Origin of the sequence: Marinomonas aquiplantarum, from assembly GCF_003314975.1 — a bacterium.
Taxonomy (GTDB): Bacteria; Pseudomonadota; Gammaproteobacteria; order Pseudomonadales; family Marinomonadaceae; genus Marinomonas; species Marinomonas aquiplantarum.
The window spans coordinates 288,357-346,027 of record NZ_QNRF01000004.1 but is presented as its reverse complement, the minus strand read 5'-3'; the positions used below and the strand labels follow the sequence as shown (position 1 = coordinate 346,027).

Annotated in this window: 51 protein-coding genes (2 of these 51 cut by a window edge); 21 read left to right on the top strand and 30 right to left on the bottom strand. The window is 44.0% G+C overall.

Annotated features, from left to right (window positions below):
* Positions 1–87, bottom strand: partial view of a prephenate dehydratase gene (locus DFP76_RS09875; RefSeq protein WP_113874472.1) — the start only. 780 nt of this gene lie to the left of the window's left edge; 87 of the gene's 867 nt are visible here — the first part of the coding sequence; the start codon lies at positions 85–87; its stop codon lies off the left edge, out of view.
* Between the two features lie 93 nt (positions 88–180).
* Between DFP76_RS09875 and yidD the strand changes: the two genes are divergently transcribed.
* Entirely contained in the window at positions 181–444 is a 264-nt protein-coding gene (yidD, locus tag DFP76_RS09870) for a membrane protein insertion efficiency factor YidD (protein ID WP_113874471.1), read from the top strand.
* A gap of 14 nt (positions 445–458) precedes the next feature.
* Here the strand turns inward: yidD and DFP76_RS09865 are convergent, their stop codons facing one another.
* The 4 genes from DFP76_RS09865 to DFP76_RS09850 all read right to left on the bottom strand — a co-directional run bounded on the left by DFP76_RS09865 (position 459) and on the right by DFP76_RS09850 (position 4,683).
* Positions 459–1,109, bottom strand: coding sequence for a response regulator transcription factor (locus DFP76_RS09865; RefSeq protein WP_113874470.1), 651 nt, complete (start codon positions 1,107–1,109; stop codon positions 459–461).
* A gap of 29 nt (positions 1,110–1,138) precedes the next feature.
* Positions 1,139–3,097 (bottom strand): acetate--CoA ligase, encoded by a 1,959-nt coding sequence (acs, locus tag DFP76_RS09860; RefSeq protein ID WP_113874469.1) that lies wholly within the window; start codon positions 3,095–3,097, stop codon positions 1,139–1,141.
* A 140-nt stretch (positions 3,098–3,237) separates the two neighbouring features.
* On the bottom strand, positions 3,238–3,978 hold the full coding sequence (locus DFP76_RS09855; RefSeq protein ID WP_113874468.1) for a class I SAM-dependent methyltransferase: 741 nt from the start codon (positions 3,976–3,978) through the stop codon (positions 3,238–3,240).
* An 84-nt stretch (positions 3,979–4,062) separates the two neighbouring features.
* Complete coding sequence (locus tag DFP76_RS09850) at positions 4,063–4,683, bottom strand: HAD family hydrolase (protein ID WP_113874467.1); 621 nt, start codon at positions 4,681–4,683, stop codon at positions 4,063–4,065.
* A 290-nt stretch (positions 4,684–4,973) separates the two neighbouring features.
* On the opposite strand from DFP76_RS09850, the gene DFP76_RS09845 reads away from it, so the two are divergent.
* From DFP76_RS09845 to DFP76_RS09810, 8 genes are all read left to right on the top strand, one after another.
* A complete protein-coding gene (locus DFP76_RS09845; protein WP_113874466.1) occupies positions 4,974–6,002 on the top strand; it encodes a TAXI family TRAP transporter solute-binding subunit in 1,029 nt (342 codons plus the stop codon).
* Positions 6,003–6,096: 94 nt separating this feature from the next.
* Positions 6,097–8,220, top strand: a complete 2,124-nt coding sequence (locus DFP76_RS09840; protein ID WP_113874465.1) for a TRAP transporter permease — start codon at positions 6,097–6,099, stop codon at positions 8,218–8,220.
* Between the two features lie 252 nt (positions 8,221–8,472).
* Entirely contained in the window at positions 8,473–9,159 is a 687-nt protein-coding gene (locus DFP76_RS09835; RefSeq protein ID WP_113874464.1) for a response regulator transcription factor, read from the top strand.
* On the top strand, positions 9,156–10,538 hold the full coding sequence (locus DFP76_RS09830) for a histidine kinase sensor domain-containing protein (RefSeq protein ID WP_113874463.1): 1,383 nt from the start codon (positions 9,156–9,158) through the stop codon (positions 10,536–10,538). The genes DFP76_RS09835 and DFP76_RS09830 overlap by 4 nt, the downstream gene beginning before the upstream one ends.
* Positions 10,539–10,666: 128 nt before the next feature.
* Positions 10,667–12,634 (top strand): TonB-dependent receptor domain-containing protein, encoded by a 1,968-nt coding sequence (locus tag DFP76_RS09825; protein ID WP_113874462.1) that lies wholly within the window; start codon positions 10,667–10,669, stop codon positions 12,632–12,634.
* A 75-nt stretch (positions 12,635–12,709) separates the two neighbouring features.
* Positions 12,710–13,888 carry an ABC transporter substrate-binding protein gene (locus tag DFP76_RS09820; RefSeq protein ID WP_113874461.1) on the top strand — a complete coding sequence of 393 codons (1,179 nt, stop codon included), beginning with the start codon at positions 12,710–12,712 and terminating at the stop codon, positions 13,886–13,888.
* Positions 13,881–14,987, top strand: a complete 1,107-nt coding sequence (locus DFP76_RS09815) for a FecCD family ABC transporter permease (protein WP_113874460.1) — start codon at positions 13,881–13,883, stop codon at positions 14,985–14,987. Before DFP76_RS09820 ends, DFP76_RS09815 begins: the two co-directional genes overlap by 8 nt.
* Complete coding sequence (locus tag DFP76_RS09810) at positions 14,984–15,742, top strand: ABC transporter ATP-binding protein (RefSeq protein WP_113874459.1); 759 nt, start codon at positions 14,984–14,986, stop codon at positions 15,740–15,742. The genes DFP76_RS09815 and DFP76_RS09810 overlap by 4 nt, the downstream gene beginning before the upstream one ends.
* A 19-nt stretch (positions 15,743–15,761) precedes the next feature.
* On the opposite strand, the gene DFP76_RS09805 is transcribed toward DFP76_RS09810, so the two are convergent.
* Positions 15,762–17,114 (bottom strand): peptidoglycan DD-metalloendopeptidase family protein, encoded by a 1,353-nt coding sequence (locus DFP76_RS09805; RefSeq protein ID WP_113874458.1) that lies wholly within the window; start codon positions 17,112–17,114, stop codon positions 15,762–15,764.
* 405 nt (positions 17,115–17,519) lie between these two features.
* Here DFP76_RS09805 and fdhD point away from each other — a divergent pair, with 405 nt between their 5' ends.
* Together fdhD and DFP76_RS09795 are read left to right on the top strand one after the other, a co-directional pair.
* Positions 17,520–18,359: a formate dehydrogenase accessory sulfurtransferase FdhD gene (gene fdhD / locus DFP76_RS09800; protein WP_113874457.1), complete on the top strand. Its 840-nt coding sequence runs from the start codon at positions 17,520–17,522 to the stop codon at positions 18,357–18,359.
* Positions 18,349–20,679 (top strand): FdhF/YdeP family oxidoreductase, encoded by a 2,331-nt coding sequence (locus DFP76_RS09795; RefSeq protein ID WP_113874456.1) that lies wholly within the window; start codon positions 18,349–18,351, stop codon positions 20,677–20,679. The genes fdhD and DFP76_RS09795 overlap by 11 nt, the downstream gene beginning before the upstream one ends.
* A 20-nt stretch (positions 20,680–20,699) precedes the next feature.
* On the opposite strand, the gene DFP76_RS09790 is transcribed toward DFP76_RS09795, so the two are convergent.
* Entirely contained in the window at positions 20,700–22,154 is a 1,455-nt protein-coding gene (locus DFP76_RS09790; RefSeq protein ID WP_113874455.1) for a TrkH family potassium uptake protein, read from the bottom strand.
* Positions 22,155–22,353: 199 nt separating this feature from the next.
* Between DFP76_RS09790 and DFP76_RS18345 the strand changes: the two genes are divergently transcribed.
* Complete coding sequence (locus DFP76_RS18345; protein ID WP_281269733.1) at positions 22,354–22,476, top strand: hypothetical protein; 123 nt, start codon at positions 22,354–22,356, stop codon at positions 22,474–22,476.
* A 51-nt stretch (positions 22,477–22,527) separates the two neighbouring features.
* Here DFP76_RS18345 and DFP76_RS09785 read toward each other — a convergent pair whose 3' ends face one another.
* The 6 genes from DFP76_RS09785 to DFP76_RS09760 all read right to left on the bottom strand — a co-directional run bounded on the left by DFP76_RS09785 (position 22,528) and on the right by DFP76_RS09760 (position 29,505).
* The gene (locus tag DFP76_RS09785; protein ID WP_113874454.1) at positions 22,528–22,938 is read right to left on the bottom strand and encodes an acyl-CoA thioesterase; all 411 of its coding nucleotides are present in this window, start codon (positions 22,936–22,938) and stop codon (positions 22,528–22,530) included.
* 1 nt (position 22,939) lies between these two features.
* A complete protein-coding gene (locus tag DFP76_RS09780) occupies positions 22,940–24,793 on the bottom strand; it encodes a feruloyl-CoA synthase (RefSeq protein ID WP_113874453.1) in 1,854 nt (617 codons plus the stop codon).
* A gap of 151 nt (positions 24,794–24,944) precedes the next feature.
* On the bottom strand, positions 24,945–25,712 hold the full coding sequence (locus DFP76_RS09775) for an SDR family NAD(P)-dependent oxidoreductase (protein WP_113874452.1): 768 nt from the start codon (positions 25,710–25,712) through the stop codon (positions 24,945–24,947).
* A 46-nt stretch (positions 25,713–25,758) separates the two neighbouring features.
* Entirely contained in the window at positions 25,759–26,520 is a 762-nt protein-coding gene (locus DFP76_RS09770; protein ID WP_113874451.1) for a crotonase/enoyl-CoA hydratase family protein, read from the bottom strand.
* Positions 26,521–26,708: 188 nt separating this feature from the next.
* Complete coding sequence (locus DFP76_RS09765) at positions 26,709–27,911, bottom strand: thiolase family protein (protein ID WP_113874450.1); 1,203 nt, start codon at positions 27,909–27,911, stop codon at positions 26,709–26,711.
* Positions 27,912–27,939: 28 nt separating this feature from the next.
* Complete coding sequence (locus DFP76_RS09760; RefSeq protein ID WP_113874449.1) at positions 27,940–29,505, bottom strand: acyl CoA:acetate/3-ketoacid CoA transferase; 1,566 nt, start codon at positions 29,503–29,505, stop codon at positions 27,940–27,942.
* Positions 29,506–29,787: 282 nt separating this feature from the next.
* On the opposite strand from DFP76_RS09760, the gene DFP76_RS09755 reads away from it, so the two are divergent.
* The 4 genes from DFP76_RS09755 (at position 29,788) to DFP76_RS09740 (ending at position 33,300) form a co-directional block, all read left to right on the top strand.
* Complete coding sequence (locus DFP76_RS09755; protein WP_113874448.1) at positions 29,788–30,822, top strand: TRAP transporter substrate-binding protein; 1,035 nt, start codon at positions 29,788–29,790, stop codon at positions 30,820–30,822.
* A gap of 26 nt (positions 30,823–30,848) precedes the next feature.
* Positions 30,849–31,352: a TRAP transporter small permease gene (locus tag DFP76_RS09750; protein WP_245931912.1), complete on the top strand. Its 504-nt coding sequence runs from the start codon at positions 30,849–30,851 to the stop codon at positions 31,350–31,352.
* Positions 31,345–32,664: a TRAP transporter large permease gene (locus DFP76_RS09745; RefSeq protein WP_113874447.1), complete on the top strand. Its 1,320-nt coding sequence runs from the start codon at positions 31,345–31,347 to the stop codon at positions 32,662–32,664. Before DFP76_RS09750 ends, DFP76_RS09745 begins: the two co-directional genes overlap by 8 nt.
* Before the next feature lie 177 nt (positions 32,665–32,841).
* Entirely contained in the window at positions 32,842–33,300 is a 459-nt protein-coding gene (locus DFP76_RS09740; RefSeq protein ID WP_113874446.1) for a MarR family winged helix-turn-helix transcriptional regulator, read from the top strand.
* A 79-nt stretch (positions 33,301–33,379) separates the two neighbouring features.
* Here DFP76_RS09740 and DFP76_RS18340 read toward each other — a convergent pair whose 3' ends face one another.
* Complete coding sequence (locus tag DFP76_RS18340; protein ID WP_113874445.1) at positions 33,380–34,699, bottom strand: methyl-accepting chemotaxis protein; 1,320 nt, start codon at positions 34,697–34,699, stop codon at positions 33,380–33,382.
* An 88-nt stretch (positions 34,700–34,787) separates the two neighbouring features.
* Positions 34,788–39,176, bottom strand: coding sequence for a PAS domain S-box protein (locus tag DFP76_RS09730; protein ID WP_113874444.1), 4,389 nt, complete (start codon positions 39,174–39,176; stop codon positions 34,788–34,790).
* A gap of 331 nt (positions 39,177–39,507) precedes the next feature.
* On the opposite strand from DFP76_RS09730, the gene DFP76_RS09725 reads away from it, so the two are divergent.
* Together DFP76_RS09725 and DFP76_RS09720 are read left to right on the top strand one after the other, a co-directional pair.
* A complete protein-coding gene (locus tag DFP76_RS09725; RefSeq protein ID WP_113874443.1) occupies positions 39,508–40,497 on the top strand; it encodes a 2-hydroxyacid dehydrogenase in 990 nt (329 codons plus the stop codon).
* Positions 40,498–40,613: 116 nt separating this feature from the next.
* On the top strand, positions 40,614–41,567 hold the full coding sequence (locus DFP76_RS09720) for a sugar-binding transcriptional regulator (protein WP_113874442.1): 954 nt from the start codon (positions 40,614–40,616) through the stop codon (positions 41,565–41,567).
* A gap of 91 nt (positions 41,568–41,658) precedes the next feature.
* Here the strand turns inward: DFP76_RS09720 and DFP76_RS09715 are convergent, their stop codons facing one another.
* From DFP76_RS09715 to DFP76_RS09685, 7 genes are all read right to left on the bottom strand, one after another.
* The gene (locus DFP76_RS09715; RefSeq protein WP_113874441.1) at positions 41,659–42,717 is read right to left on the bottom strand and encodes an ABC transporter permease; all 1,059 of its coding nucleotides are present in this window, start codon (positions 42,715–42,717) and stop codon (positions 41,659–41,661) included.
* A 2-nt stretch (positions 42,718–42,719) separates the two neighbouring features.
* Complete coding sequence (locus DFP76_RS09710; RefSeq protein ID WP_113874440.1) at positions 42,720–44,237, bottom strand: sugar ABC transporter ATP-binding protein; 1,518 nt, start codon at positions 44,235–44,237, stop codon at positions 42,720–42,722.
* Positions 44,237–44,830, bottom strand: coding sequence for a DUF2291 family protein (locus tag DFP76_RS09705; RefSeq protein ID WP_113874439.1), 594 nt, complete (start codon positions 44,828–44,830; stop codon positions 44,237–44,239). Before DFP76_RS09705 ends, DFP76_RS09710 begins: the two co-directional genes overlap by 1 nt.
* A gap of 69 nt (positions 44,831–44,899) precedes the next feature.
* The gene (locus DFP76_RS09700; protein WP_113874438.1) at positions 44,900–45,832 is read right to left on the bottom strand and encodes a D-ribose ABC transporter substrate-binding protein; all 933 of its coding nucleotides are present in this window, start codon (positions 45,830–45,832) and stop codon (positions 44,900–44,902) included.
* A 247-nt stretch (positions 45,833–46,079) separates the two neighbouring features.
* The gene (locus DFP76_RS09695; RefSeq protein ID WP_113874437.1) at positions 46,080–47,561 is read right to left on the bottom strand and encodes an FGGY family carbohydrate kinase; all 1,482 of its coding nucleotides are present in this window, start codon (positions 47,559–47,561) and stop codon (positions 46,080–46,082) included.
* 12 nt (positions 47,562–47,573) lie between these two features.
* Positions 47,574–48,524 (bottom strand): transketolase family protein, encoded by a 951-nt coding sequence (locus DFP76_RS09690; protein ID WP_113874436.1) that lies wholly within the window; start codon positions 48,522–48,524, stop codon positions 47,574–47,576.
* Positions 48,517–49,347, bottom strand: a complete 831-nt coding sequence (locus DFP76_RS09685) for a transketolase (protein ID WP_113874435.1) — start codon at positions 49,345–49,347, stop codon at positions 48,517–48,519. The genes DFP76_RS09690 and DFP76_RS09685 overlap by 8 nt, the downstream gene beginning before the upstream one ends.
* A 271-nt stretch (positions 49,348–49,618) precedes the next feature.
* Between DFP76_RS09685 and DFP76_RS09675 the strand changes: the two genes are divergently transcribed.
* Genes DFP76_RS09675 through DFP76_RS09665 form a run of 3 tightly spaced genes read left to right on the top strand, consistent with a single transcriptional unit; the run spans position 49,619 to position 51,268 of the window.
* On the top strand, positions 49,619–50,473 hold the full coding sequence (locus DFP76_RS09675) for an inositol monophosphatase family protein (RefSeq protein WP_113874433.1): 855 nt from the start codon (positions 49,619–49,621) through the stop codon (positions 50,471–50,473).
* A 52-nt stretch (positions 50,474–50,525) separates the two neighbouring features.
* The gene (locus tag DFP76_RS09670) at positions 50,526–50,966 is read left to right on the top strand and encodes a nucleotidyltransferase substrate binding protein (protein WP_245931911.1); all 441 of its coding nucleotides are present in this window, start codon (positions 50,526–50,528) and stop codon (positions 50,964–50,966) included.
* Positions 50,963–51,268, top strand: coding sequence for a nucleotidyltransferase domain-containing protein (locus DFP76_RS09665; RefSeq protein ID WP_113874432.1), 306 nt, complete (start codon positions 50,963–50,965; stop codon positions 51,266–51,268). The genes DFP76_RS09670 and DFP76_RS09665 overlap by 4 nt, the downstream gene beginning before the upstream one ends.
* Positions 51,269–51,278: 10 nt before the next feature.
* Here DFP76_RS09665 and DFP76_RS18395 read toward each other — a convergent pair whose 3' ends face one another.
* From DFP76_RS18395 to DFP76_RS09625, 8 genes are all read right to left on the bottom strand, one after another.
* Complete coding sequence (locus tag DFP76_RS18395; RefSeq protein ID WP_425451757.1) at positions 51,279–51,524, bottom strand: ParE family toxin-like protein; 246 nt, start codon at positions 51,522–51,524, stop codon at positions 51,279–51,281.
* Positions 51,525–51,537: 13 nt separating this feature from the next.
* A complete protein-coding gene (locus DFP76_RS09655) occupies positions 51,538–52,506 on the bottom strand; it encodes a viperin family antiviral radical SAM protein (protein ID WP_113874430.1) in 969 nt (322 codons plus the stop codon).
* A 168-nt stretch (positions 52,507–52,674) separates the two neighbouring features.
* Positions 52,675–53,235, bottom strand: a complete 561-nt coding sequence (locus tag DFP76_RS09650; RefSeq protein WP_220150991.1) for a glycine-rich domain-containing protein — start codon at positions 53,233–53,235, stop codon at positions 52,675–52,677.
* 111 nt (positions 53,236–53,346) lie between these two features.
* Positions 53,347–54,015 carry a hypothetical protein gene (locus DFP76_RS09645; protein WP_113874429.1) on the bottom strand — a complete coding sequence of 223 codons (669 nt, stop codon included), beginning with the start codon at positions 54,013–54,015 and terminating at the stop codon, positions 53,347–53,349.
* A complete protein-coding gene (locus DFP76_RS09640; protein WP_113874428.1) occupies positions 54,005–54,382 on the bottom strand; it encodes a hypothetical protein in 378 nt (125 codons plus the stop codon). The genes DFP76_RS09645 and DFP76_RS09640 overlap by 11 nt, the downstream gene beginning before the upstream one ends.
* Before the next feature lie 15 nt (positions 54,383–54,397).
* On the bottom strand, positions 54,398–55,048 hold the full coding sequence (locus DFP76_RS09635) for a hypothetical protein (RefSeq protein WP_113874427.1): 651 nt from the start codon (positions 55,046–55,048) through the stop codon (positions 54,398–54,400).
* A 57-nt stretch (positions 55,049–55,105) separates the two neighbouring features.
* Complete coding sequence (locus DFP76_RS09630; protein ID WP_113874426.1) at positions 55,106–56,440, bottom strand: restriction endonuclease subunit S; 1,335 nt, start codon at positions 56,438–56,440, stop codon at positions 55,106–55,108.
* On the bottom strand, positions 56,437–57,671 hold the 3' portion of the coding sequence (locus DFP76_RS09625; RefSeq protein WP_113874425.1) for an N-6 DNA methylase. It continues 412 nt past the right edge of the window; only the last 1,235 of its 1,647 coding nucleotides appear in the window; its start codon lies beyond the right edge, outside the window — the gene reads right to left on this strand; the stop codon is at positions 56,437–56,439. Before DFP76_RS09625 ends, DFP76_RS09630 begins: the two co-directional genes overlap by 4 nt.

Below are 57,671 nucleotides of genomic sequence, written 5' to 3'. Positions count from 1 at the left end.
TTTGCAAGCCAAATGAGAATAAGCGCCAGGCTCGCCTTGATATGCGACAATTTGGCTAGCATCAAGTGTTAAAGAAGAATCAGGCATAATATAATAAGGTCTTAATAAGAATTGTTTTACATTATCAAATAGACACTAGGATATACATCCTTATTTCCGACAAAAAGCTGACAGAATATTATGATAAAACGCCTTGCTCTGCTTTTAATAAAAGCCTACCAATATGGGATTAGCCCATTGCTGGGCAATAACTGTCGATTTTACCCAAGCTGCTCTCAATACAGCCTTCAGGCGATAGAGCGTTTTGGTGTGATAAAAGGCAGCTATTTAAGCATTAGGAGATTGTCTAAATGCCATCCATGGCATGAAGGAGGAGAAGATCCAGTGCCAGAAAAGATGTCATGCTGTCAGCCTAAAAACGATTCTGAAAAAGAATCATCCTAAGCGTCGATTACTTGCTACTCATTAGAAGACATTTGCAATTTGAGCTCACTGGCGACTAATACCGCTTGCGTACGATTATTAATGTCCAGCTTTCTAAAAATAGCCGTAATATGTGCTTTTACGGTTGCTTCTGAGATAGATAACTCATAAGCAATTTGTTTGTTCAACAAACCTTCGTGCAAATAACACAACACCTTGTATTGTTGTGGCGTCAATTCCGCAACACGCTTTTGCATGGTTAAATCTGCCGCGGGTTGATTATCAACGTCTCTTTTAAGAGATTCAGGCAACCAAATGTCCCCTAGCAAGATTTCATTAATGGCGGCCACATACACAGCAGGTTCGCTGGTCTTTGGAATGAACCCCAAGGCCCCCGCTTCAATCACTTTGGCAACCAAGGCACTGTCTTCACTGCCAGAAATAATGGCCACAGGAACATCTGGGTAGTCTCGCCGAATACGAATCAAGCCATAGAGCTCACCGCTGCCGGGCATATTCAAGTCCAGTAGCAAAAGATCCAGATCTTTTACCTGTTCCAGACAACGTAAAGTCGAATCCAAATCATTGGCTTCGACTATGTCTACGTCTTTAATTTCTGCCCGCAGCGCACTACTCAGCGCGCTACGGAACAATGGGTGGTCATCCGCAATAACAAGTGACAGCACATTTTATCCTTATTAGGTCAGTACTATGTCTACTCATTTAAACGGTTTTCAATCAAATCATCAACCACACTAGGATCCGCTAGGGTACTCGTATCCCCTAATTGATCTTGTTCATTTGCCGCAATTTTACGCAAAATACGACGCATAATCTTACCCGAACGAGTCTTAGGCAAACCTCGACTCGCCCATTGAATCAAGTCCGGCGTCGCAATTGGGCCAATTTCCTGACGCACAAACTGCTTAAGAGACTTACTTAATTCATCATCCGGTGTCATACCAGACACAGGGGTCACATACACATAAATACCTTGCCCTTTGATGTCGTGCGGATAGCCAACAATCGCGGCTTCCGCCACCGATGGGTGCGCCACCAAAGCACTTTCAATTTCAGCCGTACCTAGACGGTGACCAGACACATTTAATACATCGTCCATTCGACCTGTGATCAAATAATGGCCATCTTCATCTCGTGAAGCGCCGTCCCCTGTGAAATACATACCATCGAAGGTACTGAAATAGGTTTGTTCAAAACGCTCATGGTCACCATATACGGTACGAGCTTGCCCTGGCCAAGAGTCGGTCAATACTAAACCGCCTTCAACCAACACACCTTGCTGACTTTGAATTTCCCCTTGAGCATCCACCAATGCTGGCTGAACGCCATACAAAGGACCAGTACAGAAGCCAGGTTTAATGTCCCCTTGACCAATTCTTGGCGTCATCATCATGCCGCCCGTTTCCGTTTGCCACCAGGTATCTACGATAGGACAAGCTGAATTACCGATTTCACTGAAGTACCAAGACCATGCTTCTGGATTAATGGGTTCGCCAACGCTACCAAGAATACGCAATGATTTACGTTCACTGCTTTTCGTGGCTTCGTCGCCTTTTGCCATCAAGGCTCGGATGGCGGTAGGCGCAGTGTATAAAATCGTCACATCAAACTTGTCGACCACTCGGCCGATGCGTCCAGAATCTGGAAAAGTCGGCACACCTTCAAACAATATGCTGGTTGTGCCATTAGCAAGAGGACCATATACCATGTAACTGTGACCCGTAATCCAGCCCACATCGGCCGCACACCAGTAAACATCGTCCGCTTTTAAATCAAACACAAGCTCATGGGTAATCGAAGCGTAAAGCAAATACCCACCAGTGGTGTGCACCACCCCTTTAGGCTTTCCTGTAGAACCTGAGGTATAAAGAATAAACAATGGGTCTTCAGCGTTCATCGGCTCAGCTGGGCATTGTGTTGATTCATTCGCTGTTTCTTGAGCCCAGTCCAAATCACGACCAGCCACCCAAGGAATGTCCTTCTGGGTGTAACGGCATACCAGGACTTTTTCCACTGACGGACAAGCATTGTTGTCTAAGGCCATATCAACGTTATGTTTCAATGGAATGGTGTTACCCGCTCGCTTACCTTCGTCGGCGGTAATGACCAATTTCACACCACAATCGTTTAAACGATCCGCTATCGCGTGAGCAGAAAAGCCCCCAAATATGACGGAATGAATGGCACCGATACGTGCACAAGCCAACATACTGTAAACGGCCTGTGGAATCATGGGCATGTAAATGGCGACTCGATCGCCTTTTTTAATCCCTTGGCGTTTTAATACATTCGCCAATCGGCCTACTTCATCGTGTAGGGTTTGATAGGTTACCGCGATTTTTTCATCGCTTTCCAAATCCCCTTCACAGTAATAAGCCACTTTGTCGGCAAGTTGAGGCAGGTGGCGATCGATGCAATTGTGAGCCACGTTTAACTCACCATCTTCAAACCATTTTATGCTGATGTTACCTCGTTCAAACGAGGTGTTTTTGACCTTGGTATATGGCTTAGACCAATCTAAGCGCAACCCCTCTCTGCCCCAAAATTCGTCTGGGTTGTCAATCGATTCTTGATAGCGTTTTTCAAACTCGGCCTGACTGATATTGGCGTGCTTTTCCGCTTCAACTGAAATTGCGCTATATAATGATTTCATAACCCGCTCCATTGTTAATGTTTTTATTCGGATGCAGAACTACTATAGCGGTCTGCTAATGCCTAGCTATTCCACTTTAGTCTTAATTTCCTATTTCATCTTCCTATGAAAGGCAAATTTGAGCCAACAAATGTCTTGTATCAATTGAAACGACCCGCTTTAACAAAGAATGGCAAATTAACGTCTTGCTTTTGATGTGGCGTATGCCAAGCTCTTTCCAAGGGTTCAAGACTGCTCAGTAAAGCCTCCTCCCCATGTTGACTCAGAAATTCTTGCGCCCCAGACCAGCTAAAAATAAAATCTTTTACCTGCGCAACGGACCAGTGACAAACCAATTCAAATTTTGGCACGTCAATTAAATCTATAGGGAATTCGATGTCTCGATATTCATTCCACAACAGCCGACTTTGTTGGGGCCAATAAGGCGCCAAGAGTGGCATAACATGTTGCGAAATGGCGTAATCTTCTGCTTCCCCTATTAATAATCGGTTATACCCCCAGCAGACAAACAGACCACCTGGTTTCAGTACGCGCTTTAATTCTGCCCAAAAGGCGTCTAAATCGAACCAGTGAAGAGCATGAGCCACACATACTAGATCAAAATGCTGATCTGGGTAGTGAGTCATTTCCGCAGGCGATACTTGGTAAGTGACACGCCGATGTGGTGTGGCGGCATTTATTTGCGACTCACTAATATCAGAGGCTTCAATTTGATCAAAGTAAGCGGCCAGATCAACAGACGCTTGCCCAGTTCCACAGGCACAATCCCATACCACACTGGATGCATTCACCTGCTGAAATAACCAATAGTAAAATTCAGCTGGATACAAAGGCCGAGTTCGTGAATAGTTACTTGAGCTTAGCCCATCAAATCCTCTCATCTAACCTTCTCCGATTGTCTACCCAAGGTTTTTTCGCTTACCGCTTTGACCATAAGCAATGGGTTGATCTTGATTAAAATGCCATTATTGCGTCAGTACCTGATATTGGGTCAAAACCTGACGAGCCTCGATCACGCCTTTCACCCTATGAGCATGAATGCCCAGTGCTGTTGCGGTATCAATGTTCAGTTGATTGTCATCAATAAATAGAATCTCTTGTGGCGCGACACCCAAGCGCCTTAATACTTCCTCATAAACCGCTCGATCCGGTTTCACCAAGCCCAGTTGATGGGAAGCGAAATAATGATGAAAGTGCCCTGCCAAGCCCATTTCTCCCATGAGTCTAGGCCAGTGAGCGGCATTGGTATTCGATAAAATGGCTCGATGGTATTCAGGTTTAACCTGATCAACTAAGGCCAAGGCGCCGGCATACAAACCTCTCGGCCAAGCTTCAAATGCCTGCATAAAGGTATGTTTGTCCGTGTTACTTGCCACTTCCTCTAATAATGCGTCAGCAAAAGAATCGAATGAAATTCGACCTGAATCAAATGCCGCAACGGCCGGCGACTGTAGCCACTGACGCCATACCTCAGACTCTTCACCTTGAGTATTCAACATAGCATGCATTTCCCCAACGTCGCCCAAGTCCACCAGCACATTGCCCAAATCAAACATTACAACACGAATATTATGATCTTGTTTCATTTTATGTTTTCAGCTCCATCGGCAAAATATTGCTTATACTAAGGTATCTATTTGTAAAAAGAACAGACAAAAAGGGCTTTTTCGCTCTTTCACCATGAGCCATTTTTTGCCGATCAGTCCCTTTCGACTATCAGCAAGAATCGGCTCAAATCTTGATGAAAAAAGGGTAAAACACTGACAATAAAATTAAAAACCTTATATTTCAATGAGATAAAAAGTTGGTATGCATTTCGCTATAGTAACGCGCTATAGTTAAATTGGACTCACCCCATAATGAGGAGAAAAATAATATGAAATTGGGATTTGTAACCAAAGCCATTCTAAGCAGTGCTACAGCGGCTGCCATCGCACTATCATCTGGTGCTGCTTCGGCAGACGATAAGCGCAATTACATCCTAGCGACAGCATCAACTGGTGGCACCTACTACCCTGTTGGCGTAGCGATTGCGACTTTGAGTAAAGTAAAACTCGAACCTAAATTTGGTTTATCCGTTTCTGCTATCAGCTCTGCAGGCTCAGGTGAAAACATCAAACTTCTGCGTGAAGACCAAGCTCAATTTGCTATTCTACAAGGCTTATATGGTGCATGGGCATGGGAAGGTGAAGGTCCTTTCAAACAATCCGGTAAGCAAACCGAACTACGCTCTGTCTCCATGCTTTGGCAAAATGTTGAACACTTCGTATTGAAGTCTGATTTAGCCAAAACCGGTACGGTTGCCGATCTAAAAGACTTAGAAGGGACAAACAATAAATTTTCCATCGGTAAGAAAAACTCTGGAACGGAAGGATCAGGTCGCCAGCAATTAAGTGGCCTTGGCATTGATCCAGACAAATTCAGCTTAGCTTACATGGGTTACGGTGCCAGCGCTGATGCCATGCAAAACGGCAACATCGAAGGCATGAATACCCCTGCCGGTGTTCCTGTCAGTGCGGTAACACGTTTATACGCTTCCATGGGCGATAAGGTACAAGTACTGGACTTCACCGATGAACAAATGAAAGCGGCCAACGGTAATTACGAGCTATGGACTCGCTATGTGATTCCAGCTAACACTTACCCAGGTCAAACTAAAAACATCAACACAGTTGCGCAGCCGAACTTCTTGGCAGCCCGTGCTGATCTTTCAGAAGACGATGTTTACCAGCTAACCAAATCCCTTTATGAAAACCTCGGTTACTTGAGCGCAATCCATAAAGCGACGTCTGTTATGGCCATTGAAAAAGCCATTGCAGGTTTGCCGGTACCACTTCACCCAGGTGCAGCACGTTACTATCGTGAACGTGGCATTGATATTCCAGCACGCTTGATTGCGGAATAACACGCCTTTTAATGCAGCGCCATAGTTTACCGATGCTCAATTGGTTTTATCTATGGCGCTTTGTTTGTTCTTTATGTATTCCTAAGGTAGCTTAATGACTGCTTCAACACCCTCTACAGACGACCAAGAAATCAATCTTGAGGACTTCGAAACCAAGCACCGCTCCAGCCCTTGGATCAATCGTTTTGTCTTTACTTTGTCGATATTTCTAGCGGTTGCTCATATCTACATCAACACCATAGCAACCTTGCCCGAATTATGGGTGTCTGCTTTTCATTTTGCTGGCTTTGGCGCTTTGTGTGCGTTACTGATTCCTGCCAGCCCTAAGTGGCAACAGAGTAAGCTCGCTTTACTGTGTGACAGCCTGATTGTCTTGGCCCTAGCCGGTATGGTGTTGTACATCATTTTCTTTGAAGACGCCCTCTATGCCAGAGGCGTCACCTTCGATACCGCCGACTGGATTGTGTCCAGTGCCGCGGTACTGCTTTCATTAGAGTTAATCCGCCGCACCAGCGGTTGGTTCATTCCTGTTTTAATCCTCATCGCCTTAAGTTATGTGGTTGTTTGGGGGCAATGGTTAGGTGGCATGTTTACCTTCCCAGGTTTAAGCATGGAAACGCTTCTGTATCGCAGCTTCTTTAGTACCGATGGCATGTTTGGTTCCATCTCACGTATTTCATGGAGCTTTGTCTTCATGTTTATCTTGTTCGGTGCTTTTTTAGTAAAATCAGGAGCCGGTGATTTCATTATTGATTTGTCTCGTGCTCTGGCCAGTAAAATGATTGGTGGACCGGGCTTTGTCGCCGTTTTAGGCTCTGGTTTAATGGGGTCTGTGTCAGGATCTTCAGTTGCAAATACTGTGTCGACTGGTGTCATCACGATCCCATTAATGAGACGCGCAGGCTTCCCTGCTCGTTTTGCTGCGGGCATTGAAGCGGCCGCTTCCACTGGTGGGCAGTTGATGCCGCCTGTCATGGGCGCTGGCGCATTCATTATGGCCTCTTATACTCAGGTGTCTTACGTTACCATTATTGGTGCTGCGGCCATTCCTGCTCTGCTTTACTTCTTATCGGTTGGCTTTTTTGTTCGTGTTGAAGCCAAACGCAGTAAAGTCATCGCGACAGAAGATGACAGCAACATTGTCGTGTCGCAAGTACTCAAAGAAGGTTGGCACCATATTTTACCACTGGGTGTGCTCGTCACCTTATTGGTACAAGGTTTTACCCCAACCTATGCGGCGGGCTTAAGTATCATTGCGGTCATTTTGGCTTCCTTTCTTTCCAAAAAGCACAAGATGGGACCTGTAGCCATTTTAGATGCCATGGCACAAGGTGCCAAAAACATGTCCACCACAGCGGTGCTTTTGATTGGTATCGGTTTAGTGGTCAATGTCATCAGCACAACGGGCGTCGGCAACACCTTTTCTTTATTGATCACTGATTGGGCAGGCGGTAGCTTATTTTTCACCATCGTTCTTGTTGCCATCGCGTCTTTGATTTTGGGCATGGGGTTACCTGTGACGGCATCTTATATTGTACTAGGTACCTTATCGGCCCCGGCTTTGTTCAACCTCATCTCAGAAAGCCAATTGGTTGACATGATTGCCTCTGGCACCTTACCAGAAGCCGCCCACGCTATTTTCATGTTAGTCGACCCTGGTGTCATGAGCTCTCTTGCTCAAGGTATGCCAATCGATCAAGCTCAAGCATTGGTCGCTCAAGTACCCAATGACTTTAAAGGCATGCTAATGGATCAAGCGTTAGGGGCAGAACATGTGGCAATGATTCTGGTCACGGCACACATGATCATCTTCTGGTTATCTCAAGACAGTAATGTCACGCCACCTGTCTGTTTAACTGCGTTTGCAGCAGCAGCGATTGCCAAAACACCGCCTATGTTAACCGGCATGACAGCATGGAAATTGGCAAAAGGTTTATACATAGTGCCGCTATTAATGGCCTATACCCAACTTATTGGCGGTGACGCTGAAACACTCATGCGTTTATGCTTTTTCGGTGTCTTTGGGTTATACGCTTTAGTGGCGGCAATGGAAGGCTATTTAGAAGACAAACTGTCCATTCCATTTCGGGTCTTGGCACTAGCAGCCGCTGTTTTGATGCTGTGGCCTAATTTAGACATTTGGTTACAAGCCATTGGCTTAGGTGTCTTCTTGGTACTCTTTATTCTAGGAAATCGGAGTTATCGCGCCGCGGCATAAGCCGTGGCTTTTGATGCTTGTTCTAGAATCATCCACCCCTATTAATAATCGCCAAACAACGTCATGTAATTATGATGTTTGTTTTAATGGAAAGTTCATGTCTGGTCTATCGGACATGAACTTTCTCTTTGATTGTCAATCGTCCCTACCCTCAAAGCTCTAACAAAGCTCTTCCCTACCATTTTTTATTTATGTGACTTTACAAAAGAAAAACAATAGAATGAAAATCATTTTCGTTTAGTGGTGTCTATCATGTCAACGTCAAAAATTTTGATTATTGAAGATGATGTTTTTTTAGGACAAAGAATATCTCAATTACTAGAGTCTAAAGGATTTCAAACCAAACTGTGTCAGGACGGTGAGCAAGGTCTACTCGAAGCCATCAAACATTCTTTTGATTTAGTGTTACTCGACGTTATGTTGCCCAGCTTAAATGGACTGAATGTTTTAACCTTGCTGCGCAAAGAACGTCAAACGCCCGTTATGATGCTAACAGCACTTGGTGCCGAAGAAGACCGTATTAAAGGGCTCAGCATTGGCGCCGACGATTACCTCTCCAAACCCTTTAATTTTACCGAAATGTGGCTAAGGGTCGATGCCCTATTGAGACGCACCTTGCAGTCAAAAGAAGCCAAAAGCACCTTAAACCTAGTCGACAACCTGCTCACTTTGTCACGTATTGGGCAGAGTGTTCATTTCGATCAACAAATTATTGACTTATCCCCTATTCAATTCCGCTTATTATGGCTTCTGGTGGAAAATCAAAACATCACTCTCAGCAAAGCTTTTTTGTCTCAAATGGCACTTGGTAAAGCACATAATCAATATGACCGTAGCCTTGATATGCACATCAGTCGTATCCGAAAAAAGCTAGTAGCCGCTGGTATGCCCAGCGAACAACTCTCTACAGTGCATGGCCAAGGATATTGCTACCGATGAAAAATCGCTTACTTTGGAAACTCTTTTTTGTTGTTGCCGTAAGCACTGTAGTGCTGTTTTGGCTTATTGATCTCGTCGCTCAGCATACCGAGGAAAGCATGAGCTATATTGATCACTCCTATCGAGAAGAACTGAAATACTACGCGAAGGAAGCTGAGAGAATTCTTAATACTGAAGGTGAGGAAGCTCTAGCAAAATGGATAGATCAAATAGAAAGGAAGGAAAATACCTGGATAGCAATTGCCTTGCCTTCTATCACAACTTTAGCGAATACAAAGTTATCACAACATTACATTGATGCTTTCACCTTAGGCCGCAGTATTGAATGGAAAATTCACCTATACTTCACTCAAAATCCGACGATGGATATTCCTTTTACAGATGGCCATACACGGTTTTTAATTCAACTCCCCCAAAGAATGCGGCCTGGCAATAATCTTCTTATTGTTGATTTGATACTGCAAATCGCCATTCCCTTTTTACTACTCTGTCTGATTACTTTTGTTTTATATAAACATGTAATGAAGCCCCTAAAAAAACTAGAAAGAGCCACGCACCAATTTAGCGAAGGTAAATTTGATGTACGTGCGAATGAAGGCTTTTCACACCGTCATGATGAACTCACCAATTTGGCGTCTACCTTTGATACTATGGCAGACCGCATCAGTACATTGATCATAAGCCAGAGACAGTTGTTAGCGGATTTATCACATGAACTAAGAACACCGTTAGCACGCTTGAATATTGCAGTAGATTGCGTTGAGCAAGACCTGGATTCGAAGCAAGCATTGGAAAGGTTGCGCTATGAATCTTCCAATATGCAAGGTTTGATAGAAGATGCTCTAACACTGGCTTGGTTTAATACGGAATCGCCCTCTCTCAAATTAGATGCATTAGAAATAACCTCTCTTCTACAAGTCATTGTCGACGATGCACGATATGAATTCTCTCAACATAACATTCAGCTAATACAACCAGATCATGAAATATTCATCAACAGTGCTCAACAAGCATTAACTGCAGCGTTGGAAAATATCATTAGGAATGGTTTATTTCACACTCCGGCAGGAAAAACCCTCAAAGTCCAGCTAGACCAAAAATCAGACCATCTAGACATTGAGATCAGAGATCAAGGACATGGAGTACCAAATAAACATTTGGAAGACATATTTACCCCCTTTTTCCGCCTAAAACAAAACGAGCAGAATAATCAAAATGACGATCCTAGTATCAGTTCCAAAAAAAGTGGCTATGGTCTCGGTTTGGCACTGGCCAAGCGGCAAATACTGGCACTTGGTGGCTCAATTCATGCTGAAAATATTAATCAAGAACCAGAAAACGGCTTACGAGTATTAATTTGTCTTCCATGTAAAAACTGAAATAAAGCGCGAGCATAAAGGGCTAACATGATCGAAATGTAACAGATGTAAAAGTCATTCACATTATTTACATAAAACACATAATAGCTTCAAACAATGTAAACAATTCTCATTTATAGAGGTTAATTATGTCTTCCTGTCGCGTATTTACTAAGTCTCTTTTGGCCACAGCCATCTTCCAAGCCGTTTTATCAACCCAAGCGATTGCGGAGGATGCAACCGTTCTTGATGAGCTAAAAGTAGAAGGTCGCGCCATCACTGAGCTGGATCAAGCCATCTCTTCCGAAGACATAGAAAACAGCCAAACAACTGACCTTGAGGGATTATTTCGCAACAAAAGTGAAGTTACCGCTGGCGGCTCTGTCAAAATGGGCCAAAAAATCTATGTACGTAACATAGGTGAAGACTCTCTAAACATTACCATTGATGGTGCTGAACAAGCCGGCGGCATATTTCATCATGCTGGACGTATTAGCATCGAGCCAGAGTTATTGAAACGCGTCGAAATAGAAGCTGGAGCGGCCAGTGCTACGTCTGGTCCTGGAGCGCTAGGAGGTTCGGTTCGTTTTATCACCAAAGACCCAAGCGATTTATTAAAAGACGATCAAAACCTTGGTGTGTTATTGAAATCGACCATAAGTAGCAATGGGGACGGTATTAAAAACAGCGCCACTATTTATGGTCGAACATCATCCGCTAAAACAGAAGCAATGCTTCATTTGACAGACTCAAGTCATGACAATTATGAAGACGCTGATGACAACGAAATCAAAGGGACAGAACTGGATGAGACTCTTGGTTTCTTAAAAATCAAAACTCACCTCACAGATGAACAAACGCTTTCGATCACACATGAAAACTTAACCGAAGAAGGGGATGTTTTGTACAAGCCAGAACATTTTGCCAGCGCTAGAAACGTTGCAGAACCCACTTCAGGAGACAGACAAACCACAACGTTAAATTATCGATTCACTGATTTTGACAATGATTTGCTTGATACCAAAGTGACTGTTTACCAAACCAACAATGAACAAAGCCGTGAATATACCGGTACAAAGTACACCGGCAACGTCGAAACGATTGGCCTTACGTTAGAAAACACTAGCCTAATCAAGCAGCATGAATTGACGTACGGCTTAAACTATCGAGATGATGAAAGCTATTTCGCAGAAACAACGGAATACGTAGAAAAAGGCACCGTAGTGGGCATCTATATTCAAGATAATATTGAAGTGACCCCAAAATTGATGCTCTCTGCTGGCGCTCGTTATGACCAATATGAACTTACCGATGTAAATGGAAGTGAATTTTCTGAAGGTGGATTATCTCCTAACATTGGAACGGTTTATCACATTAACGATACTTTAAATGTAACCGCAAACTACGCTCAAGCGCTTCGTGGTCCAGAAATAAAAGATGCTTATAAACTCTCTTCTGGCATTAGTAACGCCGATGATTTACAAGCAGAAACCGCCAAAAATCTTGAATTAGGCGTCAATTACCGAAAAAATCAATTAGCCATTGGAGCGGGTATTTATAAATCGACCATTGAGGACGGAATAGGAACTGAGCTGCCTTGGTCTAAAGTGTCTGATAATTATGATTTTGATATTGAAACAGAAGGTTTCTATCTGGATCTAACTTATCAGATGAACAAACTGTTAGCCGGCCTTCACTTCCATAGTGCCGACACCAAAGCGAATGACCAGATTGTCACACGTTATGTATATGGCTCTACAGCAACCTCAATAGGCGATACTTTAGTATTGAGCCTAGATTATCAAGTAAGCAACACATTTGAAGCTGGCTGGTCCGCTGAATTTGTAAAAGGCCTCCATAATATTCAGCAAACGGTAGGAACAACAGACTTAGAGCTTGATAAACCTGGCTATGCAGTTCATAACCTTTATGCCAAATGGCTGCCATTGGGAGACGATCAATTAACTCTTTCTTTGACCATTAATAATCTTTTTGACAAACAATACCTAAGCCACGCCAGTGTTGAAGACTACACATCAAATGCTGGCTGGGAAAGCATTTCAGGTTCGGCTGCCGCCGGTCGCGACATTCGCTTAAGTGCTGCACTGAAATTCTAGTCATAACCCTCTTTCCCCTTTCGCCAGCGTTTAGTCATAAACGTTGGCTTTTTAGTACAAGGAGATTTTCTTACCATGGTATCTTCATTTACGTTAAACAACATCAGATTATGCTTGGCATTTTTGCTACTCATTACTTTAAGCTCAGTGATTTACGCTGAACAAAAGCCCTTTACTGTAACCGATTTAGCAAATCGAAAAATCACCTTTTCTGAGCAGCCAAAAAGAGTTATTTTGGGTGATAGTCGCTATCTACATGCCTTGTCTATACTAGATCAGGATAATCCAATTAAACCCATTGCAGGTATGCTATCCAAACTCGAATGGGTAGATTACGGCAGCTATCTTGAATACCAAAAACGCTTCCCAGAAATTGATAACATCCCCATTATTGGTCGCTCTTCAGCGGACAGTTTTAGTATAGAAAGCGCCATAGAATTAAAAGCAGACTTAGCCATTTTTAGTCTTGATGGGCATGGCCCTAATGCGCGCCATGCCAATACTATTAAAATCCTTGAAAAAGCAGGTATTAAAGTTATTTTTGTTGATTTTAGAAAGGCGCCGTTGAAAAACACTCCAATCAGTTTAATGCTTCTAGGAAAGGTCTTAGGCAAAGAAGCGCAAGCTAAACATTTTATCCGCTACTATAAACAACAGCTTAACAAAGTCACTACGACCATTAGCAAGTTATCTCCGACACAAAAGAAGCGAGTATTCATTCATAGTCGTGTCGGCGTATTAAGCGCTTGCTGTGAAACCATGAGTCGAGGAATGATGGCGGATTTTATTGATACGGCTGGAGGCAATAACATTGCGTTGTCGGTCGTTCCTGGTGTCGCCGGCATCATGAACCAAGAATACCTATTAGCACAACAACCAGATGTTTATATCGCCACGGCCGTTGGGTCAAAAGGTATGCCTAAAGAAAGTCCTGATGATGAACTTCCCTATGTAATGCTCGGAGCAGGTGTTCCTGAAAAATACGCAGAACAATCTCTACATCAAGCGTTAATTCGCTATAACCTAACATCATTGATGGCTTTTCAAACACAGCAAAGTTATGCACTTTGGCATGGTTTCTATAATTCACCATTAAACGTTGTTGCTGTACAAGTTGTCGCCAAATGGCTATACCCAGAGGCATTTCAAGATCTAAATCCCGACGCGACATTGCAGTACTTTTTCAATCACTTCCAGGCGATACCGCTAACAGGCGTTTATTGGACAAAGCTTTCTAAGGCTGTTCATGAATAAGAAAAATTGGCTATCATCATTGCTTTTTCAACTATTCAAAAAATCACCTAGTCCGTCGGACTCTCTGGCTAATCAGTATCGTCATCATGTCGGCACGCGCATGCTGTTTTTGACCCTATTAACCATAGGTATTGTGGTGGCATTGTTGTACGACCTAGCGACAGGACCTTCTTCTCTTACTTATGTCGATTTAATAAAGGGCATTTGGTCTCCCAACTCATTATCCATGTCTCAGCAGGTTATTATTTGGGATATTCGATTGCCCTATGCACTTATGGCTATTTTAGTCGGAGCGTCTCTAGGTTTAGCTGGGGCGGAAATGCAAACCGCACTAAACAATCCATTGGCAAGCCCATTCACTCTTGGCGTCGGTTCAGCTGCCACTTTTGGCGCATCCTTAGCCATCGTTTTTGATTTTAGTGACTATGGTATTAGCCAGACATATTTATTACCTATCTTTGCTTTTTCCTTAGCCTGTTTGACGTCACTCATTATTCTTGGGGTTGCCAACAGCTTAGGTGGCAGTATTCAAAGTGTATTACTATTTGGTATCGCATTAATGTTTGGATTAAACGCCATGGTCGGTGTCATTCAATTTATTGCAGAAGAAGGTGAGCTCCAGCAAATCGTATTTTGGACCATGGGAAGTCTCGCAAGAGCTGACTTAGAAAAAGCCTTCATTGTCAGTTTTGTTTTACTCTTATGCTTTTTCATCAGCTTACGTCATGCTTGGTCTATGACGATACTTCGCAGTGGTGAAGAACAAGCTCAGAGTATGGGGATCAATGTCAAACGACTAAGGTTAATGACCCTAATACGTGTAAGTTTAGTAACCGCAGTTGCTCTTGCCTTCGTTGGTGAAATTGGTTTTATTGGCTTAGTGGCTCCGCATATTGCTCGAATGATCATTGGCGAAAGTCATCGATTTTTTATTGTTGCCAGCACCTTATGTGGTGCTCTGCTGCTGTCTCTCGCCTCGATCGTCAGTAAAGGCTTTATCCCTGGTTTGGTACTTCCCATTGGCATGGTTACCGCACTCGTAGGAATACCATTCTTTATTGCTCTTATCTATCAACATCAAAAGCGCAATCCAATATGAGTTTAGAATTGAATAATATTGGTGTCGCTTACGGCACTAAACAAGTCCTATCGAACATCACGACAGATACTATAAAGCCGGGGAGTTTAGTCGCTTTATTAGGTCAAAACGGCGCAGGTAAATCCACCTTTGTAAAAAGTTTAGCGGGGCTAATCCCTTATCAAGGGCATGCTTATTTGGAAGGTATGGAGCTTGCTAAAATGCATCAATACGAGCGTTTAAAAAACATTGGTTATGTTCCACAAACGCTACCTCAAGGTAACAGTTTACTGGCCTATGAAGTAATTAAGAGTGCCGCTTCAGCGCTTCAACAACACAATCAAGAACACCTTATTGAAGAGGTATTTGAGCGCCTGAGCATAGCCCATTTAGCATTCTATCCAATGCATAAATTGTCTGGTGGTCAAAAGCAAATGATTAGTTTAGCGCAGGCACTTGTGCGTCATCCTAAGCTGTATTTGTTAGATGAACCAACCAGTGCTCTGGATCTTAACTGGCAAATGCAGGTATTGAATACCATTCGAGAGGAAGTCAATTCACAGAACTCGATTGCCTTACTGATCAGCCATGATATCAATTTGGCTTTGCGTTATTGCGACCAAGTTATCTTATTGCATCAGGGCAACATATTGAGCATTGGAAACCCTAAAAACAGTTTAACCACTGAAAATATCGCTCTGGCTTACAAGGTCGAAGCGCGAATTGAAACCTGCTCACAAGGCCACCCTATTGTTCTCGTGGATAAACCAATCTAATTTAGGAAGCAGGTGGGCTTTAATCTGTAACCGTAGGCTCATCTTTCGCCATCATTTCAATCCACTGCACGACGTTTCGATTGTATTCGTCTCTTTGGTCTGCAGGGACAGATTTGGCCGTTGGAATTTTAGCGGTCATTGGGTTGACTGGGCGACCTCGAACATGCAATTCGTAATGCAAATGCGCTCCTGTGGTTCGTCCAGTGTTGCCTGATAAAGCAATCACTTGACCTCGTTTTACCTTCTGACCTTTTTTCACCAATATTTTGTTCAAATGCAAAAAACGAGAGCCGTAAGGCCCAGTGTAATCAATCACTATGTATTTCCCCGCGTATTTGTGTGTGGCCACTCGTGTTACCACACCATCGCCAGTCGCAAGGATTTTTGTGCCGACAGGTGTCGCTAGGTCAACCCCATTATGGGGTGCAGGATGTCCAGTAATAGGGTGAAGGCGATTAGCATTAAAAGGTGAACTAATACGGTAATGTTTCGCCGTTGGCCAGCGTAATAAGGCGGGGGTCAGGCTATTACCATCTTGATCATAAAAACGTCCATCAGAGTGTAAAAAAGCGCGGTAGATTTTACCCTGAACTTTAAACTGCAAAGCCTCAATTTGAGTATCGCCTACAGAAACACCATCAATGCTGCCGTTCTTGACGATCAAATCAAATTCGTCATTCGCACGTAAATCCTTGCGGAAATTCACACGCCCTTTTAACACATCATGAATGATTAAAATGTTGTTATCCGATAAGCCGACTTTCTTCGCCGACAAATAGAAGTTGCCTGTTATCTTGCTGTGTATACTGGTCTGCGTATAACGAATGGGCTTAATGTCTTCTTGATAAGTAAAGCCACCACTTCCATGACGAACGTAAGACACACTTTTACTGATATCAATGCGTCGAGTCAGGGTTTGCAGCTGACCGTCACTGTCTAGCTTAAAGGTAAAGCGATTATTCGGCAGTAAGGGTTCCAGTACCAAGTATTCTTGGTCAGCTTCTAAAACAGAGTACATGGATTCACGAGACAAACCAAAACGAGAGAAGATTTTCGCTAAGGTGTCTCCAGGCTTGATGACATAGTCGATGCTTGGCGGGGCGACACTGGCTTGCTCCACCTCCTCTATCGGATCAGTAGTCAACAAGGATTCAAACTCGACATCATCACTATCCGAAGGTTCAATAAGATGCTTTTGAATACTGGTACTGGTTGAGCTAGTCGGCAGAACGTAGTCTTTAGGATTGGTTTCTGAAGGAGAAACCAGTGCTCGATAAACCCATAAAAATAGCAAAAAAACAGCCACGATAATGGCTAGCCAAGCTCGCTGGTCATCTAGGACCCAACGCGAAAGGCGTTTTAAAAACGGCATATAAAAACTCATAAGGAAATGTGGACTATTGAAAAGCCCAACTACTTACTGAACACAACGTCACACACTTTCTCTATGTTAAACAGGACGTAAGACAAAACCTGCACATACTGTGTCGTATGTCTGTTTTGACTGCCACTCTTGTTGCGTAAAAATCTCCCTTGATGCCTGATCTGAGACATTATTTACAAAATACATACAAAAAACACGTCATTTTATTTGAGGGCGCTAGAATACGGTATTTCATTGTTTAAATAAACACCTCTTCCAAGCAATCCCTTGGCCAATAGACAGTGGTCAATTCCAGCAGCAAAAATGCACCTTCTTTTCACCACAAAACCATAGACGAGAAACTTTCGCCTACGTACTATGAAGTTTGATTTTCATCCTTCGACAAGGTCACTTATGTCACTCGATTCAATGAAGTTTCATGGCTACTGCAGTACGAAATTTTCAGGGGAAGCGGATTCTCTTGAGCTAGCCTATGTCGATCTTGTAGAAGAAGTACCTCTAAGCCTCAGTATTAATGACATTGCCTATGCGGTGATCATGATCACGCCAGTAAATGTGGAAGAATTCGCACTCGGTTATGCTTTGAGCGAAGGCCTCATCCAACACCAACAAGATGTTCGTGACATCGACATACAACCGCATAACAGCTCACGGAATATTGACGGCATACACATCAATTTGATCATCAGTAGTCGACGCTTTAGTGAATTTAAAAGCAAGCGCAAAATTCACCTTGGGGCCAGTGGTTGCGGATTATGTGGTATTGAATCACTTGATCAAGCTTTCCCATCATTAATGCCATTAGAGCCATCTAAGTGTTTATCAGCAGAATTGCTTGGCGACCTAAGGAGTCGACTCAATCAGGCGCAACAGCTGGGTCAGAAAACCGGCGCATTGCACGCGGCTTTGCTGCTATCTGAACGAGGCGACACTCTGGTTTGCATGGAAGACATAGGTCGACATAACTGCCTGGATAAAATCATTGGCTACGCCGCGCGCCAAGGCATAAGCTTGCACAATCATAGTATTGTTATGTCCAGTCGATGCAGCACAGAATTGATTCAAAAAGCTGTTAGAGCAGGATTGTCTCATCTAATCCATCTTGCTTCACCAAGCCACCTTGCCGTCAAACTTGCTAATCAATATGGCTTGACCCTAATCCACCTTACCAAACAAAATGAGCCAAGATTCTTTGCCCCAACCGCTCGAAAGGATAATCAAGATGACCGATAAAACGCATACTTATAGCCCTTATAAAGGACCTGCTGGCGGCTGGGGAGCGCTGAAAAGCACAGCACAACATTGGCTGAAGAGTGAAAACGCCACACGCAATATTTTCACTCTGTTAAAAACCAACCAACCACAAGGCTTCGATTGCCCAGGCTGTGCCTGGGGCGAAAAACACGATCCAGCCAAAATTCGCTTTTGTGAAAATGGGGCTAAGGCAGTGAACTGGGAAGCCACGTCTCGTAAGGTGGACGCTGGGTTCATGGCCCAGCACAGTGTGACTTGGCTGAAGACGCAAAGCGATTACTTCTTAGAATATCAGGGGCGCTTAACCGAACCCATGCGTTATAACCCTGCTACCGATCACTACGAAGCCATCTCTTGGACGCAAGCTTTCAGTCAAATTGCCGAGGCGCTAAAAAGTCAAAATTCACCAGATAATGCGGCCTTCTATACGTCTGGCCGAGCCAGTAATGAAGCGGCTTTTCTCTATCAACTATTTGCTCGTGCTTACGGTACAAACAACTTCCCTGATTGCTCAAACATGTGTCACGAAGCCAGTGGCTATGGCCTAACCAGCAGCATCGGCATTGGCAAAGGCACCATAGAAATAGACGATTTTGAACGCGCCGATGCGGTGTTCGTATTTGGTCAGAACCCCGGCACCAACCACCCTCGCATGTTAGAAACTTTGAAAGAAGTGGTACAACGTGGCGCGCAATTACTCACTTTCAATACCTTAAAAGAACGGGGCTTAGAGCGTTTTCAGAACCCACAAAGCCCTATCGAAATGTTGACCAATTCTTCAAAACCAACCAATACCGCTTACTACACGCCTAAAATTGGCGGCGATATGGCGGTCGTTCGAGGTATGGTGAAAGTCTTGATCGAAATGGAAGAAAACGCTCAACGTGAAGGCAAAGCCATCTTTGATCATGATTTTATTGCTCAACATACTCAGGGTATGACGCCCTATCTTGAGCAAGTAAAACAAACTTCGTGGGATGAAATCCTTAATCAAGCAGGCTTAACACGAAATGAAATACAGCAGGCCGCTGAGGTCTATGCAAACGCCAACAGTGTGATCATTACTTGGGCCATGGGCATCACTCAACATCATCACTCTGTGGCCACCATTCATGAAATCGTCAATCTATTGGCCTTACGTGGCAACCTTGGTAAACCAGGTGCCGGTGCGTGTCCGGTTCGCGGCCACAGCAATGTTCAAGGTGACCGCACGATGGGCATTAATGAACGCCCTTCTCAGGCCTTTCTTGACGCTATGGAGAAACGCTTCCACTTCACGCCACCACAACAAGAAGGACTCGCTGTGGTCGATACCATTCGAGCTATGCGCGATGGGAAAGTGAAGGTGTTTATCGCCCTAGGAGGCAACTTTGCAGCGGCTACCCCCGATTCCCAAGCCACTGCCACGGCTCTAGAAAAATGCGACCTAACCGTGCAAATCAGTACAAAATTAAATCGATCCCATCTGATTACCGGCAAAGAAGCTCTGATCTTGCCTTGTCTTGGTCGAACCGACATCGACCATCAGGCCAATGGGCCACAAAAAGTCACAGTAGAAGACTCATTCAGTATGATTCACGCATCCGGTGGCGTATTAGAACCCATGAGTGATTTACAAAAATCCGAACCCGCTATCATAGCCGGTATAGCAGAAGCGACACTTGGCAACCATCCGGTTGAATGGGCATCTCTGATCGCAGATTACGACATCATTCGCGAGCACATTGCGGCGGTTGTGCCTGGCTTTTCAAACTTCAATCAACGTATTTTAAAAGATGGCGGTTTCTATTTAGGCAACAGTGCCAGAGAAAGAAACTGGAACACACCAGCTGGTAAAGCCATTTTGCATAGCCACCCTCTACCAGATTCCATTTTGCCAAAGCAAACCAAAGGCTTGCTGACCGAGAAGAGCTTTATTCTGCAAACGCTACGCTCTCATGACCAATACAACACAACCATCTATGGTTTAAACGATCGATATCGTGGTATTAAAAATGAACGTAAGGTGGTCTTTATCAACCCTGCAGACATAAAACGATTAGGCTATCGAGAAGGTCAAAAAGTCAGCATCCGTTCTCTCTGGAACGACGGAGTGGTTCGTAAAATAGACGGTTTTAAACTCGTGCCCTACAGCATCCCTGCTGGCAACTTAGCTGCTTATTACCCTGAAACCAATCCATTAGTACCACTGGATAGTCATGGCGAGTTTAGCAACACACCAACGTCAAAAAGCATCGCTGTGGAACTGGAACCAAGCGACGTTAATCTGAACGATGAACTGTCTGTAACTAACCTTTAATGTTCGCACCAGCAAATGTGTTAATGACGCCACAGTGCGGGTAAAAACAACACCAGCACGGTGAAATACTCTAAGCGACCAAGAATCATGGCAAAGCTCATTAGCCAGGTTCCTGTGTCGCTTAAAGGCGCAAAGTTATTACCCAATTCAGCAAAGCCTGGCCCAAGCACATTTAAGCAAGCAGCAGTGGCACTTAGCGACGCCATAAAACTCATGCCCGTCGCCATCAATAATAACGTAAAGATTACCGTGATAATGGCCGCCACACACATAAACCCCATCACAGAATGACGCACATCATCACTAATTCTGCGTCCTTGAAACTTCATGGTAAACACGCCATTAGGGTGTACAAGGCGCTTCACTTCCATACTAATGGACTTTAGCGAAATGATGTTACGAATGACTTTATTACCGCCAGCCGTCGAACCTGCGCAACCACCTATGTAGCCCACAAAAATCAGCACAATAGACGTCACCGCAGGCCAAGCGCCAAAATCAGTAGCGGCAAAACCAGTACTGGTGATAAAGGAAATGACGTGAAAGAAAGCTTGCGTGATAGCATTCCAAACGCCTTCTTCTGACCGACTTTGCAATAAAAATAGCCCCAATAATAAAGCCACTAGGGTAATGACCCACACAAAACCATGAGTTTCCTCATCTTGCCAATACAGCTTAATGCTACGTGCAATATAAACACGGTAATGCAAGGCAAAATTGATCGCGCCCAACACCATAAAGAGGTTACAAATCCACAAGATCAAACGGCTATCAAAATAGCCCATACTGGCATCATGGGTTGAAAAACCACCTGTCGAGACGGTGGTGAAACTGTGTCCAATGGCATCAAATAAAGACATGCCAGCTAAATAGTAAGCAATGGCGCACAGCACCGTAATAGCCAAATACACCATCCACAGATAGCGAGTGGTACTGGAGACTCTAGGAGACAGCTTTTCGTCTTTAATTGGCCCAGGCGTTTCGGCTTTTAATAAACGCATACCACCAATATTCAACATAGGTAAAATAGCGACCACAAAGATCACCACTCCCAAGCCTCCCATCCACTGTAAGAATTGGCGATACATCAAAAAGCTTGGTGGCATATCATCCAGACCCGATAAGATGGTTGCCCCCGTCGTGGTCAAAGCACTAATGGATTCAAATACCCCATCGGTAAAAGACACATGAGTCACATTGATAATTGGAATCGCGCCTAACATCCCCACTGTGAGCCAAGTTAATGACGCAAACAACATAGCTTCTCTTACATTGACAGAAGGCAAGGGGTATTTTTTAAAGGCAAACAAGAGTGGCAGTGCAAAGGCAAAGGTTGTCAAAGCCGGTACAAAAAAAGCCTCGCCCACCCTATCCTTGAAAAACATAAACGACAGTTCTGCAAACACAAACTGCACCAGACTCATCCATAAACAGGGCATGGTTAATAAGCGGATAATCAATAGCAGACGAATCATTTAGACAGCAGCCCCAAGCAATGAGGTCAAAGACAAAAGGAAGTTGAATAACTATAAGGGAATCACCCAATGGACTCTACAGAAGGCGTAAAGCAATTGCGCAAATTACAGGATTAAAAAACCAAAAAAGTGCAAAAAATATGGACGACACCAAGTGAATGTGCTTTATTGATGGGTAACACTCACTGAGGAGCAAAATATGGATATGCTTTTACTAGACGATGTTTTCCATCTAACTGCACTTGCCATTACGGTTGGAAGCTTTGTATTAATCAGCGGCAAACGCATTATTGAGTTGTGTGTCCAAACTCGCTCAGAATAAATACAAAAAAGGCCGAATAACAATTCGGCCTTTTACTAATCACTTGATGCACTAAGCTAGCATACGCTTGCGGACACTATCAGGAATCGCTTGTGCCTTTAATTCACCTTGCTCATTCAGACCTGCCCAAACCCGTTTTTCAGAGCACTCAACCGCCAACTTGCCGTCATTAAACAAACGATGCTGGATACCAAAACTGGCGTGCCCAACTTCGCTAATTTGGCTTTCGATAAGCACGATGTCGCCATATTTAGAAGGTTTATAAAACTGCGAACGAGTATCTACCATAGGAAAGCCAACCTGATTCGCTTGTCTCCGAACGTCTCTTAAAGAACATCCCATGGCCTCAAATAATGCCCCCGTAGAAGCATCAAAGAAGGCGAAGTAGCGCGGATAAAAGACGATATCCGCTGGGTCACAATCGCCCCATTCAATGCGCAGTTCTCGCTGATGCGTAAACATTTTAAAGGCTAATAACTTGTGGCGCGATTGGCTCTTGATACAAGAGTTCCACTTGATCTTGACGATTGGTTTGCACCGCGCGTTGATTCAAAGAGCCTTTATCTGTGACTTCGTGTGCGTCGATGCTCGGTGGTGCCGCTTGTAAAATGATTCGTTTTACTAAGGTCGAGCTGCCAGTATTGTGTTTTGCACACTCCACTAGCTTGTCTTTAAAGGCTTGTCGAACCGCATCATGCGCAATCACTTCTTCATTCGTTTCAACCAAATCATGAGGCAAGATGGCTTTGCAATGGGCCCAATCCGGAAACACCATTGCGGTAATATAACCACGGTTCGTACCACACAACACAACGTCTTGGGCAAACGGCGCTAACGCACTGATGAACTTAGCTCGCAAGGTTCCCGCACTGACCCAAGTACCGCTGTCGAGCTTAAAGTCTTCAGAGACTCGCCCATCAAAACGGAAGCCGCGCTGCGGCGCTTGTTCATCAAGGTAAGCAAAGGCATCGCCTAAGCAGTAGTAACCGTCTTCGTCAAAGGCCTTGGTGGTCAATTCAGGCTGACGCCAGTAACCTGGCATAACCGTAACCGCTTTGACTCGCGCTTCTAACTTGCCTTCGTTTGGCACCAGTTTAATGGACACACCAGGCGCTGGTACACCAATCACCCCAGAGGTGGACTCTTCTACGGAAGCAAAAGTGGCAGAAGGTGCGGTTTCAGTACAGCCCAGTCCCGTTAGCATAGGGATTTTCTTGCCGGTATACTGAATAGCCAAAGCATCCAAATCATCCCAAATATGCTGCGCTAACCCTGCGGCAGCGAAAAAGGTAAACTGCAAACGTGAAAAGAATTTCTTCGCAAACTCATCATCTTCCTTGAGCTTTTTCACTAACAATTCAAAGCCTTTTGGCACATTGAAATACACAGTTGGCGAGATCTCAGCTAAGTTTTTCAACGTTTTATCGAATAGTTTTTCCGTTGGCTTACCATCATCAAGATACAAGCTGCCACCGTTATACAAGGCAATACCAACATTATGATTGCCTCCAAAAGTATGATTCCAAGGTAGCCAATCCACCATAATTGGCGGCTGATCTTTGAGAAATTGCATCACTTGATGAATCATCACTTGGTTCGCACAAATCATTCGTTGCGTGTTGATGACCCCTTTTGGCATACCTGTGGTACCAGAGGTAAATAAGATCTTGGCCACAGTATCACCATTGACCTTGGCATTTTCCACATCTACTTGTTCTGAGATCGGCAGAGTTAAACACGCCTCATAAGACATGGTTGGGTTTGCGATTTGCTGCGCCTGAGTATCCCCCTTAATCACCATGACCGGCGTTTGCTCATCTCGACACACTGCTTTGATGGCTTTTTCATAAGGTGCCAGTTCATCTACCACGATTAACCCAGGGGTTAAAATGTCCATAATGCCTTGTAACTTGGCGTAATCCGTAGCGATCAAGGAGTAAGCAGGTGACAAAGGTGAGTGCGCAATGCCCACATACATGCCAGCCAACGCCAACATCAAATGCTCTGCACTGTTACCACACAAGAAGACAATCGGACGTTCCGTGGACACAGGCTGAGTCAGTAACCAAGAAGCAATACGGCGTGCTCGCGTCACGGCTTCAGAGTAGGTAATTTCATCCCACTCGCCCTGCTCATCTCGTTGGGCGACAAACACACGATCAGGGGCTTCTGTCGCCCAATATTCCAACTGATCTGTCCAGCATCGAGCAAAAGCATCTAATGGCTTTTGACTATTAATAATCTGCACACCATCATCCTGTTTGATTACCTCAATCGGATGGGCCACTACTTTAATAGGATGAAATCCAACACTCATGTTCTGCTCCTAAAACCACTTTGTTTGTTTTTGTGTGGCTTAAGTTGTGTTTTTGAGTCATTAATGACGTCGTCACTAACGCTATTATTGTTATTCTCTCGGAGGCTCAAGCTTGCGTTATCAAATACTAAGCATTGAGCCGAGCCGCCTATTATTTGGCAGCCATTCGAATGGCACCGTCCAAGCGAATCACTTCGCCATTCAACATGCTGTTTTCAATAATGTGCTGAGCTAAACCTGCATATTCATCTGGCTCCCCTAAACGCGGTGGGAATGGCACGGCTTCTCCTAACGACTTCTGCACTTCTTCTGGTAACACATCCATCATTGGGGTTTTAAATAAACCTGGGGCAATCGTCATAACACGAATACCAAAACGAGCTAATTCGCGCGCTATCGGTAGAGTCATCGCACAAACACCACCTTTTGACGCTGCATAGCCTGCTTGACCAATCTGCCCGTCAAATGCCGCCACCGATGCTGTATTAATAATCACGCCGCGCTCTAGGTTATCCGCTTGCTCATTGTGCTGCATTTTATCCGCGACTAAACGAATCATGTTGAATGTGCCAATAAGGTTGACCGAAACGGCACGCTGGAAACTGGCCAGTTTGTGCGGGCCTTCTCGTCCAACGACACGCTCAGCACCAGGAATACCGGCACAATTGATCAAACCATCAATGGCACCAAATTCGGCTACGGCTTGATCAACCGTCTTCTGTACCGACGCTTCATCAACAATATCTGTCATGCAAGCTTGTACTCGCTCACCCAAGTCCGCTTTCACACGAGCCAAACCTGTTTCATTCACATCCGCCAAGGTGACGCTGGCACCTAAGCCATGCAATCGACGCGCAACGGCTTCGCCAATCCCTGATGCCGAACCTGTGACAATGAAGTGTTTACCTTGAATTTGCATACTATAACTCCTGAATCTTGTTTTTGTTCTGAGAAAAAATCATGGCTTAGGATTTTTTACGGTTCAAAAAAGCATCAATACGGGCTTTTACCTCTTCACTGGTTTGCGTAATACCGCAGATGAGTGATTCTGTGTACAGGCCTTCTTGACCTGACATGTTATTGATACGACTGAGACCCGTTGTCATCGCCCAGTTGGAGTATTTGGAGTTCTTATTAATACCTTCGGCTATCTCAAAGGCTTTATTTAACGCTTCACCAGTTGGCATCACATAATGGCCTAAACCGATACGGTGACCTTCTTCGGCATCCACATCACGGCCTGTTAACATCATTTCTGTCATACGACTCGCACCAATCACATTGGCCACATTCACCGAAGCACCACCACCGACAAAGATACCGTGTTTCCCTTCTGGCAAACGATAGAAGGTGTTTTCTTCTGTGACACGAACATGGGCACAAATGGCAAGTTCCAAACCACCGCCAATCACCGCACCATGCATCGCTGCGACAACCGGTGTGCCAGAGTCACGAATATGACCAAATACGCGATGCCACATTTGTGAGTGTTTAACCACTTCAAAGGGTTCACGAGCTTTATGCTCGCGCAGATCAAGACCCGAGCAAAACTCAGGACCATTACCAGACAAAACGATGACATTGACGTCATCAGAAAGGTTTAAAAAAACATGTTCGATTTCAAGACAAAGGCTATCATTGATCGCGTTTTTCTTTTCAGGACGATTCAGCTCTAAATGCCCAATGCCATTCTCTACAGAGAAGTTAATAAATTCATAAGTTACCATGTGAAGCCTCTATTTTTATGTTTATGGGCCAAGCGCCAAGCTCAACACTAAAACGCACCCTTGACGTCATTTACTCGATAATAGTTTAGTAACTAAACAAATGTCAAAATAAACTATTATATTTAAAAACAATATTTTTTAGTGTAAAAAAAACCGTGAGCCTAAGCCCACGGCCACAACACCATTCTTTAACGGTCCGACACTTTAATAACCACCGCCATGCCAGTGTCACCCGCGGCACAACCAGTGAATAGACCATAGCCGCCACCCGTAATAACCAGCTCTTCAATCAGCTCAATCACAGCACGCATGCCAGTTGGCCCTTGAGGGTGTCCCCAAATCAGAGAACAACCGTAGTTATTCATGGCCATCACATCCAAATCCATCGCTTTCGCTAACGCCACATCGTTGACGGCAAATGGGTTGTGAGTCTTGATGGCTTTAATGTCTTTAATATCGACACCGGCCACAGCAAGCGCTCGCTTTGCAGCCTCAATTGGTGCAGCCGGCATATAAGCCAGATCATCTCGAGCTTGACCAAAGCCTAGCACTTCAATTTTTATTTCTGGGCGCGCCGTTAAACTCGCGACCTCCTCAGAACGGCATAAAATCGCCGAAGCATTACCGTCTGCCGGGTGTGTTTGATTACCAAAGGTAATCACCCCACCTTCTTGAATGGATTTTAACTTCTGCAGACCTTCTAAGGTGGTTGGGAAGACCCCTTCATCACCATAGACAACCGTCTCTTCTTTTTTGAAGTTCGCCGTCGGCACTGATAACGGCAAAGTCATATAACGTTTTTGGAACGCCTGATCGTCTTTAAGAGCATCTTGATACTGCTCGTAACGTCGAAAAGTGACGGCATCCAATTCTTCACGGGTAATGTCGAAACGCTTCGCCACATTTTCCCCGGTTTGCATCATAGAGTGGCCGCCAACACAATCATTCATCATGTTGTAAGTAACCTGATCTTCCGATGCGCCCGCAGGCCCTTTGGCATTCGGATAATATATATGCGGCCCATTCGAACAACGATCAGCCGTCATTAATAAAGATACATTGGCCATACCACAGACAATTTCCGATGCGGCAGCAAATAACCCCCGCGCACTGGTCGCACATACCTGATTCACTGCATGTCCGGCCGTATTCACCGCACCAACATCATACAAAGGCCAAGGCGCACCATTAAAAGATTGGTATTGGTTAATGGTCATCCCCAACACACCTGAGTCAAATACAGTGGGATCAATGTCGCGTTTAGCCAACTCCTGCTTGGTCACATGTGCTGCAAATTTCATGGAGTGCAGATGCTGTAGAGAACCCTGCCATTTGGTAAAAGGTGTGCTCCAATAAGCACCGTAAGGGATTTCAACATTTTTGATAGACATACTCGTACCTCAAATTTGGTTATTATTGTTATTGACCTTGCGCTGACATAATCTCGCTTAACCCGCCCCATTGTTCTGCAAAAATGGCTTCTGGCATGGTTTTAAGATCCTCAGCAATAATAGGGCGGAAAGACATAGCGGCTAGTACGTCTTTTTCCAGATCCAAGCCGGGAGCCATTTCGGTCAGCACCATACCTTCTTGGCGTAGTTCCAACACACAACGCTCAGTAACAAACACCACTGGCTGATGATTCGCACGCGCCACATCACCACTAAAAGTAATGTGATCAACGGCGTTGACAAATTTCTGCACCTTACCTTCTTCAATGACTTGTACCTTACCTTCACTGAACTCAAGCTTGGCACCGTTGACCAAAGTACCGCAGAAAACGACTTTCTTCGCGCTCTGTGAAATATTAATAAAGCCGCCTGGACCAACTACTTTTGGACCAAACTTACTGACGTTCAAATTCCCCTGTTGATCAGCTTGCGCTAACCCTAAGAAAGCAATATCCAAACCGCCACCGTCATAAAAATCAAACTGGGCTTCGTGCTCAATAATGGCATCCGCATTCCACGCTGCGCCAAAGTCCGCACCCGAAGCAGGAATACCACCATAAGTGCCTAACTCTGTCGTTAAGGTAAACAAGTGCGACACCTTTTCTTCTGCCGCAATGGCCGCCACACCGTCAGGCATACCAATACCTAAATTCACCATCACATTGGCTTCGAGCTCCATGGCGGCACGACGAGCTATGACTTTTCGAGCGCTAAAAGGCATAGCAGGCAAAGCATTTAATGGTACTCGGGAATTACCTGCCAAGCCTGGATTGTAAACACTGCCAATGGTTTGCTTGTGATCATCTGCTGGCGCTACGGTGACATAATCCACCAATACACCGGGCACTTTAACTTCTTTTGGGTGTATCGAATGACGTTCAGCAATGTATTTCACTTGAGCTATCACAATACCGCCATTATTTTTCGCAGCTTGTGCCATAGGCAAAATTTCCGCCAGCATGGCTTCTTCTTCAACCGATAAGTTGCCGTCTTCATCCGCGGTGGTGGCGCGAATCACGACCACATCCAGTGGAAATTTCTTAAACAATAGCCAGTCTTCGTCCTCGATACTGATGCGCTTTACCAAGTCTTCTTTGGTTTTAGCCGTTACCTTGCCACCACTCACCAGAGGATCAACGTAAGTTCCCATGCCTATTTTAGTGATAACACCTGGTTTATTGCCTGCAATCTGACGCCACATGGTCGTCAATACCCCTTGTGGCAATAGGTAAGCTTCTATCGCGTCGTCAGTAATCATCTGCGCCATTTTAGGGGCTTGACCTGTGTGCCCTGAAATAAGTCGCTTTACTAAATTGGGGTAAGCAAGATGTGACATTCCGGCATCTTTACCATCACCGCAACCACAATCGTGAATAAGGGTAAGTTGCTGAGGATGGCCTGTCTCGACAAAACGTTTTTCTACGGCTTTGGCGACCGCTTCCGCAAAATACGACATGCCAACCGTAGACCAAGCCACTGACGCACCATCTTGAATTAGGCCTGCTGCCTGATCTAGAGAAATCACCTTACTCATCTTGTCACCTCGTATTATTGTTATGCTGTAAGCAATGTAAAAAAACAAAAACTTGTTGTACCTTACAACAGTTAATTTGGCAAACATTTTCATGTTTTTTTACACCCTCTTGCTTTTTTTGAATACACTAAGCAAAAAAGTCATACGCAATATGATTGAATTAGCACGGGGTTATGGCCAAAATGATTTTAAGTCTCGGGAGCAACTAGGCACATGAGATCGTCAATATAAGCAATTGACTATACTGACACTGGATAAGACAAAAATAATAAGGTGCAAATTATGAAAAACTTAAAACTAAAAGCGCTGGCTTTAGTCGCTGGAGCCGCTCTATCGACAAGCGTCCTTGCAGAAGCTGAATACACATTCAAGCTTCACCATATGTTACCGCCAGTTTCGAATGCGCAAGTAAACTTCTTACAACCTTGGGCAGACAAAGTGGAAGCGGAATCGAACGGCCGCATTCACATTGACATTTATCCGGCGATGCAACTAGGTGGTAAACCACCGCAATTGTTTGATCAAACGCGTAAAGGCATCGTTGATATGTCTTGGACAGTCGGTGGTTACACACCAGGTCGTTTCCCAAAAGCAACTGCGTTTGAATTGCCTTTCATGCCTTTGAGCGCTCGTATCACCAGTATGGCCATGCAAGAGTATGCTGAAACCGAAATGCAAGATGAACTAAAAGATGTTCATTTGTTGACTCTTCATACCCATTTCCCAGGCTCTCTACACTCTCGAACCAAAGACATCAAAAAACTAGAAGACCTAGATGGCATGAAAGTTCGTTCGCCAAATAAAATGATGGCAGACGCACTTAATATCCTTAAAGCTAATACTGTTTTCATGCCAGTACCATCCATGCCAAGCGCACTTTCAAAAGGGGTCATTGATGTAACAGCCCTACCGTTTGAAGTGGTTAAACCAATGAAGATTCATGAGCTAGCGCCACATCACACTGAATTTAAAGGTGATCGTGGTTTCTACACTCAATTCTTCATTTTCTCTATGAACAAAAAGTCATATAACAAATTACCTGATGATTTGAAAAAAGTGATCGATGATAACTCTGGCGTGCCACTTGCTGGTTTTGTTGGGGACGTATTCGATGCTTATGAAATTGGTGCTCGTAAAGATGCGGTAGACAATGGCAACACTTTCAACACTATTGAAGGCGCCGAGTACGACCGCTGGAAAGACACACTGACGCCTGTAACTGAACAATGGATTGAAGACATGAATGACGACGGCTACGATGCTGAGCGTCTATTGGATAAAGCAAAAACACTGATCGAGAAGTACGAGAACTTTTAAGTTCTCGTTAGTTAGGTGATTTAAACATGATGCAACTTACGGCGACTTCAAGACATCTTTTATTAGAACGTCTTGCCAATATCTTCGCATTGACGGGTGGTTTCATTATGTTAATGCTGGCAATCGTAACGGTTGCCAGCATTATCGGTCGCAGCACGATAGGTCAATCTATCGTCGGTGACTATGAGATTACAGAAATGGGATTAGGAATGGCAATCTTTCTTTTCCTCCCCAAATGTTATCAGCAAAAAGGCCATGTAGTTGTTGATCTCTTTACCGCGCATTGCAAACCCAGCACGATACGCACGTTAGGGATCATCAGCGATCTTGTTTTTACTGCTGTCTCTTTTACTTTTGCTTACCAAATGACCCTAAGTGGCTTCGAAGCGAAAGAATACCTTGAGCAATCCATGCTTTTAGCACTTCCCACATGGTGGACTTTCACCGTTGGCGTTATTTGCATGCTGCTTTGCGGATTTTGTGGTCTGAATAGACTGTACACCACACTTCGTGGAGGCAACCATGAGTAATATTGAGCTGGCCTTTTTAATGATGGCAGCCCTAATGGTGCTAATGAGCATCCGTATCCCCATTGCTTTAGCTATGCTGGTATGCGGTGGCGTTGGTTATGTCATGATTGGTGGCATGCCTGCTTTACTAAACTATTTAGGGACAGCCCCTGTTTCTAAATTTTCTAGCTATGATTTATCTGTTGTGCCCTTGTTTCTATTAATGGGGGAACTGGCAACACGATCTGGTATTACTGCAGAACTGTTCCGCACCTGTAACACTTGGATTGGTCGTCAACGTGGCGGTATTGCCATGGCCGCCATTGCGGGTTGTGCTGCGTTCGGGGCAATTTGTGGCTCTTCCTTAGCAACCGCATCGACCATGGGTAAAGTCGCACTGCCTGAAATGAAGCGCCTGAAATACTCTGGCAGCCTAGCCGCTGGCGCCCTTGCTGCGGGCGGGACATTAGGGATTTTGATTCCCCCTTCTATGGTACTGATCATTTTTGCGGTATTAACGGAACAAAATATCTCAAAAATGTTTATTGCTGCCTTCGTTCCAGGCTTCTTAGCCGCTGGCGGTTATATTTTAGCCATCGCCATTTATGTGCGTATCTTTCCTGAATCTGGACCACGTGGCGAAAAGACAACCTTTGCACAAAAACTAAAATCAACGAAAGACGTTTGGCACATCACCATCATCTTCTTGATTGTACTAGGCGGCATCTATCTTGGCTTTTTTACGCCAACCGAGGCGGCTTCTGTAGGGGTTATTTTAACGGCTATTTTGGCTTTAACTCACGGTAAAATGCGCTTAGATGGCTTGTTAGTATGTTTAATGAAAACGGCTGTTTCTTCTGCGATGATATTCTTCATCGTATTGGGAGCGGATCTATTTAGTGTCTTCATTGCATTATCAAGATTACCGGATGTGGGTGTGGAGTTAATCACTAACTCAGGGCTATCACCTTATACCATTTTGACGTTGATGCTACTGACTTACTTAGTCATGGGGTGTTTCTTGGACAGTTTGGCAATGATCTTGCTAACCATCCCAATTTACTTCCCTATCATTGTCGCAATGGATTTTGGTATTCCTGTCGCTGACGCGGGTATTTGGTTCGGCATCTTGGCCCTTATTGTGGTGGAAGTCGGTCTGATCACTCCCCCTGTCGGGATGAATGTCTTTATCATTAAATCATTCGATGACACTCTAAAGTTAAAAGAGTGCTTTAAAGGTGTTGTTCCTTTCCTAATTTCTGACTTTGTTAGGGTCGCACTTTTGGTTCTTTTCCCAGGCATTACGCTCGGCTTGGTACATTTAATCAGCTAAGCTGTTTTTACGAGACGATGTCTTTAAAAGCCGACCTCTGCGTCGGCTTTCTTTTTTTATGTTCTTCCATGCACTATCGAAAAAAACAAACCATCAAAAAACTCAAATAGTTTAGTGTCGCAACAATAGTGCTTTATATTACAATTGTTAGGATTTAACGAACATAAAGAGAATTGAATGTCTGACGAAACAAAACAAACTGACAGCAACGTGGATTTTGGCATACTCAATAGTTTGCTTGGCTACCGACTACGCCGCGCTCAAATGAACTTTTTCAGCAAATTTTCAGAGGTGTGTTCAGACTTAGGCATTAGCCCTGGACTCTTTGCCGTGATCGCAATCGTTGATCGTAACCCTGGTTTAACTCAGACTGCCGTGGCTCAAGCCTTAGGCAATGACCGATCAGCCATGGTCGCAGCCGTTGATAAACTCGAGCAAATGGACATTATTGAACGACGCCCAGCAAAGAATGATCGTCGCTCTTACGCTCTCTTTATGACCGAATCCGGTAAAGAGTTTTTCAGCACGTTAAGTGATCGAGTTATGGAGCATGAGAAGGCCATGGCTCAACGTTTGAAAAACGACAAAGAAGTGGACTGGCTATTAGACATATTAGACACTCTAGCGAAAGACTAGTTTCTCTATACGTAACGGATAAAAAAAGAGTGCTGGTTAAAAACCGGCACTCTAATTCAGCACAATGGATGATTGCCTATTAATCGGTTGTGAACTGATTAGCAAATTGCCCTACTGCGTCCACTACTCGCTGAGCACCATCTTGTATTTCAATGATGACCTCGCCAGCTTCGTTCGACAATGACAAACCTTGTTCGGCTTGCTCTTTGCCTTTATTGATTAAGGCAACTGCTTTCTCGGCCAGCAGCTGATTTTTCTCCACTACCCCAACAATTTCTTCGGTGGCTTCGCTAGTTCGCGATGCCAATTGCCTTACCTCATCCGCCACCACGGCAAAACCTCGACCCTGTTCACCTGCACGAGCCGCTTCAATGGCCGCGTTTAAGGCCAATAAGTTTGTCTGATCAGCAATGCCTCGAATACTTTGAATAATTGACCCGACTAATTGAGACTGTTTGTCCAACTCTGAAATACCCTCTGCTGCTTGCGCCATTTGTCCAGAAAGGTCGTGCATTACATCGACGGTATCTTTCACCACTTGACTGCCTTTTTGAGCACTTTCATCTGTTTGCTGAGATGTCGTAAAGGCTATGTCTGCGGCATCTGATACCGCCATTTCTCGATTTACCACATCCGTAATAATCGAAGCGAACTTCACGACCTTATAAAACTGACCGTGTATGTCTGAAATGGGATTATAAGAAGCCTCTAACCAAACCACATTTCCACGACTGTCGACGCGTTTAAATCGACCAGTGGAAAATTGACCTTGCCCTAAACGCTCCCAAAATTTAATGTATTCACTTGAGTTAGTTTCTTCTGGCTCACAAAACATACGGTGATGCTGACCTTTAATTTGCTCTAAAGAATACCCCATTCCATCCAAAAACAAGCTATTCGCACCTAAAATGTTTCCTGACAAATCAAATTCAATAACTGCCGTCGATCGTTGCAGTGCTGCAATTATGTTTTCATCTTCACGAGACTTGGTAATGGTTCGAGTCAAATCGTTACAGTGAATTGAAAAAGCTTTCACCTTCCCTTCAGAACAAAGCACTGGTTGGAAAATTCCGCGTAACCATGCTTCCTTACCATCTTCACGCATCACTTCAATTGCGCCGGCCCAATGACGAACCGTTTTCATGGCGTCTTGTATGGCTTTAAAGTGGGGGGTGCCTTTTGCATATTGAGGGGTCAAGTCCGACAAGGTCTTACCAACAAAATACGCTTCTGAGCAATCTAACTCAGCCATCAATTTTTTATTCACGTTAACAATGATGCCTTCTGGGCTTAAGTTCATTACTAACATTTCTTCGTCTAGGCTATCCTTAACCTGATTAAGTGAGTAAAGCTGTTCCTTTAGCGCTTTTATGTCATTTTTCAAACCAGCGTTAAACATTCCTATTCTCCTAATTCCAACCGTTATCTATCGTTCAACCTAATCAAGCTAAAAATAATCCACTAAGCTATTGAGCTTAGACAATCAATTAATAATCTGCGAATTGCTCCACTCTTCGATGAATATCAGTTAATTCATCATCAATCATTTTTTTCACATCCAACTGACTCAGACCGTCTATACAGCTTGCATGAGCATCTGCATCAGAAGAGGCCTTTAATTCCGCCTCGTATTGACCAAGTACAGCAGAAGACTTCACTAACCCCATGGTCAACCCAGACCCTTTTAAACTGTGTAAGACTTCTATCAGCTGACCAACATCTTGTTCATCAACCGCTTTTCTAAGCTGTTCAATGAGGGTATCGGCTTCACTTTCAAAGCCACTCATAACACTACGATAAAGCTCAATACTGCCCCCAAAACGATCTAAAATATCTTCTACTTTTTCAGCATCAAGGGAATTGTCTGCTTCGACAGTGCCTACCTTAGCACTCTCGTCAGATACCTTCTTTTCCAGTACCTTCTTTTTCGATACATGCGTTTCAGGTACATCGTTTTCAGAAACACTGGCAGAGTGCTTAGAAAGCCGCACTCCATCCTCACTCTCAGGATGAATTTTAGGTTGTTTGTCGGGAATAAGTCGCAGAATACAAGCAATGATTTGCCCTATGTCCAATGGCTTACCTAAGTGATCATTCATACCAGCATCTAGACAAGCTTGACGATCTGTGGCCGACACATTAGCCGTCATAGCAACAATCGGTAAATTCGCAAAACGTGAATCCATTCGAATTTCTCGAGTGGCCTCTAAACCGTCCACGTCCGGCATTTGCATGTCCATTAAGACTAAATCAAATACCGGAAGCGTTTGATTTAGTACCATCGAGACGCCTTCTGCACCGCCTGTTGCTACGGACACATTAGCCCCTTCAATCATCAATAACTCTGTCGCGACTTGACGATTAAATTCGTTATCCTCAACCAACAATAAGTTAATGCCTTGCAGCACTTTATCCTCTTGCTGAGCCATTACTGGCGCCACTTGAACAGTTTGTTTTACTGCCAATGTTTGGTAAACGGTTTCAGATAAACGACTCAAGGTCACAGGTTTCAGTAACTTAACCGTATTCGGTAATGTCGTTTCATGAGCGTTTTCATTTGTCGCATTGAGCAACAAAATACTCTTGGGAAGTGGGGCGCCATCAGGGATAATCTGACCAAGTTCATCGAGACTAGACTGCCCATAAAAATTAGGCAGTTTTACATCAATCAATACAACATCAAAAGGTTTGCTGTCAGTATGAGCCTGTTTAAGTACATGGCTGATCGCAGCATAATCATCGATGGCCTCCGTTTGCCAACCAAGGTTTTGCGCCATTCGAGTTAAAATAATTTGTGAAGCCAAATTACTTTCTGCAATTAACACCTTAATGCTTTTTTGCTGTGTGACCGGTTGTTGAATAGGCTTACGAGAAGCCTCATCAGCGATAGGCAAGTCAATACAGAAAGAGAAACAACTGCCCTTACCAAATTGACTCTCGACCGTTAACTCTCCGCCCATTAATTCAACGAAGCGTCGACAAATCACCAGACCTAATCCAGTCCCACCAAAACGTCTAGTAGTGGAAGATTCAGCTTGAGAAAATACCTCGAAAATAGAATCTATGTTTTCTTGTGAAATACCAATGCCCGTATCCTTCACTGCAACGGCTAATTGAGCCATGCCTTGCTCTTGTTGTAAGCATTTTATTTCAAGGGTGATACAGCCTTCTAAAGTAAACTTAATAGCATTACTTAATAAGTTAATAAGGACCTGTAACAGGCGTAATTTATCGCCGACAAAATGACTTGGAAGGTGCTGGTCAACATCAAAAACCAATTCCACTTGGTCTCGAATTGGACTGCCAGACAACACCGTCGACAATTCAGATAATAACGCTTCAAAATCAAAAACCACTTGTTCTAACTCTAACTTACCCGCGTCGACCTTAGAGAAGTCCAATACATCATTGATCAAGCCTAATAATGACTGAGCCGAGATTTGCGCTTTGGAAATGTAATCGTCTTGCTGATCAGACAACGGAGTGCGTTTTACTAACTGCAACATGCCTAAAATGGCATTCATTGGAGTACGGATTTCATGACTCATATTCGCAAGGAAAGTGGACTTAGCCGCACTGGCCGCATCAGCTTCATCTTTCGCATGTCGCAACCAGGTTTCAAGTTCTCGCTCTGACGTGATGTCTTGATTCACCCCAGTTAAACGTAACGTGTTACCTTGCGAATCTTTTTCAATGTATGCGCCAGCTTGAATAAATCGCACACTGTCATCTGGCAAAATAATACGAAACACATCACTGTATAATTTGCCGTTACGCACAGATTGATTAAAGTGATTAAGGGTTTTTTCTTTATCCTCTGGATGCAATCTTGCTTGCCAATCAAGTAAGGTTACTCCGTCTTCATTTAAGTTCTTAGGGTAGTGATAAATGTCATACATCATATCACTCCACTCTAAGACATCTTGCTCAAGATCCCAGCTCCACACACCTAATTGAGCAACCTCCGCAGCAATTAATAGCTGATCTCTCGCTGCGACTAAGGCTTGCTGATTTCTCTTCTGCTCTGAAATATCCATCGCCATACCAAGATAACCAACAATATCACCACGCGCATTCTTCATCGGCGTGATGACGAGTGACACAGGCTGTCGCGAGCCACTCTTATGTACATAGGTCCATTCTTGACGGTCATAATTTTGTTGTTTAGCTTTGAATATCAGCACTTCCATCGGGTCTGATACATAGCTACCGTATTCTTCAAAAATGACCGCACGATGTTGATCAATTTCCGCCGTGGTATGAAACACCACCGGCGTTCTCTCTGCCAAGACTTCCTCTGCTTGATAACCCAACATGCGTTCGGCTCCCTTGTTAAACAAGGTAATTAAGCCTTTCTTATCGGTCGCCACAATGGCAATTTCAGACGATGCTTGTAATACGTCGTTTAGCAATCGGTTTAAATCTTCCAACTCTGCGGTACGAGCTTTCACTTGATCTTCTAAACGAATATTAAGCTCTCGAATTTTGGCTTCCGCCTTTTTACGTTCGGAAATATCGCGCACACTTTGTGAGATCCCTACAATGGACTGATTAGCATCAAAAATGGGGGAGATGGTAAGCGATACTGGTACTTGAGAGCCTGATTTTGTTTGAATTCGGGTTTCAATTGACAAGGCTTGTTTTTGCTGTCGAACCTGTAGAAACATTTTCTTATCATCAGTTTGCAGCTCACTCGGTACTAGAGTTTGCAGCGCAGACAGGCCGATAACTTCTCTTTGCTGATAGCCATAGATTTGCTCAGCACCTCGGTTCCAACTCGTAATCATGCCTTCAAGATTCAAGCTAATAATGCCATCTGCCGAGCTTTCGACCACAGCGGCAATGCGAGATTGATGAGCAACGACCTCTTGTCGACGAGCCATGTTGACACGAATGACGGCAACTAAAATGCCAGCCAGAACACTCAACGTGCAACCAAAAAACAGAAAGACATAAGGGTCAGAAAGACGTAACTCACGGATATAAGCATCCGTAACACTCAACCGATTCTGCCATTTACGACCATATATTTCGGTTTCGGTAATATGAAGCTGCTCGATAGAGCCTTTTCCATCATTAGAATAAAAACCGACTTGGTCGTCCAAATCGGTGACATCATAGAGTTCAAAATGAATCTTACTCTGGTCGATTTCCAACCCCATCAATACATCTTCCATAATCAAAGGCGCATAACTCCAACCAAAACCGTCACGGTAGCGCCCTTGCGTGTCCCTAGGCACCTTACCATTCCGATAAATGGGCATCAGAATGAGTACCGATTGGGATGTTTTACCGGAAGCTTGCACAAGTGTAATGGGCCCTGTTATTCGAACCTCACCATCATAGATAGCAGACAGCGCGGCTTCTCTGCGGTTGACTTCAGAAGCGATATCTAGGCCAATTGCCTGCTGATTGGGACCAATAGGTTCAACAAATTCAATGATGTAACGCTCACTGAAATTCGAAGACAATTCCTTGATCTTAAAATCTGGCCAGCTTGAAGTCCGAATTTGAGACAAGTACTCGTCCATCGATTCCTGCGGTACCCGACGGATAAAACCAAAACCATTGGCACCGGGGAATTCTGTGTCGATATCTCGGGTCACACTGTATTGATAAAAGTCATCACGTGTGATGTCTTTTTCGCCTGCGGTCAGTACCACTCCTCGAGCCCCTCTCAAACCATATTGATAGAGCTGAATCCGAGTGACGACCTGCTGTAAGACTTCCTCTGATGCCTGTGCTGCTGATTGATCGATAATGTCTTGGTTGGAAGTATGCACACGATAAGTGACATAAACGGATAAGAAACAACCGAGCACTAAGGTCAAAATCACCCAGCGATTGAAAATATTATTAGAAGAAGTCCAATACACTTTTGCCTCCAGGCAAAAACTCCCCTAAAGCGTGATGAAAGCTGAGTCGTTAGGGGCATCCGTTGTTAATGTGAATCAATATGGTTAGTCTAGTCGAAACCTATCGCCCTCTTCATCCTGTTATGTGATATATAAATAAAAAATTACAATTCCTTACCAGATACAAATTAACTATTTCTTTATGTAAACGAAAACCCTCTTCTCAATGATGTCTCATAAATATTTATTATAAAAACTTGCTGCATATCAAAAAAAGTCTAAGGAATTTACTTTCTAAGAGAGATATACGCTATAACCTGTATATCTTTCATAAATTAATAGGACATTTGTTATGAAAATCGCGGTTTTCTCTTGTAAGCCCTACGATAAAAGAACGCTAAATCATTACATCTCAGGCACAGACCTTGAAATGACGTTTTTCGAAAGTCGTTTAAGTCTAGAAACCATCAGTTTGGTACAAGGGTTCGATGCGGTTTCCTGTTTTGTTAACGACGATGTGAATGCAGAAGTCATTTGCCAATTAAAACAACAAGGCGTGAACACCATTGCGTTACGCTGCGCAGGCTTTAACAATGTAGACTTGGATACGGCAAAACAACAGGAAATGAAGGTATTTCATGTTCCAGATTACAGCCCAACGTCAGTCGCTGAACACGCTGTCGCCCTTATCATGACCCTCAACCGCAAAACCCATCGAGCTTACCACAGAGTAAAAGAAGGCAATTTTGCCTTGGAAGGTTTGTTGGGCTTTAACCTACAAGGAAAAACCGTTGGTTGTATTGGCACTGGCCGTATCGGTGCGGCTTTTTGTCGCATTATGAAGGGCTTCGGCTGTGAAGTATTATGCTATGACCTATCTCCATCACAAGAGCTCATTGATCAAGGTTGTCAGTACCTGTCTCTGGATGACATCTATCAAAAAAGTGACATTATCAGCTTACACTGTCCGTTAACCAAGGCGACTCATCATCTGATTAACCAACAGAGCCTACAAAAAATGAAAGATGGTGTGATGATCATTAACACCAGCCGTGGTGCATTAGTTCATGCTCAAGAAGCCATCGATGCTTTATACAGCGGAAAAATCGGTTATTTGGGATTAGACGTATATGAACAAGAAAACAAAATTTTCTTTGAAGATATGTCCTCGCATATTATTCAAGACAGTGTATTCCAACTCATGTTGACCTTCCCTAACGTTGTGGTAACTGGTCATCAAGGCTACTTTACAGATGAAGCCCTAAACCATATTGCGCAAACGACCGTAGAAAACTTACAACAAAGCCAACAAACTCATCCGCAACAACGTCGACTGGCCTAATCTTTTGTGTCGAATTCACGGGCCAGCGTTATGAAATAACATTAGGGATAGTAATTTTCAGATACCACCATTAAAATTATAGTAACGCTAAAAGCCCGTGTAGAGACTGCGAAAGAATGTCAAAAATTGATGAAAAACGATTGTTACTCAAAATCGCCACTCTGTACTATCAGGATGGATTAAAACAAGCCGATATTGCTAAAACACTTCGACTTTCACAATCTCAAGTCTCTCGATCAATTACTCGATGCCTCAAAGAAGGCATTGTCAAAATCAGTGTCATTCAGCCGCCTTCTGTTTTTATTGGATTAGAAACCAAAATTCAGCAGCGTTTCGGGGTGTCGAATGTCATCGTTGTGGACGTTCAAGACAACCCTTCTGATGCACAAATTAAACGAGCTATTGGGTCTTCTGCAGCCCATTATTTAGATACCTCACTAAGAGACGGAGACCTCATTGGTATCTCCTCTTGGAGCGACACCATTCGCTCAATGGTCGATCATTTGCACACCACCAAAGTAAAAGCCAAAGGGGTCATTCAAGTGCTCGGTGGTGTAGGACATAACGGCAATATCCAAGCGACCATATTGACACAAACGATGGCGGACATTCTCTCGTGCGATGCCTTTATGTTGCCAGCTCAAAGTATAGAGCACTCCCTAAAAGACAAACTCAAAATGCTCGACACCGCAGAAGTGTCTGACGTGGTGGAAATGTTCAACAAGGTCAACCTTGCGATTGTCGGTATTGGTATGCTGGAACCATCGAATCTGTTGCGGAACTCTGGTAATTACTACGACAAAACACGCCTCAAAGAACTCGCAGACAAAGGCGCTGTAGGCGATATCTGTTTGCACTATTACGATGAAAGTGGCCGTCCGGTTATCGACCCTGAAGATGACCCTGTGATCGGCATGTCACTTGAGCAGCTTGAAGCTTGTGAATTGGTTGTTGCCCTTGCGGGTGGATTGGACAAAGTAGATGCCATCAAAGGGGCGTTATCAGGTAACTACATTGATGTGTTGATTACAGACAGAGTGACTGCAGAAGCGATTTTAGGCGCTCATTAAAAAACAACAGAAACGACTAAATGTATTTAACCGTTTCTGTTCAATCTTCTTAAATACATCACTGCCTAACAGCATGTATGTTATCAGGCTATTAACAAACCGCCTTCTGAGAGCCAATGGCCGCTTTATACTGCATTTTATTTTGCATCTGGTCGATGATCACGGCGATGATAATGACCACCCCTTTAATCACCATCTGCCAAAACTCACTGACGCCCATCATCACCAAGCCATCCGCCAATATACCAATCACAAATGCACCAATTAAAGTACCAGTGATGGTACCTCGACCTCCTGCTAAGGAAGTTCCCCCCAAAACCACTGCGGCAATCGCGTTCATCTCGAAAGTCGTACCAGTCGCGGGATGGCTTGCCACCAATTGGGAGGTCACCACAATCCCAGCAATTGCAGCACATATCCCCGCAATCGTATAAACCCACACTTTGACGTTATTGACCTTGATGCCAGATAATTCTGCTGCTTTTTCATTATCACCGATCGCATACACATGACGACCAAAAGGCAGTTTTTTAGCGATATAAGCAATAACGCCCGCCATAATGAACATCAACCAAATAGCAATAGGAAGCCCAAATAGATAGCCAGAGCCAATAGCATCGAACCCAGTGTTTCCTAGCTCAGGGTTGCCCTGTAAACCCGCGAAGGTTTCGCCACCAGACAACAACATGGCCGCACCACGAATAATGTACATAGTGCCTAGAGTACAAATGAAAGGGGCAACTTTATAGCGCGTTATAATAAAACCATTTATGGCCCCAATGAAGCCGCCGATTATTATCACAACAGGGACAACAACCCAAACACTTGGAAAAATAGCAATTCCCAACGGCTCAATCACTAAGCCATGAGAGATCAGGTAACCTGCCACCATGCCACAAAAACCCAATGTTGCACCGATGGATAAATCAATGCCTGCGGTAATGATGACAAAGGTAATGCCTAACGCAAGAAAAGCATTAATGGAAATATGCTTAATCATAATGATCAAACTGGCAGGGGCCAGAAAACCATCAACAGTCAAAGAGAAAAAGCCTAAAATAATAAAGAGCGCAATGAAGGTTCTCATTTTAAGAAGGATTAACCCAAGATTGCCGGAACGAAGTACATGGTTATTATTTTTGATATTCATAATTAAAATCCTTGAGCACTGGCATGAACTAATTGTGATTCATTCGTTTCGTCTCTCATTAAATCGGCCGTTAACTTGCCATTAGACATAACCAATATTCGATCAGAAACCGCCATAATTTCTTTTAAGTCCGACGTAGAAAACAAAATACCAATACCTTGCTCCGACAACTTAACCATCATTTCGAATACATCACCTTTTGCACCAATATCAATGCCTCTGGTTGGCTCATCCAATAACAGTACTTTAGGCTCTGTTAATAGAGCACGACCAATCACCACTTTCTGTTGATTACCACCGCTTAACGCTTGTATTTCAACTTGAGGTGAGGAAACTTTTATAGAGAGTTCATCAATTGTTTTGGTGACCGCTTCTTTTTCAGACACCTCATTGATGGCTAAGCCTTTTAGGCGCTTCCATAAACTCGACATAGACAAGTTATTGGCAACCGAGCTAATCGGAAAAATGCCAGATTGCTTTCTGTCTTCAGGAACCAAGCCTAACCCCATCTTAATGCGCTCAGAGGTACTCATATGGGTATTCACCTTTTGCTTGTCTAGCGTAAATTCGCCAGAAAAACGTTCCTTCCCCAGCAGACACTCGAATAATTCAGTTCGCCCCGCTCCCATCAAACCATAAATACCTACGATTTCTCCGGCTCTTAATGAAAACGAAACATCGTCTACTAGCGTGACTTCCGCTTCATTGATCAGATTAATGTGACTGGCCTGAAGCACGACCTCACCAAAAGAACGGTCTGCTGTTAAGAAATTGGTGACAGGCTCGCTACCCAGCATCTCACGAACAATCCAAGCAACATCAATGTCTTTAACCATGGCCTCTGATTGGAACTTACCATCCCGTAAAATAGTAATGTACTGGCCGATCTCCATCAGTTCTTCAAGCCGATGAGAAATATAAACAATAGACACACCCTGCTGGGTTAAATCATTAATCACCTCAAACAGAACCTGCACTTCTTTTTTGCTCAATGCCGATGTAGGCTCATCCAAGATGAGAATATCGACATCAGCAATTAAGGACTTAGCAATCTCCACCAACTGTTTCTGGCCAACCTTTAAATTGGCCACCAACTCATTCGGTGCGATATTTTGCTTCAATCGAGCCATTGTTTGCTTAGCGATGGTATTTTGATGGCGTTCATCAATAGGTGAAATGCCCTTTTGCTGCTCTCTTCCTAAAAACAAGTTCTCCGCCACCGTTAGATTTTCAGATAAATTCAGCTCTTGATGCACCATGCCAATGCCATGTTGAGCTGCGGAGCGAGGTCCTGTGATGTGAACTTTCTCGCCCTTCAAATAAAGTTGGCCATGCGTTGGTGATTGTACGCCGGAAATAATCTTCATTAAGGTGGATTTACCAGCGCCATTCTCTCCAATAATGACGTTCACCGCGCCTTGATAAACCTTATAAGTCACATGATCGAGAGCCTTCGTACCAGGAAACACCATACAAATGTCCTCAGCACGTAAAATGACGTTTTCATCTGAAATAGACATCACATTCCCTCTTTACTGATTTCTAGAGGCACCGCATGCATCACCTTATTCGCTTTTATTGTCACTGCTGCCAACACGCTTACAGGCTGATCTACCCAGCTACTATCGGGCTTTACTACCTGAGCAATGGCTTTTTTATTTAGAGATTTGGATAATTGTGCGAATTGAATTTGATTCTTGAATTGATTGAACGAAATCATCGATGCTGCATCACGAATGGAATTTCCTTTGATGATTTTTCCAAATTGTAATGCGATATCATAACCCGCCGAGTTTACGACGAGAGACGTTTTAAGTTTAGACTCGTCGAAGCGACTCACTACGCCTTGAAAACGTACGAAAGACACCACACTCGAGTCTTTTTCAATCGACGACAAGGCCACTGCGTTATGTTGCGCATCCTTTTTAATAGAAGGCCAAAGCTTATCGGCAATGGCATTCGGCGTCATATTCTTTAGCAGCTCAGCATCTGCCGCAGACATTGGAATAATGGGCTCACCATTTTCATCCAAATCCACCACATGACAGCCGACCAATCCCACCAAAGCAAGGCTCAATAAGAGGACTTTAAATACAGAATAGTTAGACATCATTGCTACCCTTGATACTCATTTAGCGTAAAAGAAAGCAGAAGCAAAACTTGGTTTGCTTCTGCTTAAGCCTTAATTCAAAGCAAACGTATCAAGCTGGTTAGCATTGGATTCATCAATCAAAACACAGTCCATCAGTTGTTTTTCAGGAACACCGGTTGAACCCGTTTCAATGTAACGATGGGCTTGAATGACCGCCATTTGAGCTTGATCCCAAGCTGGCTGTAAAACCGTCGCCTTGATGTTTGAATTCGCTAGAATGGAATCTCGAACATGATTACTGCCATCAAATCCCACCACGATTACATCATTACGACCTGCTGCTTTTAATGCAGCTTCCGCCCCCAGTGCCATCGTATCATTGCCGGCAATCACACCTTTAATATCTGGGTAAGCTTGAAGAATAGACTCCATTCGATTAAAGGCCTCAATTTGACTCCAATTAGCCGTTTGTTGAGCCACCATTTTTAGATCACTATAGTCATCAATGACATCATGGTAGCCCTGAGAACGTACACGAGCATTGGTATCAGATTCACGGCCAAGCAACTCTACGTAGGAACCTTCACCATCCATTAACTCAACAAACTTCTCCGCGCCCAGTTGCGCGCCTTGATAGTTATTGGAAACAATTTGTGAAATAGCCACGCCGGTTTTATTAATTTCACGGTCAATAAGAAAAGCAGGCACTCCAGCTGCTTTGGCTTTCTCCAGTGCGCCAATAGTCACATCTGCCCCAGCATTATCCAAAATAATGGCTTTGGCATTACGGGCAATGGCAGTGGAAATTAGCTGATCTTGTTTATTCGCATCATCATCGTGGGAGGCCACAAGCGTACTGTATCCGAGCGCCTCTGCTTTTTCCTTAGCGCCCATCGCTTCAGACTTGAAAAATGGATTGTCATGAGATGGCGTGATAATCGCAATCAAGCCATTTGCCGCAGCAATATTTGAGAAGGCAATTGATAGACCAAACAACGTAGTAGCAAGGATTTTTTTATTCATATTATTCTCCTTATTGAATATATATTCAATATTAGTTATTTATTCAAAGCAAAGTGTAATAAACACCTCAAGAGATGTCTATATCACTAGAGTAAAAAATCTAACGGTCTGATTTTTTATGTTGGAACCCCCAAAAATCCATTTTCCTTAAGTCACAGTAATAGAGAAAACCACCATCACTGAAACGATTACAACTCTTAAGCACTCTACTCGCGAGCACTCTGTCCTTGAAAACCAGCTGGCTATTTTAAAAAGCCAAGCGCGCTTTTTTTATCGCCAAAGACCACAACTGATAACGGTCTTGCCAATATTCATGCTTATCCTGTCTTGGTGAAAACAAAGTAAATGTATTCTCTAAATCTTCGAGTTCATCTTTCGATTGCCACCAGCCGATCGCTAATCCTGCCAGCAACCCAGCGCCCACTGCCGATACTTCGGCCACCTCACCGCGACGGATCGTAACGCCTAATAAATCAGCCTGAGCTTGCATAAGCCAATCATTCTGTGTTGGTCCACCATCGACACACAAATACTCTATCTTTTCCGGTAACTCATCTGAGATCACATTAAACACATCCGCGACTTGAAAAATTACAGACTCAAACGCCGATCGCGCAATGTCCGCTCGCTCTGTTGAGCTTTTTAGACCGCAAAAAACTCCTGTTGCCTCTAAATCCCAATAAGGTGCACCCAGCCCAGACAGAGCCGGTACAAAGAAAACGGAATGATTTGGATCCGCTTGTCCAGCCAGCTGACACATGGCCTCAATACTCTCCACGCCAAGCATTCGTCTAGCCCAATCTATCGCCGAACCAGTGTGAGTAATGTTGCCCTCAAGGCCATAAAATAACGTGTCATCCTGCCAAGCAATGGTGGTACTGATTTCATGACGAATGCTTGGTAATGTCGGCATGGCCGCCATCACCGAACTGCCCGTTCCATAGGTAGCTTTAACCACTCCGGCTTTATAGCCACCATGGCCAAATAGTGCCGCATGGGAATCTCCGATTTGAGAAGCAATCGGAATTCCAGACTTAAGTGAGCCAAACGTTTTTGTCATCCCGACAACCTGAGAAGAAGAAACCACTTCTGGTAACGTCTCTGAAGCAATGCCCAAACGCGCTAGAATGGTTTTATCCCACCCTTGCTCGCCAATATTGTAAAGTTGAGTTCGAGCCGCATTCGATGCATCTGTAACAAACACATCTTGAGTCATATTCCAGATCATCCAAGAGTTAACGGTACCAACACAAATCTCGCCTCTCTCCGCTCTGACATGACCATCAGGAATTTGCTCTAACGCCATTGACACTTTAGTGGCTGGAAACATGGGATCGAGCACCAAGCCAGTTGCATCTTGCACATAGCGACTAAACGTCTGATCCTGACGCAAGGTGTCACACAAAGACTCAGAGCGACGACACTGCCAGCTCATCACTTGGGTTAAAGGCTTGCCAGTACTTCGCTCCCAAAGAACAACAGATTCACGCTGATTACTGATAGCCACTGCGTCAATCGCCACATCGTCTTCCACAGAATCGATTGCCAAGGTGATAGAAGCTTTCATCTTTTCAATGATTTCAAACGGATCTTGTTCAACCAAACCCGCCGCAGGAAAACGAATCGATAGAGACGCCATCCCCTTACCGATCACCTCACCCTGCGGATTCAACAGCAAGGATTTAACATTGGTCGTACCTTCATCTATCGCAAGAATTACACGGCGCATTCCAGCCTCACTTTACATCGATGTTTCATTAATAAGTTGCTGACAAACCTTCACGATACCCGCACTGTCGATAGAAAGCATTTTTCGAGTATAAGGACGATCACCTGCCGCGGCGTAGCCGCCATCTTCAACACCCAATCGTACCAACTTTGCAGCTATCCCCTGTTCGGACATAAGTTCTGCCACGACACTTCCTAAACCGCCATTCACGTTGTGCTCTTCTACACTGACAACATGACGAGCGTCATTCAATTGATTGGCTAAACTTTGTCGATTCAAAGGACGAATTGACGATACATTTACCACAGCAACGTCCATTCCATCTTCTTTGAGCTTATCAGCTGCAGCAACCGCTTCATGCACAACCGACCCGAGTGCACAAATCACCACTTGCTGCCCCTCTCTTAGCAAAGAAGGTTCACCTGCAGTAAATTGAAATTCGGCATCGTGTAATACAGGTAAAGCTTTACCATCCATGCGAATGTAAACTGGCCCCTCATGCTGTATGGCGTAATCAATTATTTGCTTACACTCAACCGGACACCCTGGAGCAAAAATCTGAATATTGCCAAAGCCGCGCATCACACTAATATCATCAATTGAATGATGGGTACTCGCAAGCGGCCCGTAACTGGCACCAGAATTCAAACCAAACAACTTCACATTGGTGTTGTTATAACAAACATCCACCTTAACTTGCTCATTGCTTCGAGAAATCAAGAAAGGCGCGGCATTGCAGGTTACCGCAACTTTTCCGGCTAGCGCCAAACCGGCAGCCGTGCCAACCATCACTTGCTCTGCAATGCCAACATTGACCAAGCGATCTGGAAAAGCTTCAACAAACGGCTTTATTTTAGAGGTGGAAGTCGAATCCGCCACCACAGGTACCAAATCGACACCGTTATTCACCGCGTCGATGAAACACTGCACCATAACATTGGCTAAATGCTCACTGTTAGACATCGGCTAGCTCCTTCAATGCAAGATCAATTTCTTCACCTTTTGGCACCCTATGATGCCATTCTGGACGTCCCGCAATAAAAGACACACCAGCGCCTTTAGTAGTATTCGCAATCACTACATTTGGCTTGCCTTCGGCTTTTAGTCCCTCTAGCGTACTGACAATTGAAGCGACATCATTACCATCACACTGCGTCACCGAAAAACCGAACGCTTGCCATTTTGGGTCCAGCGGATCGGTTTTCATAATGGTTTCAGTCGGCCCTGCCAATTGCAGTTTATTCTTGTCATTAATAACAATCAGATTGTCGAGCTGATAATGCGACGCCACTAAAGCGGCTTCCCAATTACTGCCTTCGGCCAACTCACCATCACCAGTTAGTACATAAACCTTTCTCGAACGGCCATCACGCTTAGCGGCCAATGCCAGACCAACGGCTACAGGCAAGCCATGCCCTAGTGCGCCCGTATTTAATTCGACTCCTGGCGTTTTCTGACGAACAGGGTGACCAGGCAAATGTGAATCATTATGCTGATAGCTAGGTAACCAATCTTCAGGAAAATACCCCGCCTCAGCAAGGCAACAGTAATAACCGCCTGCCGCATGTCCTTTAGATTGGATGTAAATATCACGATCATCATCCGACAAACGGTCAGGAGCACAGTTCAATAAGCGAAAATACAAAGACGTCACAATCTCAACTTGTGAAAGATCGGCACCTGTGTGTCCACCAGCTGGACTGTCGGCATTAAGCCGAATGATTTTACGTCTAATCGATCGAGCTTTTTTCTCAAGCTCATCCACATCAAGCTGGAAAGGATTCATAACCCCTCCTATCTAAGATTAAAATTCCACTATGAATATATATATTCAACCAGAGACCAAAAAAAGACTCCAAATCTAGAGTCTGTTTGTTTATTGATCTTAATTTTGAATATATATTCATATTCGAATCTTTATTCTTGTACTTTATCTCAACCTTGTCAACACCTCCTCTAAAAAATGTCATGGCAAGATTTCCAAACTCAATAAACTAATTGTCATACTGATACCGTATAATGGTTGTTCACAAAGAAAAGCAGCGGAGTTAGGCTTTATGAATCTCGACCAAAACACACAAGACACGTTAATCAATATTTTACGTCGTACTGGCCAAGAGATTGTTATGCCACACTTTCGCCAACTCGACAGTCAAGATATCAAAGAAAAAACCAGTCGCAGTGATTTGGTCACCATTGCCGATCAAGCCAGTGAAGACTTTATTACCAAAGAAATTCAACACTGTTTTCCTGACTGGGCCATTGTCGGTGAAGAAGCTGTCGCTGAAGACCCATCAACCACGGACAAAATTAGCCGTGCTGATACTTGTGTCATCATTGATCCCATTGATGGTACTTGGAACTTCGCTCACGGACTTTCAGACTTCGGCATCATTTTAGCGGTCGTCGTCAAAGGCACTACTCGTTTTGGTGTGCTTTATGACCCAGTAAACGATGATTGGATTTATGCTAATAAAGGACAAGGCGCTTACTATCAAGCGACGACTCAGGCAGAGCGAGGTAACTACGCGATTCCTGAAACCGCCCCTGTCCCACTACATATTCAAGCAGACACACCGCTGGAACAACATGCTGGCATCATGTCGATTCATTCCTATGTCGGTGACAGAAAAAAAGACTTTGCGATCAAGGCCACACGCTTCGCTCGCATCAACAACCTGCCCTCTTGTCCGGCTTACCGACAGATGGCACTCGGGCACTTTCAATTTAGCCTAACCTATAAAATGATGCCTTGGGACCACGCAGCTGGGGTGCTGATCTTCACGGAAACGGGTGGTGTGTGCCGTCTACTCAGCGGCGAAGAATACAGTCCAAGCATGCTAGATGGCGAAATGCTCGCCGCTCAATCAGAACAACAATGGCAAGCGCTGGCGGAGTATTTTAGGAAATAGGCTGAACGCCCCGCTCTTTTACTCAACGTAATCTGTGACATAATGCTAAAACGTGCTAGGCCAAAGAGACGACAAAGATATAACCGAAGATAGTCAGCTAGCAGAACGTTGGAGACAACGGTTTCAAAACTATAAAAAAGTCTTACTGCAACTAAACGAAGCCGTAGAAGCCTACGACGAAAAATCGCCAAACATCATAAAGGAAGGCGTTCTACAGAGATTCGAATTCACTCACGAACTGGCTTGGAAAGTTTTAAAAGACTACCTTGAATACGAAGGTCATCAAAACATTACAGGATCAAGAACCGCGACAAGGCTGGCGTTTAACCTAGGTCTCATCCAAGACGGTCAAACATGGATGGACATGATCGAAAGTCGTAACAAAACGGTACACGCCTACGATGCGAGTATTCTTGGAACGGAATATTCAAAAGTACGGGAAAGTTACAACGCCTGCTTCATTCAACTGAAAGAAAAATTGTCTACCCTATGACCCTTTCCAAATTCGGCATTCCAACAAACTTGTTACAAAAAATGTCTGAGACCTTTTCAAAGTATCCAGACATTGAAAAAGTGACTCTGTTCGGCTCCCGCGCCACAGGCAATTTTCGTAACGGCTCAGACATAGACCTTTCTATTTCAACACCAAAAGAAGACATCATCCCCTCTCTTCGTATTGAACTAGACGACTTAAACAGCCCCTACATGATCAACTTGGTGGATGAGAAAAATCTCACCAACCAAGCCCTGTTAAAACAAATTCGAGAATCTGGTGTGGTTATTTACTCCCACTAACTTTCTAACGTTACCTAAAGCGCTTATCGTAGTCCGAATGGTTCATACAGATATACGGTCCAGTAGAAACCCTCGAAAGCCTGACAACCAATCGATAACACTTATTCAACTTGCAACTTATCCAGTCTTTCTTGTTTGATAGCTTTTTCCACCTTCTGGATCGCTTTCCTAATTTAAGTAAATCTGAGACTTCTTGACGTGCCTTTTCTCGCAACGAAAAAGGAATTGACTCGAGTCCATTTATAATCTGCTTCATCATAAATTCCTCCTCAAACCATCACCGAAGGAATAAGCTGGTAACGCTGCTTAAACCCAGAGATGTTAAAAGGAACCTGACTCAGTGCTTTTTCAACACCCGCAGTCAAAATCGAATTACTGACGATGTAGCCGCAACCTGCATCGGAATTTTGGTAAAAACGCCCTTCTGGATTGATCATCAAATACGTATGCGTCATGGCATCATTGTCTTCTTCTACAATGATGCTAGATAGCGCAGAATGTCGCTGAACATAAGCTTGATACTCAGCCTGAGTAATCGTTAACTGGTGATCATGCACAGGCAAAACACGTAACAACTTCCATTTGTTAGGCTTAATTTCACTCATCAGACCAAACAAACTGTCATTGCAGTTCACAGCATTTACCACTGTGTTTAGCTTTAAAACGCCCGTCGGGTTCAACGACCGATAACGGGCGCACATCTGCACCAATTGTTCAGCATCAATCCAACGTTTTTTGCGATCAACACGGCCAATACCCTGTGCCAAAGCATGATCCGCGGTATCGTAACTCATCCCTAACACATCCAAAGAGGGTGCTAATTCATCCAAAATATCCTCAGTAAGATAATGTCCATTGGTAATCAAAGACGTGCGAAAACCTAACTGATTCGCAAACTTAACAGCATCCAAAAAACGTTGCCCGAGCAACATAGGCTCACCGCCAGCAAAATTAAGGCGTACGTTCTGATAACCCATTTCAGACTGCAATGGATTAGGACGTAGGAAATAGTCTGCAAGATTTTGTAGAAGGGATTCCACTTGCCCTGACAAACGATGAAGCTCATTTTTGGCTTCTAAGTCATCCCAAGTGGCATAGCAGTAGCTGCACTGATAGTTGCAGCTTTCTGTCATGTGAAAATTGATAACCAGTTCGGTCTTTGCCGTTTGTGTGTTTAAATCCTGTGCACTTGAAACTCGTAAGTTTGAATGAAGCGTTTTCGAAATAGATGTTTTCATGTTGAACCTCCGTTTTTTGTCAACGGGATCTAGATTCAACTTGTGCACTGCACAACATAGTAATTATTTCATGATTATTTTTCTTGGAAGCGACTGCCAGTCGCCATTAATAAAAGACAATATCAGCCGTCATCAGCTGATATTGTCTCAAGTAATATGATTTAGAGCTTATTTACACGCACCTGGTACACGACATGCGCAAGATGATGGAACATGACATGCATGATCACTACAGCGTGCTGCCTCAACACTCTGTTGGCTAAATAATGCATCAGTTGGGTACGAGCCAAAGTGGGATTCATACAGCTCAATCGTCTCATCAAAAGCAGCTTGAAGAGCTCGCTGATCGTCATCGCCATATATGCCAAAATACGGATAATGATGCAGAAACGAACCAAATAGCATCATGCAGTCTTCGGCATAAGATTTTGTATCTAATATATGCTCATGCCAAAACTTATCGACGATCTTACTTGGAACAAAAGAGACTTTTGGATAGAGAAGCTTTAGTGTTAGAAACTTCTTATACTCTAACTCTGCAAAGTCACACATTTCATCGCTCCAAGTGGCCTCGGCTGACTTGGTAAGTTTCCATTTTAGCTTCTGAAAATTAATCGCATGCACTGATTTATTAATACCATCAGCTGCGTTTAAATCTGACGCCAATGTGATTGCTTGCTGCCCAAATTGCTTTTGAGTAGCAGGTGTAGCTAAAGTGAATGTTTTCATATTGAACCTCCGTTTCGTTGTCAACGGGATGTTGCCAACAAAACCAAGGTTGAATTTGTGCACTGCACAACAAAGCGATTTCTAACTATTTTTTATTTTTTATGCGAGGCCTTAAAGACCACGCATAAAATCTAACAAATCATCCACTTCTTCCGCTTCATGGATTTTCTTGTCTATCTCCGCCTTTAGCTCGGCAACACCCGCTAAATTTATATCCAATTGACTGATCAAAGCTTGAGCCTCAAGCCATTCACCATCCAAGTATTTCATTAGAATACTGTCCATTGGCTCAAGCACCGCCGCTTGAGCCAACAAGACACGAAGCAAAGAGCCGTTACTGCCAAGCGTAGCTTGAGGCAAGGTTTTAAACGGATTCGGTAAACGGTTCGCCCTAAGGTCAAAATCCCCTTCGAGACAAGTAACAAAAGTCGTCGTCTTGCTACTAGAAAGAGCGATCCCCGCCAGCGAATGCTGGCGAGTGAACATGGCTTTCACGACCTCGGCACATTGAGCGCGTTTTTCAGGCTCACAGAAAATCGCTTTCACTTCCTTTGAATCGGTAAAAATAGAGCTCAACAACATAGCGTTAAACAAGGTATCCAGCTCTGTTTCAGGGATAAACTTGCTCTTCTTATGAACAATTAAATCCTCTTTAAAAGTCAAAAGGCCGTTGCGCAAAAAAGAATTTGCCTTGGTTCGTAACGAGGGAACCTCTCTCAGCATGTCTGAACCAAATAACAGTCTCAGCGCCTCAGGAATACTGTAAAATCTAGAGTCCACAATACGCTTCTTCTAAAATGTCAGAAGTATCCGTTCGTTTTAACTGAGACTCAGTCAGATTGGTACGAGCAATCGCTTGAGCCATTTCTAGTACATTATTTTTTGAATAACGACAATAACCAGCACTTTCTCGGTATTGCACAATAACGCCAAGACAATAACCCGTACGAATACCTTCTGCCAAAGACGTACGCTGAGATGCTAGAAACTTCGCTTCACCATGCGCATCATAAATATCAACGACTTCTTGGCAAGCACTCACTAAAAAATCAGCGCCTTTCTTTAAAGGAATGTCACTACGGGAAAAGGCATGGCTACTTAACGCCAAAGACAACAACACGAATACAACACGATTATTTAAAGTCATTTTAAAATCCCTTTCTTATTTGTTATCTGTCTTATCTAAATGAAAAGAGCTTGAATGTGAAGAGTCTGTTTCGTTCATATTTGAATCCACAGAACCTTTTTCAGAGTGAGTAAAGTCATTTGATTGATCTGGTTCAGACACAACCTCTTCTTGCTTACCGCTCATTTTTTGCAACCAACCCAACTTTGGCAAAGGGGCAAAAGCATACAAGGCTAACATAGTGAAAATTGCGTTGGAGAAATACTGTAAATCAGAGTGCTCATCAAAAACAGAAAGGCTAATTTCACCGCGATCAAACATCACCAGCATAAGCACAAGTAAATAAATAATCGATGAAAACGCCACAGAGACAGCAGACACAAACACATAAGATTTTAAACATGGCCAAAGCGTCACACCTTCTGCTTTACTGCGCCTAAAGAAACGCACCGTCACAAAAATAAAAGTAAGAATAACCACTGCTTCCAAATTATCTAGCTCATTGAGGCTAAAACTGAATATAGCGTCACTTGATTCATCATAAAAAGGTGTGGTTAGAACATCCAACACAGTCAACACACACACAATAAATGAAAACACGTATAAAAGAACTCGCATTAAAACAGAGGCAAGGAATCCGAAGAAAGAATCGATGGAAGTGAGTACTTTTTTTATCGTCGATGACATAGTTTATCCTTTTTAATAATGAGTTAGCTTTCTATTAGGGTATTTTAAAAGTGATATTTATTTAGCCGTTTTCTTCCCTACTTTCTTCGCGGCCTTGGCAAGGGCGTCGCTTTCGGCGCGGGCGGCGGCGATTCGTTTCAGCAGTTCGTCGGCGGGTTCGTCGGTTGGATCTTGCGGCACGAGTTCACCACGGAAGGCTTTGGCTAGGATGGATTGGGTGAGTTTATCGACACGCTGTTGGGCTTTTTGCACTTGTTGTTCGATGGTGTCGGCAAAAGCAAAGTATTGATCCACAAGACGGACGATTTCGGTTTGTTCTTTAAGAGATGGCACAGGAATTATTGCATTTCTACATTGTGATAAAGATATATTAACTTGGCCTACACTACCTTTGGTGTCAGGCATAACTTTTCGGACTAGCTCACCTTCGCGTAAAACGTAGTATAAAAATTTATGCGACAAAGTATTTTCATCGGTTCTAAATAGAGTGATAGCCTGATTGATGTTCCATTCAGGAAATTGATCTGTGAGAATTGCGACCTTGCCAAGTGGTGGGCCAACTATATTCATTAGCACATCGTTAGGAAGCGCTATAGATCTTCCTAGAGCGCCGCTATGGACATCCTTTGTGACAAATTGAGGCTTATAATCAAAGCTTATTTCTTGCTCAACGATGTTATAAACTTTTAAGAAAGGAATAGTACCGCCTTGATCGAATGGATTATTTCTAGGTGTAGATCCGCTTTGAACTTTAGTGCAGGCTTTTTCAGCAGCCTCAAACGACCATGAACTTAATGACAGATGCGTTTTCTTTCGCCACCCCTCACTCAATTTCCCACTAACAGCGGCGGCGAGGACGGATTGGCGGAAGCGTTTGAGGATGGCGGGGATGCCGTCGAGGCGGGCTTTGATGGTGTCCACCTGCGCTAAGACTTGATCCAGTTTTTCGACAATGCGTTTTTGTTCGGCAAGTGGGGCGAGCGGTAACGGAATTTTATCTAAATTTCCTCTAGTTAACTTTGGCTGAGCTGATCCTGTAACCCAAGGAGTTAAATCTAATGAATCTATGTATAAGCAAATATATAAACTCGGCATATTAGCCAATGATCGTAATGAATGAGCATGATTGTTAACCCAATACTTTCCTTTAGCAATAAAAGCTAAAGGTTTTGATTTGGATAAAAGGTTAGCGCCATCCTCTCCTACTAAAATATGATCGCCTTCATGAGTAAAATCATTAAGTGAATCTATTTGCCCAGTCGCACCATAATATGGATATTGACCTTGAATTTCAGAACGTTTCTTTAATGATATTGGCTCCCTTAAATTATTCACATTAAGAACAGCAACTCCAATCGTCGTCTCAACCCACCCCTTCGGCAATTCGCTCACGCTTGGCCTCCAAATAGCTCACCTTGGCCTTTTTGATTGCCTTGCTCTGGATTGCCTTCGACGGCTTTTTCTTCCAATCCAAAGGAAGCTTCTAGCAGTTGTTTTTGCGCTTCGGCTTCGTCATCGGCGCCGAGGGCTTGCATGAGTTGGTAGAGTTCACTCATGGCTTCGGTGAGTTCCGCCATGGCTTCGCCTGCCAGTATGTCTGGCTCGGGCAGGTTTTCCGAGTTGCTGGCTTCGAGGTCTTTGAGCCATGTGATGTCTAGGCTGTCGCCTTTTTGCTCGCGAATGTAGTCACGGCTGAATTTGCGCCAGCGGGCGTTGTCAACGCCTTCCTCTTCACCCAGCCCTTCAATCTCGCCAAGCTGCTGGCTTTTCCCAGTAAAAACGCCCTCTTCCCGTGGTGATTGGCCGTTGGCGTCTTCCCCGTAGGCGGCAATGAAAGCGTCAAAATGGGCGTCGGTAAGCATGCGGCGTTTGCCAAAAGTTTGCATGTTGGTACGCATGTCGTAGACCCAGGTCTCTTGAGTACAGTTGGTGTCTTGTTGTGGGTTGTCTGGTGTGCCTTTTTGGAAAAACAGTACGTTGGTTTTCACGCCCGCGGCGTAGAAGATGCCTGTGGGTAACCGTAAAATGGTGTGCAGGTTGCACTTGTTCATTAGGTCGCGGCGAATGTCGGTGCCTTTGCCGCCTTCGAATAATACGTTGTCGGGAATCACCACCGCCGCGCGGCCACCGGGTTCCAGTGTTTCAACTATGTGCTGCATAAAGCACAGTTGTTTGTTACCCGTTGGGTGAACAAACTTACGGGTAATGTTGCTACTCGACGCGCTGCCAAACGGCGGATTAGACAAGACCACATTGGCTTTGGGCACACTTTCGCCATCCGCGCCCAAGGTGTTGCCCAAACGAATCGCGCCGTGTTCGCTGTCGCCTTCGATGTCGTGCAATAAACAGTTCATCAAGGCAAGGCGGCGAGTTTCTGGCACTAACTCTAGGCCAATAAAAGCGCGCTCCATCTGGAACGTTTGAATGTCGTCGGGCAAGTCGTCTAGGTTGTTGCTGTGGGCTTTGATGTATTTGTCGGCTTCGATCAAGAAGCCTGCTGTGCCTGCCGCTGGGTCTTGAATGATTTCGCGCGGTTGCGGTTTCATCAGTTCCACAATGGCGCTAATCAGCGGGCGCGGCGTGAAGTATTGCCCCGCGCCAGATTTGGTTTCGTTAGCGTTTT

What these genes read in the sequence shown, in the direction of transcription:
- DFP76_RS09710 (WP_113874440.1), bottom strand. Translation starts at nt 44,237, where the DNA reads ATGTCTATTTCAGATGAAAACGTCATTTTACGTGCTGAGGACATTTGT.
- DFP76_RS09635 (WP_113874427.1), bottom strand. Translation starts at nt 55,048, where the DNA reads ATGTCATCGACGATAAAAAAAGTACTCACTTCCATCGATTCTTTCTTC.
- yidD (WP_113874471.1), top strand. Translation starts at nt 181, where the DNA reads ATGATAAAACGCCTTGCTCTGCTTTTAATAAAAGCCTACCAATATGGG.
- DFP76_RS09770 (WP_113874451.1), bottom strand. Translation starts at nt 26,520, where the DNA reads ATGGTAACTTATGAATTTATTAACTTCTCTGTAGAGAATGGCATTGGG.
- DFP76_RS09665 (WP_113874432.1), top strand. Translation starts at nt 50,963, where the DNA reads ATGACCCTTTCCAAATTCGGCATTCCAACAAACTTGTTACAAAAAATG.
- DFP76_RS09775 (WP_113874452.1), bottom strand. Translation starts at nt 25,712, where the DNA reads ATGCAAATTCAAGGTAAACACTTCATTGTCACAGGTTCGGCATCAGGG.
- DFP76_RS09720 (WP_113874442.1), top strand. Translation starts at nt 40,614, where the DNA reads ATGTCAAAAATTGATGAAAAACGATTGTTACTCAAAATCGCCACTCTG.
- acs (WP_113874469.1), bottom strand. Translation starts at nt 3,097, where the DNA reads ATGAAATCATTATATAGCGCAATTTCAGTTGAAGCGGAAAAGCACGCC.
- DFP76_RS09855 (WP_113874468.1), bottom strand. Translation starts at nt 3,978, where the DNA reads ATGAGAGGATTTGATGGGCTAAGCTCAAGTAACTATTCACGAACTCGG.
- DFP76_RS09640 (WP_113874428.1), bottom strand. Translation starts at nt 54,382, where the DNA reads ATGACTTTAAATAATCGTGTTGTATTCGTGTTGTTGTCTTTGGCGTTA.
- DFP76_RS09655 (WP_113874430.1), bottom strand. Translation starts at nt 52,506, where the DNA reads ATGAAAACATCTATTTCGAAAACGCTTCATTCAAACTTACGAGTTTCA.
- DFP76_RS09825 (WP_113874462.1), top strand. Translation starts at nt 10,667, where the DNA reads ATGTCTTCCTGTCGCGTATTTACTAAGTCTCTTTTGGCCACAGCCATC.
- DFP76_RS09785 (WP_113874454.1), bottom strand. Translation starts at nt 22,938, where the DNA reads ATGTTTACGCATCAGCGAGAACTGCGCATTGAATGGGGCGATTGTGAC.
- DFP76_RS09700 (WP_113874438.1), bottom strand. Translation starts at nt 45,832, where the DNA reads ATGAATAAAAAAATCCTTGCTACTACGTTGTTTGGTCTATCAATTGCC.
- DFP76_RS09745 (WP_113874447.1), top strand. Translation starts at nt 31,345, where the DNA reads ATGAGTAATATTGAGCTGGCCTTTTTAATGATGGCAGCCCTAATGGTG.
- DFP76_RS09690 (WP_113874436.1), bottom strand. Translation starts at nt 48,524, where the DNA reads ATGTCTAACAGTGAGCATTTAGCCAATGTTATGGTGCAGTGTTTCATC.
- DFP76_RS09685 (WP_113874435.1), bottom strand. Translation starts at nt 49,347, where the DNA reads ATGAATCCTTTCCAGCTTGATGTGGATGAGCTTGAGAAAAAAGCTCGA.
- DFP76_RS18345 (WP_281269733.1), top strand. Translation starts at nt 22,354, where the DNA reads ATGGATATGCTTTTACTAGACGATGTTTTCCATCTAACTGCACTTGCC.
- DFP76_RS09650 (WP_220150991.1), bottom strand. Translation starts at nt 53,235, where the DNA reads ATGAAAACATTCACTTTAGCTACACCTGCTACTCAAAAGCAATTTGGG.
- DFP76_RS09790 (WP_113874455.1), bottom strand. Translation starts at nt 22,154, where the DNA reads ATGATTCGTCTGCTATTGATTATCCGCTTATTAACCATGCCCTGTTTA.
- DFP76_RS09810 (WP_113874459.1), top strand. Translation starts at nt 14,984, where the DNA reads ATGAGTTTAGAATTGAATAATATTGGTGTCGCTTACGGCACTAAACAA.
- DFP76_RS09725 (WP_113874443.1), top strand. Translation starts at nt 39,508, where the DNA reads ATGAAAATCGCGGTTTTCTCTTGTAAGCCCTACGATAAAAGAACGCTA.
- DFP76_RS09740 (WP_113874446.1), top strand. Translation starts at nt 32,842, where the DNA reads ATGTCTGACGAAACAAAACAAACTGACAGCAACGTGGATTTTGGCATA.
- DFP76_RS18395 (WP_425451757.1), bottom strand. Translation starts at nt 51,524, where the DNA reads ATGAAGCAGATTATAAATGGACTCGAGTCAATTCCTTTTTCGTTGCGA.
- DFP76_RS09695 (WP_113874437.1), bottom strand. Translation starts at nt 47,561, where the DNA reads ATGCGCCGTGTAATTCTTGCGATAGATGAAGGTACGACCAATGTTAAA.
- DFP76_RS09715 (WP_113874441.1), bottom strand. Translation starts at nt 42,717, where the DNA reads ATGAATATCAAAAATAATAACCATGTACTTCGTTCCGGCAATCTTGGG.
- DFP76_RS09820 (WP_113874461.1), top strand. Translation starts at nt 12,710, where the DNA reads ATGGTATCTTCATTTACGTTAAACAACATCAGATTATGCTTGGCATTT.
- DFP76_RS09765 (WP_113874450.1), bottom strand. Translation starts at nt 27,911, where the DNA reads ATGTCTATCAAAAATGTTGAAATCCCTTACGGTGCTTATTGGAGCACA.
- DFP76_RS09835 (WP_113874464.1), top strand. Translation starts at nt 8,473, where the DNA reads ATGTCAACGTCAAAAATTTTGATTATTGAAGATGATGTTTTTTTAGGA.
- DFP76_RS09815 (WP_113874460.1), top strand. Translation starts at nt 13,881, where the DNA reads ATGAATAAGAAAAATTGGCTATCATCATTGCTTTTTCAACTATTCAAA.
- DFP76_RS09750 (WP_245931912.1), top strand. Translation starts at nt 30,849, where the DNA reads ATGATGCAACTTACGGCGACTTCAAGACATCTTTTATTAGAACGTCTT.
- DFP76_RS09675 (WP_113874433.1), top strand. Translation starts at nt 49,619, where the DNA reads ATGAATCTCGACCAAAACACACAAGACACGTTAATCAATATTTTACGT.
- DFP76_RS09795 (WP_113874456.1), top strand. Translation starts at nt 18,349, where the DNA reads ATGACCGATAAAACGCATACTTATAGCCCTTATAAAGGACCTGCTGGC.
- DFP76_RS09805 (WP_113874458.1), bottom strand. Translation starts at nt 17,114, where the DNA reads ATGCCGTTTTTAAAACGCCTTTCGCGTTGGGTCCTAGATGACCAGCGA.
- fdhD (WP_113874457.1), top strand. Translation starts at nt 17,520, where the DNA reads ATGTCACTCGATTCAATGAAGTTTCATGGCTACTGCAGTACGAAATTT.
- DFP76_RS09705 (WP_113874439.1), bottom strand. Translation starts at nt 44,830, where the DNA reads ATGATGTCTAACTATTCTGTATTTAAAGTCCTCTTATTGAGCCTTGCT.
- DFP76_RS18340 (WP_113874445.1), bottom strand. Translation starts at nt 34,699, where the DNA reads ATGTTTAACGCTGGTTTGAAAAATGACATAAAAGCGCTAAAGGAACAG.
- DFP76_RS09850 (WP_113874467.1), bottom strand. Translation starts at nt 4,683, where the DNA reads ATGAAACAAGATCATAATATTCGTGTTGTAATGTTTGATTTGGGCAAT.
- DFP76_RS09780 (WP_113874453.1), bottom strand. Translation starts at nt 24,793, where the DNA reads ATGAGTGTTGGATTTCATCCTATTAAAGTAGTGGCCCATCCGATTGAG.
- DFP76_RS09760 (WP_113874449.1), bottom strand. Translation starts at nt 29,505, where the DNA reads ATGAGTAAGGTGATTTCTCTAGATCAGGCAGCAGGCCTAATTCAAGAT.
- DFP76_RS09840 (WP_113874465.1), top strand. Translation starts at nt 6,097, where the DNA reads ATGACTGCTTCAACACCCTCTACAGACGACCAAGAAATCAATCTTGAG.
- DFP76_RS09845 (WP_113874466.1), top strand. Translation starts at nt 4,974, where the DNA reads ATGAAATTGGGATTTGTAACCAAAGCCATTCTAAGCAGTGCTACAGCG.
- DFP76_RS09830 (WP_113874463.1), top strand. Translation starts at nt 9,156, where the DNA reads ATGAAAAATCGCTTACTTTGGAAACTCTTTTTTGTTGTTGCCGTAAGC.
- DFP76_RS09755 (WP_113874448.1), top strand. Translation starts at nt 29,788, where the DNA reads ATGAAAAACTTAAAACTAAAAGCGCTGGCTTTAGTCGCTGGAGCCGCT.